Raw genomic sequence first — 55,902 nt, 5'->3', positions numbered from 1 at the left:
GTGCACGTGCACTCCACCCCGGAGACCTCCTTCTCCTACGAGGAGGGCACCACCGAGGAGACCCTCACCTTCGAGCGTCCCGGCGTGGTCGAGGTCGAGGCGCACGACCCCGACCAGCTGATCGTCCAGCTCGAAGTCTCCTGACGTGGGCCGCCGGCTGGACGACGCCGCCCGCACGATCGAGGCCCACGGCATCGGCGGGGCCAAGGACCTGCCGATCTCGCCCGAGCTGGCGATCGCCGGTGCGGTCGCGGCGCTGACGATCTCCTTCACCGTGCTGGCGCTGGCCTGGCGCACGCCTCGCTACGCCTCGTCGGCCCGCGGACCCCGCGGCGGCCACCCGCTGCCCGACGGCCTGCAGCGCGTCGTCGACTCCGCCGCCGGGCGCGGCGGGCTGCGAGTGGTCGGCCTGCTGTTCTTCGGCTGGGCCGCGCTGGCGGCCGTCGCCGGCCAGGACCTGCTGACCAACCCGTTCTTCGGGATGTTCTACGTGTGGTGGTGGGTGGGCCTGGTGCCCGCCTCGCTGCTGCTGGGCCCGGTCTGGAAGGCCGTCAGCCCGGTGCGCACCTTCCACCTGCTCCTCGCGAAGGTCTCCGGCTCCCAGCCCGGCAGCGGGGTCCTGGTCTACCCGGCGCGGCTGGGCTACTGGCCCGCGGCGCTGGGCCTGTTCGCCTTCGTCTGGCTCGAGCTCGTCTACCCCTACTCCACCGAGCTCGGCCCGGTGCGGCTGTGGGCGTCGGTGTACGTCGCGGTGATGCTGCTGGGCGGTGCGCTCTTCGGCGACACCTGGTTCGAGCGGGCCGACCCCTTCGAGGTCTACTCCTCGCTGGTGGCCAAGCTGTCGGTGTGGGGCGAGGCCGGTGGCCGGGTCGTGGTCCGCTCCCCGCTGGCCAACCTGGCCACCACCGAGGCGCGTCCCGGGCTGGTCGCGGTGGTGGCGGTCCTCTTCGGCAGCACCGGCTTCGACTCCTTCCGCGAGTCCCCCACCTGGGTGCGCTTCCTGCTCGGCACCGACGCGATCGCGAGCCGCGACTGGGCTGCCACGCTCGCCGACAACATCGCCCTGGTCGTCTTCTGCGGCGGCGTCGGGCTGCTCTTCGCCCTGGGCACGATGCTCACCGGCGTCGGGCACGGCCAGCGCCGGCTGCTCCTGCCGGGCCAGTTCGCGCACACGATGATCCCGATCATCGTGGGCTACATCGCCGCGCACTACCTGTCGTACTGGCTCGAGGTCGGCCAGGACACCCTGATCAAGGCCAGCGACCCGCTCTCCACCGGCGCCGACTACCTGGGCACCGGCGACTGGAGCGTCAACTACTGGCTCTCCTACCACCCGACGCTGCTGGCCAACCTCAAGGTGCTCGGCGTCGTGCTGGGCCACGTGGTCGCCGTGGTGGCCGCGCACGACCGGGCGATCGCGCTGCTGCCCAAGCGGCACCAGCTGACCGGTCAGCTGCCGCTGCTGCTGCTGATGGTCTTCTTCACCGCCGGCGGGCTCTTCCTGCTCTTCGCCGCCTGACGCCCGCGGCGGCCGGCGCGGCGGTCCCCACGAGGGCGTCGGCCAGCTCGGCGACCGCCCGGGTCAGCGGCGACTCGCCCGCCTCGAGCAGGGTGCGACCCGCCACCAGGGCCCGGTCGACCCCGGCGCGGTCCTCGGGCAGGAAGTGCAGCGACGCGGGGGCCACGAACCCGCCGATCATCGAGCCCACCTCCTCGCGGGTCCAGCCCAGCGTGGGACGCATCTGGTTGACCACCACCCGCACCGGGGTGCCCGGCCACCGCTCCCCCAGCTCGACCAGGCCCCGGGCCAGGCGCGAGAGCCCGACGGGGTCGGCGGTGCCGACCGCCACCACCTCGTCGGCCACGTCGAGCGCGCCGAGGGTCAGCGCGTTGCGTGCCGGCCGCCCTCCCAGGTCGGCGGACGGGTCGTCCTCGAGCGAGGCGCCGGTGTCGACGACCACGTGGCCCTGGGCGCGGGCCAGCTCGAGCAGGTGCTCCAGCGAGCCGGGCCGCACCTCGCTCCACCGGTCGGCGCGCGGGAGCCCCGTCACCACGCGCAGGTGGGGGCCCAGCGAGCGCTGCACCGACGCGAGCCGCTCCTCCAGCACCCCAGCCGTCGCCAGCCGGGCCGCGGCCAGGAGCCCCGAGACCTCGTCGAGCACCCCGAGCTGCTGGGCGATGCTCCCGGCCTGGGGATCGGCGTCGACGAGCAGGGTCGGGAGCCGGCGCCCGGCCAGCTCGGAGGCCAGGGCCACCGCGAGGGTGCTGCGCCCCGGGGCGCCGGCCGGTCCCCACACCGCCAGCACCCGGGCGGTCCCCTGCTCGGCAGCGACCTCGTCGGGCGCCGCGCCCGCCGGCACCGCGTCCGTGGGGCGCGCCGGCGGGGTGGCGGCGGCTCCGGGGGCTCCGGGGGCTCCGTCGTACGCCGGCCGGGTCGGCTCGGGGACCACCTCCGGTGCGGTGACGGCGTCGGCGACGGTGTCGACCCGCCCCTCGGGCACCAGGGTGCGGATGCCGATCCGTGACGCGCGCAGCCGGGCGGTGCCGGGATCGACCGTGGTCGGCACCACCGCCACCGGACGCACCCGGTGGCGGCGCAGCAGGTCGACCGCCGCCGAGTCGAGCCCGTGCGCGTCGAGGCCGAGCACCGCGGCGTCGGCCTGCCCGGCCGACGCGGCGGCCAGCAGGTCGTCGACGTCGACGCAGCGCTTGAGCAGCACCACACCGGGTCGTCCGGTGAGCGCCCCCACGGCCGTGGACTCCCAGGCAGCGCCGGCCGCGGCCACGATCACCACGACCGGCTCCCCCGGCCCGCGCAACGACGTGCCGGCGGGGCCGGGACCGCTCACCGGGCCCTCGAGACCAGGACGGTGGGCTCGCCCAGGCGGCCCAGCAGCGCGACGTAGGCGTCGGCGTCGTCCTCGGGCACCGCGACCACGACCCGGCGCTGGCCCGAGGAGCCGAAGCCGCCGTCGGGGGTGCCGGCGTCGACGACGGTGACGTCGGCGAGCACCGGGCCGGGGTCGAGCTCGATGCGGCGCCCGTCGGCGTCGCGACCGGTGGCCAGCAGGTAGACGTCGACGGTCATGCCGGCGCCCAGGTCGGGCAGCCGCTCGGGGTCGACCGACAACGGCAGCTCCACGCGTCCGGAGTCCTGCGCGGAGCCCAGCGCCGCCGCGGGGACCAGCTCGCCGGCCGCCACCGGGCGCACCAGGGTCGCGTCGGCGGGCAGCTCGTCGTCGGCCCCCAGGTAGCCGGCCACCGCCCGGGCGTCGTCGAAGCGCACCCGCTGGGCGACCAGGTCGTCGGGCTCCAGCCGCTGGCCGACGCCGAGGTCGCTGCCGGCCGACCAGACGGTGACCATGTCGTCGGCCGCGGCCAGCAGACGCGCCCCGAGCACCACCGAGCCCGCGACCAGCGCCACCCCCACCCACAGCCGCGGATCGCGCCAGCCCGGACGTCGGCTGCGAACGGCGCTGGGCACGGCGCTGGGCACGCCGCTCGGGGAGGGACTGGGCGCGGGGCGGGACCCGGGGCCGGGCGCGGCCTGCTGGTCGATGGTCACGGCGGGCATCATGCCCACTCCGAGCCGCTCTCTCACCTGCTTCTCCACAGGCCGGGGTGGCCTGCGCCGTCGCCGGCCGCCAGGTGCGAGCATGGCCCCATGCCCGGTACGCCCCGCTTCCTGACCCTGGCCGACGTCGCGGAGGTCCTCAACACCTCCAGCGCGCAGGTCTACGCGCTGGTGCGCCGCGGCGACCTGCCGGCGATCAAGATCGGTGGGCGCGGGCAGTGGCGGGTCGAGGCCGCGCAGCTCGAGGAGTTCATCGCGCGGATGTACGCCGAGACGCGCACCTTCGTCGACGAGCACCCCTACGTCGAGGCCGAGCGGCCCGAGTAGCCGGCCCCGCGACGGAGCCCGCCTCAGCCCACCTCGGGGCGCAGGGTGATCGCGACCGTCTCCCGCGAGCCCCGGCGCAGCACGGTGAACTCGATGGTCTCGCCGGGCTGGTGCGAGCGGATCGAGACGATGAGGGCGATGCCGTCGGTGACCCGGTCGCCCTCGACCTCCACGACCAGGTCGCCCTCCTGCAGGCCGGCCTCCTCGGCGGCGCTGCCGGTCACGACCTCCTCGATGCGGGCGCCCCGGCCGTCCTCGCGACCGGTCTGCACCTGGGCGCCGATCACCGGGTAGCGGGCCTCGCCGGTCTTGAGGATCTGGTCGGCGGTGACCTTGACCTGCTCGATCGGGATGGCGAAGCCGACCCCGATGTTGCCGGAGCTGCCGCCCCCGAAGCCGCCGCCGCCGGTGGTGGCGATGGCGGAGTTCACGCCCACGACCTGGCCGAGCAGGTTGACCAGCGGGCCGCCGGAGTTGCCGGGGTTGATCGCGGCGTCGGTCTGCACCGCGTTGATGTAGGACGACTCGTTGGCGGAGTCGCCGGTGGTCACGGGCCGCTGCAGCGCGCTGACGATGCCCGAGGTGACCGTCGAGCTCAGCCCGAGCGGCGAGCCGATCGCCACCACCGTCTCGCCGACCCGCAGGGCCGCGGAGGCGCCGAGCGAGGCCGGCTCGGTGCCCTCCAGGTCGGGCACCTCGAGGACGGCGAGGTCGTAGACGGGGCTGCGGCCCACGACGGTCGCGGCGTAGCGCCCGCCCTCCTGGTCGACGACCTGGATGCGGCCGTCGTCGGCGGCCTCGGCCACGACGTGGTTGTTGGTGATGACGTGGCCCTGGCGGTCGAGCACGAACCCCGAGCCGGTGGCGCCCTGGGCGTCGCCGCCGAACTCGGCGACGATCTGCACCGTGGCCGGCAGCAGCGTCTGGGCGACCGCGGCCACGGTGCCGTCCTCAGGGCGCAGCGGGGCCGAGGTGACGGTGTCGACGCCGGCCAGGCCGTCACGGACGGGGCCGAGCCCCTCGCGCTCGATCGCGCCGACCAGGGCGCCGCCCACGGCGCCGCCGAACAGGCCGACCACCAGTGCCACCGCGGTCACGACCGGCCACACCCAGCCGCTGACCCGGGCCCGCGGGGCGGGCCGCGGCGGCTGGCCGAAGCCGGCGTACGCCGCGCCCGCCCACGGCCCCGACGGCGGCGCGGCCGGCGGGTGCGGGGGCAGCCAGGCGCCGTGCTGCGGCTGCTCGGGCGGTGGCGGCGGGGCAGGCTGCTGCAGTGGCGCGGTCTGCTCCTCGTCGTTCACCGCCCCATCATCCCCCGCGAGCCCTGAGCAGGAGCCCACCCGGGCGGTGGATGCCCTGGATCAGGGACCGGCGACCCCGCGGGCCGGCACCACGCCGGGTCCGTAGCTGGGCACCGTCACCGACGTGACCGGCACCTGGCGGTCGGCCGTGGGGGCGTCGGCGGGCGCCGCCCCCAGGGAGAGCAGCCCGAGGACGGCGACGCCGGCGGCGCCGCCCACCGTGGCCGCGACCGTGCCCGCGCGGCGTACGGGCGAGGCGGGCTGCTCGGCGAGCAGCAGGTAGCCCTCGCCCTGGGTGAGCCCCGCCTTGAGCGCGCCCTTGAGGTGCTCGGGCGCCCCCGCCGTCGGCGCCGCACCCAGGCCCCCGAGGCGGGTCTTGACGGCCCCGAGCCGCTCGACCAGGTCACGGCACTGGTGGCAGCCGTGCACGTGCTCCCACAGGCGGTCGGCCTCGTCGGCGCCGACCCGTCCGTCGAGCAGGGCGCTGGCGCGGGTGCCGAGGTGACCGATCACCGCGCTCGCCCCAGCGTGCTGGCGTCGGGGGCCGGGCGTGGGCCGGCGAAGCGCAGCCGGCCGTCGACGGGGGCGCGGTGGGCCAGGGCGCTGCGCAGCATCGCCCGGCCCCGGTGGATGCGGCTGCGCACGGTGCCGAGCTTGGCGTCGAGGATCTGGGCGATCTCCTCGTAGCTGAGCCCCTCGACGTCGCAGAGCACCACGGCGGCGCGGAAGTCGGGGGGCAGCGTGGCGAGGGCCCGCTCGACGTCGTCGTCGAAGCGCTGGTCGGCGTAGGCCGCCTCGGGTGCCGGCGAGCTGCTGGCCAGCCGCGCGGCCCGCTCGTCGGAGAGCGCGTCGAAGCGGATCCGCTGCTTGCGGCGGGCCTGGTCGAGGAACAGGTTGGTGGTGATGCGGTGCAGCCAGCCCTCGAAGGTGCCCGGGGAGTAGGTGTGCAGCGACCGGAAGACCCGCACGAAGACCTCCTGGGTCAGGTCCTCGGCGTCGTGCCGGTCGCCGGTGAGGCGGTAGGCGAGCCGGTAGACCCGGTCGGAGTGGTCCTCGACGACCTGCTCCCACGTGGGCAGGTCGGCCGGGGCCAGCTCGGGCTGCTGGGGGTGCTCGGGACCGGTCATCACGCTCTCCTGCTGGCGCCGCCTGGTGCGCACGTCGTCGTCACCCTCCACGCTAGGGCTCCTTGCTGAGGGGAGCCTGTGAACCTCTCGCCCTCTCCAACGCTCCGCTGCCGCGACGGGTTCCCGGGTCGGGGCCCGGGTTGCCGGGCGGCGGGCCCTCGCCGCGATAGGTTGGGCGCACCGTGCGGGCGAGCGCCCGCGCGTCGTGTCTGCAGGAGGCCCGTCATCACCACGCCGATCACCCCCGCCAGCTGGTCCCACGCGGAGGCGTTCGTCCCCGAGGACGACGTCCTGGCCGCGGCCCGTGCGCGCGCCGAGGAGGTCGGCGTGACGCCGATCAGCCCCGGCGGCGGCGCCTCGCTGCGCTTCCTGGCCTCGGTGCTCGAGGCACGCGCGGTGGTCGAGATCGGCACCGGCACCGGCGTCTCGGGCCTCTGGCTGCTGCGCGGCATGCGCGGCGACGGCGTGCTGACCACCGTCGACATCGAGGCCGAGCACCAGCGCCTGGCCCGCCAGTCCTTCACCGAGGCCGGCGTGGCCTCGCAGCGCGCACGCACCATCTCGGGCTCCGCGCTCGACGTGCTGCCGCGCCTGACCGACGGCCACTACGACCTGGTCTTCTGCGACGGCGACAAGCGCGAGTACTCCGCCTACCTCGCCGAGGCGCTGCGCCTGCTGCGTCCCGGCGGCGTGGTGGCCTTCGACAACGCCCTGTGGCACGACCGGGTCGCCGACCCCGCGCAGCGCGACGAGGAGACGGTGGCGATCCGCGAGCTCGGGCGCACCGTGGCCGCCCACGACGGCCTGCTCTCGGTCCTGCTGCCCGTCGGCGACGGCCTGCTGTGCGCCAAGAAGGTGTGGAGCCCCGACGACGAGGACTGAGCCCCTCGGGGCCCGGGTCAGCCCTCGTCGCGCGCGACGGGGGTGAACCCGTCCCAGCCCTCGGCGACGGCCACGACGTCGCAGGGCTCGATCAGCACCGGCGCGCTGCCGATGATCACCGAGCCCGGCGCCTCGGCGGCGCCGGCGGCGAAGGTCTCCTGGAAGGCCGCGCGCGCCTCGTCGGTGGCGAAGACGTAGCAGCCCTCGAACCACTCCCCCGCGCGCATCCGCCAGGTCTTGAACCGCAGGTCGGACATGCCGGTGAACTTGGCGTGCGAGGTGCCCTCGACGTACGTCGCCAGCTCGGCCTCGACGCCCTGGGGCGCGTCGGCCAGCGACCAGCGCACGGTCAGGCCCTTCACGAGCCGACCCCGGCCAGCGGGTCCTCGGAGCCCAGCCAGCTCAGCAGCGCGCGGGCGCCGAAGCCGGTCGGGCCGGCGCTCCACTCGTGCACGTCGACCGGCGAGTCGCCGACCGAGGCCACGTCGAGGTGCGCCCAGGGCACGTCGCCGGTGAAGTGGCGCAGGAAGAGGGCCGCAGTGATGGCGCCCGGGCCACCACCGGCGTTGTCGGCGTCGGCGACCTCGGAGGCGATGCGCTCCTCGTAGACGTCGGCCAGCGGCATCCGCCACAGCGTCTCGCCCGACGCCTCGCCGGCGGCGGCGATGTGGCCGGCCAATGCCTCGTCGTCGGCGAAGAAGCCACCGGTGCGCAGCCCCAGCGCGACCTTCATCGCCCCGGTGAGGGTGGCGACGTCGACGATCGCGGCCGGCGCGAGCTCGGCGACGCCGTAGGCCAGCGCGTCGGCCATCACCAGCCGGCCCTCGGCGTCGGTGTTGGTGACCTCGGAGGTGCGCCCGCCGTAGTGGCGCACGACGTCGCCGGGGCGCATCGCGCTGCCGGAGACGGCGTTCTCGGCCGCGGCGACCAGGCCCACGACGCGCACCGGGCAGCCGACCTCGCGCAGGGCGGCCATGGTGGCGATGACCACCGCGCCGCCGGTCATGTCGCGCTTCATGGTGGCCATGCCCTCGGCGGGCTTGATCGACAGGCCGCCGGTGTCGAAGGTGATGCCCTTGCCGACCAGCACCACCGTCGGGGTCTTCTTGGTGGCACGCGGCGGGGTGTAGTCGAGACGGATCAGGCGCGGCGGGCTGGCCGAGGCCTGCCCGACGCCCAGGATGCCGCCACAGCCCTCGGCGGCGAGCCGCTGCTCGTCCCACACCTCGACCTCGAGGCCGGAGCGGGCGGCGACCTCGACGGCCTGCGCGGCCAGCCAGGCGGGGTTCTTCAGGTTCGAGGGCACGGTGGCCAGCAGCCGCGACTGCCAGCCGGCACCGGCCACGGCCAGCGCCCGCGCCAGGACGGCGCGGTTCTCCTCGGCGTCCTCGACGTCGCTGAGCACCACGCGGCGCACGGGACGCTGGTCGGGCTCCTGGCCCGACCAGCGGAAGCCGAAGGAGCCGAGCACCAGCCCGACGACGAAGGCCTCCAGGCCCGCGGCGAGCCCCTCGGGCCCGGCCACGGCCGGCACCGAGGTCGCCACCGCCTCGCGGTTGCGCACCGTCCGGGCCAGCGCGGCCCCGGCGCGACGCAGGTCGACCGGGCGCTGCTGGCCCACCCCGACGAGCAGCACCCAGCGCAGGTCGGCGTTGTCGGGCCCGCCCAGCGGCACCGGTACCCGGGTGACCTCGCCGGCCGCGCCGGTGGCCTCCTCGAGCTCCAGGATCGCGAGCAGGTCGAGCCCGAGCTGCTCGCACAGCTCGGCGGCCCCGGGACCGAGCACCGGTCCGGTGCCGGGCTCGGCGTCGTCGGCGGCGTCGCCGGCCGGCAGCACGGGGACGGCCACGACGTCGACGCCGAGGACGGCGTACGGGCCGAGGTCGCTGAGTGCGACCTCGGGCGGGGCGACCTGCGTCGGGAGCTGGGGCGGGAGCTGGGCGGCGGTGGTCTCAGGCATCGAGGACGAGAGCTGCCGGCTCAGCCGACGACGCCCTTGAGGGCGTCTCCGAGAGCGGTGGCCTCGTCGGCGTTGAGCTCCACGACGAGGCGGCCTCCACCTTCGAGCGGCACGCGCATCACGATGCCGCGCCCTTCCTTGGTGACCTCCAGCGGACCGTCGCCCGTCCGCGGCTTCATCGCCGCCATCCGGCACCTCTTCCCATTCGTGCGTGCAAGGGTGCGCACCCGAGGACCCGGGTCGCGCTTCGGCCCCTAGTATCCCCCATCCCCCTCGTGATCGGCACCACAGGGTTGCCGTGCGGGATCCCGCGGGCCCGGCGCGGGGTGCGCGCCGGGCGGTCGCGGCGTCGGGCAGACTCGGGCCATGACCTCCCAGAGCGCCCCCACGACCGTGCTGCTCGACGTCGCCGCCGGCGTCGCGACGATCACCCTGAACCGCCCCGAGGCCATGAACAGCCTCGACAACGCGACCAAGGTGCAGCTGCTGGGTGCGCTGCGCGAGGTGGCCGGCGACAGCGCCGTGCGCTGCGTGGTGATCACCGGGTCGGGTCGCGCCTTCTGCACAGGCCAGGACCTCAAGGAGCACGTCTCGCTGCTCGAGAGCGGCGGCAGCGACGCCCTCTTCACCACCGTCGACGAGCACTACAACCCGATCGTCACCGCCATCGCCGAGATGGACAAGCCCGTGGTCGCGGCCGTCAACGGGGTCGCCGCGGGCGCCGGGGCCAGCATCGCGATGGCCTGCGACCTGCGCGTGGTCGCCGAGGGGGCCGGTTTCAACCTGGCCTTCGCGGGCGTCGCGCTGTCGTGCGACACCGGCGCCTCGATCCACCTGCCCCAGCTGGTCGGGCGGGCCAAGGCGATGGAGCTGCTCTACTTCCCGCGCACGGTGCCGGCCCAGGAGGCCCTCGAGCTCGGCCTGGCGACCGCGGTGGTCCCGGTCGGGGACTTCGAGACCGAGATCGACGCGCTGGCGGCCCGCCTGGCCGCCGGGCCCACCGTGGCCTTCGGGGCGATGCGCCGCTCGGTGGCCTTCGCCGCCCACCACGGCTTCGCCGAGGCGCTGGCCTTCGAGAGCGAGCAGATGACCCGCACCGGCTCGACGCACGACCACCGTGCCGCCGTCGAGGCGTTCGTGGCCAAGCAGCGCCCGCAGTACGAGGGCCGCTGACCGGCCTGAACCAGCCGGGACCGGCCTAGACCACGGCCGACCAGTAGGCCCAGGTGAAGACGGCCACGCCGACGACCATGCCGCCGTGGGCGAGCACCGAGAGCCCCGGCCCGGTCGACCAGGTGTCCTCGGTGCCGGCCTGCGCGTGCTTGCCCTTCGAGGGCAGCCAGCGGGCCAGGATCAGCAGGCCGACCAGCGCCACGACCCACCACAGGCCCAGCGCGACGACGCCGAGCAGCGAGCCGCCCAGGGCGGTGTCGGCGGGCGCGACGAGGAAGACCAGCCAGAGCACCAGCGCCAGGGCGCCGGCGCCGGTGTGCACCGCGAGCCAGCGGCGACCCACGTCGATGCGCCGCGCGGCGCCGTCCGCTCGGCCGAGGCGGACACGGGTGAGCACGACCACCACCGCCGCGAGGGCGGTGAGCACGTAGACGACGACCTGGGAGGACACCCGCGTGAGTGTGCCCTACGGCTCGTGGCGTGCGCCACGCTCCCCGGCAGCCCCAGGAGCCCCGTCGTCCTCCAGCTGGGCGGCCAGCCGGTCGAGCAGCGCGTCGACCTCCGACATCCGGTAGCCGCGGAAGGCCAGCGAGAAGCGGACCCGGCGCAGGTCGTCGCCCACGAGGCGCCCGGCCGGCACGCTGACGTCGGGCCGGTCGTCGTGCTCGAGCGCCATCGGGGTGCCGCGACCGGAGGCGACCATGGCGATGGCGCCCAGCACCAGCACCAGCAGGATGGCGAGGAACCACATCATCGCGGCGGTGCCTCCTCGCTGCCGGGGCGCTGCACGGCCGCCACGTGGCGCACCGCCTCCTCGACGTCGTCGGTGAGGTGGATCAGGTCGAGGTCGGCGGCCGAGATCTTGCCGTCGGCCAGCACCGTGTCGCGCATCCAGTCCAGCAGCCCGCTCCAGTAGTCGACGCCGACCAGCACGATCGGGAAGCGGGTGACCTTCTTGGTCTGCACCAGCGTGATCGCCTCGAAGAGCTCGTCGAGGGTGCCGACGCCGCCGGGCAGCACCACGAAGCCCTGCGAGTACTTCACGAACATGGTCTTGCGCACGAAGAAGTAGCGGAAGTTGATGCCGACGTCGACCCACTCGTTGAGCCCGGCCTCGAAGGGCAGCTCGATGCCGAGCCCGACGCTGGTGCCGCCGGCGTCGCAGGCGCCCTTGTTGGCCGCCTCCATCGCCCCGGGGCCGCCGCCGGTGACGACCGCGTAGCCGGCCTCGACCAGCAGCCGGCCCAGCCGCTCGCCCTGCGCGTACGACGGGTGGTCCGACGGCGTGCGCGCGGAGCCGAAGACCGCGATCGCGGGCCCCAGCTCGGCCAGGGCGCCGAAGCCCTCGACGAACTCGGCCTGGATGCGCAGCACCCGCCACGGGTCGGTGTGCACCCACTCGGCGCCACCGGCGGAGTCGAGCAGGCGCTGGTCGGTGGTGGTGGCGTCCTCGGTGCGGGTGAAGACCGGGCCCTTGAAGCGCCCGCGCAGCCGCGACACCTCAGGCCCCCGCCTGCTCGGCGCCGCCCGAGGCACCCGTGGCGCCGGTCAGCCAGGCGTGCAGGGCCCGCTCGCAGTGCTCGATCTCGGCGACCGGCACGTGCTCGTCGGCCTTGTGCGCGAAGAGGGGGTCGCCCGGGCCGTAGTTGACCGCGGGGACGCCCAGCGCGGTGAAGCGGGCCACGTCGGTCCAGCCGAACTTGGGGGCGACCCCGCCGCCGACCGCCGCGACGAACTCCTGGGCCGCGGGCCGGTCGAGCCCGGGCATCGCGGCAGCGCCGAGGTCGGTGAGCCTGACGTCGTAGCCCTCGAAGAACTCGTGCACGAAGGCCTGCGCCTCGTCGGTGGAGCGGTCGGGGGCGAAGCGGTAGTTGACCTCGACGACGCACTCGTCGGGCACCACGTTGCCGGCGACGCCGCCGCGGATCGCGACCGCGTTGAGGCCCTCGTGGTACTCCAGCCCGTCGATGACCGGGCGCCGTGCCTCGTAGGCGTTGAGACGGGCCAGGACGTCGGCGGCGCCGTGGATGGCGTTGACGCCCTTCCAGGAGCGCGCCGAGTGGGCCCGCTCGCCGGTGGTGCGCACGTCGACGCGCAGGGTGCCCTGGCAGCCGGCCTCGACGCCGGCGTTGGAGGGCTCCATCAGGATCGCGAAGTCGGCCTCGAGCAGGTCGGGGCGCTGCTCGGCGACCATCTTGAGCCCGTTGTGCTCCTCCTCGATCTCCTCGGCCTCGTAGAGCACGAAGGTCACGTCGCGCACCGGCTCGGGCACGGTGGCCGCCAGGCGCAGGATCACCGCGTCGCCGCCCTTCATGTCGCAGGTGCCCAGCCCGTGCAGGATCCCCGTCTCCTCGTCGAGGCGGCTGGGGAAGTTGCCGTTGACCGGCACCGTGTCGAGGTGCCCCGCGAGCACCACCCGCTCGGCGCGGCCCAGGTCGGTGCGCGCCACCACGGTGTTGCCCAGGCGCGTCACGCTCAGGTGGCCCAGCGCCTCCAGCGCCGTCTGCACCGCGTCGGCGATGCGCTGCTCGTCGCGGCTGACCGACTCGATGTCGCACAGCTGGCGGGTCAGCGTCACCACGTCGGCGCCGAGGTCGAGGGCGACCGGGCCGCTCGTCGTACCGGCGGCCGGGCTGGTCTGGGGGCTGGTCATGGCGCCCATCCAACCAGCCGCTCCCCCGCCCCGGGCGGGGTGCGCGCCGCCGACCCCGACAGTTCATCCCCCTGTCCCAGAACTGGAACACGTTCTAGTATGGGCCCATGCGCAACGGCCTCGTCCTGTTCACCTCCGACCGCGGCATCACCCCGGCCGCCCTGGCGAGCGCCGCGGAGGAGCGTGGCTTCGACACCTTCTACGTGCCCGAGCACACCCACATCCCCGTACGCCGCGACGCGGCGCACCCGGGCACCGGCGACGAGACGCTGCCCGACGACCGCTACACCCGCACCCTCGACCCGTGGATCTCCCTGGCCACCGCGGCCGCGGTGACCAGCCGCATCCGGCTCTCGACCGCGGTGGCGCTGCCGGTGGAGTCCGACCCGATCACGCTGGCCAAGCAGGTCGCCACCCTCGACCACCTCTCCGGCGGCCGGGTCGAGATCGGCGCGGGCTTCGGCTGGAACACCGACGAGCTGGCCGACCACGGCGTCCCCGCCGGCCGGCGCCGCACCGTGCTCAGGGAGTACGTCGAGGCGATGCGCGCGCTGTGGACGCAGGAGGAGGCGGCCTACGACGGCGAGTTCGTCTCCTTCGGCCCCAGCTGGGCCTGGCCGAAGCCGGCGCGCCACGTGCCCCTGGTGATCGGCGCGGGAGCGGGGCCCAGGACGTTCGACTGGATCGCCCGGCACGCCGACGGCTGGATGACCACCCCGCAGCAGCGCGACATCACCGACCAGATCGGCGCGCTGCAGCGGGCCTGGGCCGCCGCCGGCCGCGAGGGCCGGCCCGACGTACGGGTCCTGGTCGCCTTCAGGCCCGACCCCGACGACCTGGCCGCCTGGGCCGAGGCCGGCGCGACCGAGCTGATCTGGGGGGTGCCCGACAAGGAGCCCGACGAGGTGCTGGCGAGCCTCGACCGGCTCGCCGCGCGCCTGGGCCTCGCGCCCGAGCCGCTGCTGGGCTGAGCGCGCGAGGCCGGCCGGGACCCCTCACGAGCGCCAGAACCCCTCATTTGAGGGAGTGCGTAGCGGCAGGCGGTGGGCCTAGCGTGGACGCACGGCGCAGGAGTCGTCCACGTCTCCCACCGTGAGCGGAGGAGCACCCGATGACCCTGCAGACCCCGATGATCCTCGGCCCCGGCGAGGGCGAGCACTGGCACTTCCTCAACACCCTGCAGACCCTGCAGGTCGACGGCAAGCGCAGCGACGGCGCGATGACCGCCCTGCTCTTCGAGGGGCCGCGGGGCTTCGGCCCGCCGCTGCACAGCCACGACGTCGAGGACGAGCTCTTCCACGTGCTGGCCGGCGAGATCCGCTTCATGACAGGCGACATCAGCGAGGTCGTCGGCGAGGGCGGCACCGTCTTCCTGCCCAAGCAGCAGGCGCACCAGTTCCAGGTGCTGTCGGCGACCGCGAAGGTCCTCCAGGTCACCACCCCGGCCCAGTTCGACGACTTCGTGCGCACCCTGGGCACGCCGGCAGAGGCCGCCGAGCTGCCCGAGCCGACCGAGGTCGACGGCGCCCGGGTCGCCGAGGTCTGCGCCCAGTTCCAGATCCAGGTGCTGGGCCCGCCCCCGCCGCCGCTCGACTGAGCGGCGGCAGCGGCGGGCGTTCAGGCCTTCGCGACCGCGACGACCGCCTTCTCGCCGTCCCCGACGGTCACCGGGGTGCCCGGGTGGTCGACGTTCGAGGTGACCTCGTAGGCCGTCGCCAGCGTCTCGCCGGTGATCAGCTCGCGGTGCGTCGACGCGGCGGACTGCACGGCCTCCGAGCCGGCGATCGTCAGCACGATCCGGTCGGAGACCTCGAAGCCGGCGTCGCGGCGGGCCTGCTGGACCGCGCGCACCAGGTCGCGGGCCAGGCCCTCGGCGGCCAGCTCGTCGGTGACCACGGTGTCGAGCACCACGAACCCGCCGCCGGGCAGCATCCCGATCGCGTCGGTCGACTCGGCCGAGCCGGCGACGGTCTCGAGGGTGTACTCGCCCTCGACGAGCGCCAGCCCGCCTGCGGTCACGGTGCCGTCCTCGGCCACCGACCAGTCCCCCGACTTCGAGCCCTTGATGGCGTGCTGGACGTCCTTGCCCAGCCGGGGTCCGGCGGCGCGCGCGTTGACCGTCAGCCGCTGCGAGACGCCGTACGACGCCGCCTCGGGCGCGTCGGCGCCCAGCAGCCGCACCGAGCGCACGTTGACCTCGTCGGCGACGATCGGCTCGAAGCCCTCGAGCGCCGCGGGGTCGGCCACGACCACGGTCAGCTGCGACAGCGGCAGCCGGTTGCGCAGCGAGCGGGCCTTGCGCAGCGCCGAGGTGGCCGAGCAGACCTCGCGCACCTGGTCCATCGCCGCGACCAGCCGGTCGTCGGCGGGCAGCTCGCCGGCGCCCGGCCAGTCGGCCAGGTGCACCGAGCGCCCGCCGGTCAGGCCGCGCCAGATCTCCTCGGTGGCCAGCGGCATCAGCGGTGCGGTGACCCGGCAGACCGTCTCGAGCACCGTGCAGAGGGTGTCGAAGGGGGCGGTGTCGTCGGCGTCCCAGAACCGCTCGCGCGAGCGGCGGATGTACCAGTTGGTCAGCACGTCGAGGAACGAGCGGGTCGCGTCGCACGCCTCGGCGACGGCGTACGAGTCGAGCGAGGTGGTCATCTGCTCGACGTACTGCCCGCACTTGGCCAGCAGGTAGCGGTCGAGCCGGTCGGTCGAGGCGGTGGAGAGCTGCGCGTCGACGGAGCCCGCGTTGGCGTAGAGCTGGAAGAAGTACCAGCTGTTCCACAGCGGCATCAGCACCTGGCGCACCGAGTCGCGGATGCCCTGCTCGGTGACCACGAGGTTGCCGCCGCGCAGGATCGGGCTCGACATCAGGAACCAGCGCATCGCGTCGGCGCCGTCGCGGTCGAAGACCTCGCGGACGTCGGGGTAGTTGCGCAGGCTCTTGCTCATCTTGTTGCCGTCGGAGCCGAGCACGATGCCGTGGCTGATGCAGTTCTCGAAGGCCGGCTTGTCGAAGAGCGCGGTCGCCAGGATGTGCAGCGTGTAGAACCAGCCGCGGGTCTGGCCGATGTACTCGACGATGAAGTCGGCCGGGAAGTGGCCGGGGTGGCCGTCGGTGCCGTTGAACCACTCGGCGTTCTCGAACGGGTAGTGCACCTGGGCGTAGGACATCGACCCGGAGTCGAACCACACGTCGAGCACGTCGGGCACCCGGCGCATCATCGACTTCCCGGTCGGGTCGTCGGGGTTCGGGCGCACGAGCTCGTCGACGAAGGGGCGGTGCAGGTCGGGCTCGCCGGCGTGGTTGCGCGGCAGGTCGCCGAAGTCGCGCTCGATGTCGGCGAAGGAGCCGTAGACGTCGAGGCGCGGGTAGGCCGGGTCGTCGCTCTTCCACACCGGCACCGGGGAGCCCCAGAAGCGGTTGCGGGTGATCGACCAGTCGCGGGCGTTCTCCAGCCAGCGGCCGAACTGGCCGTCCTGGATGTGGTCGGGCACCCAGTTGATCTGCTGGTTGAGCTCGAGCATCCGCTGCTTGATCGCGGTGACCTCGACGAACCACGACGAGACGCCCTTGTAGATCAGCGGCTCGCGGCAGCGCCAGCAGTGCGGGTAGGAGTGGTCGTAGGTCTCGCGGCGCAGCAGGATCGTGCCCGGCGTGACCGCCCCGTTGGTTGAGCTTGCCGAAACCCCGTACGCCTTCGTCACGGCCTTCAGGTCGTCGATGATCTGCAGGTTCGCGTCGAAGACCTGGAGCCCGGCGTAGTCGTCGACCGGGTGCGTGAAGCGTCCGTCCTTGCCGACCGGCATCACCGCCTCGATGCCCTCGCGGTCGGTGACCTCCTTGTCGACCTCACCGAAGGCGCCGGCGGTGTGCACCAGCCCGGTGCCGTCGGTGGTGGTGACGGCGTCGTCGGCGGCGACCACGCGGAAGGCGTTCGCGTGGCCCACGAAGTAGGAGAAGGGCGGGGTGTAGGTGCGCCCGACCAGGTCGGCGCCGCGGTAGCGGCCCAGCACCTCGATGTCGTCGGTCGAGCCCGTCGAGGTCAGCTCCTTGGCGTACGACGCCAGCCGGGCCTCGGCGAGCAGGTAGCGCGCCGTGGTGTCGGTGCCCGGCACGCCGGCCTCCACGACGACGTACTCGATCTCGGAGCCGACCATCACCGCGAGGTTGGAGGTCAGGGTCCACGGGGTGGTGGTCCAGATCAGCAGGTGGGCGCCGTCGAGGACCTCGTCGTCGCCGGTCGCGTCGAGCGCGTAGCCGACGGTGACCGCGGGGTCCTGGCGGTTCTGGTAGACGTCGTCGTCCATGCGCAGCTCGTGGTTCGACAGCGGCGTCTCGTCGTTCCAGCAGTAGGGCAGCACCCGGAAGCCCTCGTAGACCAGGCCCTTCTCGTGCAGCTGCGAGAACGCCCACATGACCGACTCCATGTAGTCGGGGTTCATGGTGCGGTAGTCGTTGTCGAAGTCGACCCAGCGCGCCTGGCGGGTCACGTAGTCGCGCCACTCGCCGGTGTAGGTCATCACCGACTCGCGACAGGCGTCGTTGAACTTGTCGATGCCCATCTCGACGATCTCGTCGGTGGTCTTGATGCCGTTGAGGCGCATCGCCTCGAGCTCGGCGGGCAGCCCGTGGGTGTCCCAGCCGAAGCGGCGCTCGACGCAGCGCCCGCGCATCGTCTGGTAGCGCGGGATCAGGTCCTTGACGTAGCCGGTGAGCAGGTGGCCGTAGTGCGGCAGCCCGTTGGCGAACGGCGGCCCGTCGTAGAAGACGAACTCGTTCTCGCCGTGCTCCCCCGCGTCGCGCTGGTCGATGCTCGCCTGGAAGGTGCCGTCGGCGGCCCAGTAGGCCAGCACCCGCTCCTCGATCTCGGGGAAGCGCGGGCTCGACGGGACGGCGGCGCCATGGGCGTCGGTGGAGACCTTCGGGTAGGTCACGGCTGCTCCTGGGGTACGTCGGTCGTCGGGGCTTGCTGCCACGAGGACGACTCCCCTGCCGGGGTCCGCGGTACCACCTCGCTTGCCTCCGCGGATGAAGCTGCGGGGGCCGCTCGTTGCGGGCTGTGACGGGCCTACCCGTCCGGTTCTACTGAGCCCCGCTTCGCCCGTTGGTCGAGCTCGTCGAGACCGTTCTTCCGGAGGCTCGCCGCTGATGACGGCTCAGACGCCTGTTGCGACGATCGTACGCCGCCGCCCCGGCCGCCCCGCAATCCGATCGCGACCCGGCCCGAACCGACCATTCAGTGCGGCTCGAGCCAGGCCAGCACCCGCTGCGCTGCCTCGTCGGGGGTGAGCGCGGCGTTGTCGAGGCGCAGGTGCTCGACGTCGGCCAGCAGCTCGTCGGCCAGGGTCGGCTCGAGCGGGTCGGTGTTCATCCGGAGCCGCTGCTCCATGTCGCGAAGGTTCGAGTCCGACCACACCAGGTCGGCCTTCGAGGGTTTCGCCGCGATCCGGTCGGCGCCGCCGTTGCGGCTCAGCCTCGTCTCGAGGTCGGCGTACAGCTCGACCCAGCGCACGGGGAGCCCAGCCTCGCGGTAGGGCGCGACCATCTGGCCCACCAGGTCGGCCTCCACGGGGTCGTCGACGCCCCACACGAGAGTGAAGACCAGCCTCAGCCCGTGCTCGACGGCCTCCTCGAGCACCCGGCGGCGGAACTCCAGCGTGAGCCGCTCGAAGGACGGTGTCCCGTGCCCGAACACCTCCAGCAGCGGCTCGACCGTGTGGTGGTTGTGGAAGAGCCGGAAGTCGCTGCGCGCGCAGATGGCGCGACCCACCGTCATCTTGCCCACCGCGGGCGGGCCGGTGATCAGCAGCAGCTCTCCGGTCATGGCCGGACCGTACGTCGCCCCGGCACCCTGCGCGAGCAGGTTTGCGCCGGGTCGCCGGGAGATCCAGGCCGGGTCAGCGCGAAGTATGGGCCGGGTCAGCGGGAGATTCGGGCCGGGTCAGCTCGGGGTGAGGACGTCGTCGGGCACCACGGTGAGGCCGTGGGCGTGGGCGGCGTCGAGCAGGCGGCGGCGTACGTCGGCGTGGACGGCCGCCGGCAGCTCCTCGAGCACGATGCGGCGCACCGCCCCGTGGCGGAAGGCGGGAGTGCCGTCGGGGGTGTGCACCAGCAGGCCCGACTCGACGGCCCGCGCGAGGGGGGCGGGGCCGACGGCGTCCTCGACCACGCCGGCGGGCACCAGCGCACCGGCGACGGCGCTGACCCCGACGGCCAGCAGGGCCAGCGGGTCGAGCGCCGCGAGGCGGCGGTGCACCGAGGCGGTCAGGGCGCGAGCCAGCCGGGGGGCGTGGTCGGTGGGGTCGGGGGCCGCGCCCGCGGCGGCGAACTCGGCACGCAGCTCGGGGTCGTCGAGGATCGCCCGCAGCACCGCGGGGTTGCCGGCGCTGGCACGGTGGTAGGCCGAGACCAGCCCCGAGGCGTTCGTGAGCTTCTCGCCCAGCGCGTCGCCGACCACGTCGGCCACACCGGCGCGCTCGAGGGAGCCCAGCTCGACGAGCGTGCACTCGTTGGCCCCGGAGACCTCGGGCACGGCGGAGTGCGCCCCGGCCAGCAGCGGCGCCCGGGAGCGGTGGCAGCGGCGCACCACCTCGGTGCGCTGCGCGGGGTCGCACAGGTCGGCGTCGTCGAGCACCACCAGGACCTTGTCGCGACCGGCGAGCATCGGCTCGAGGTCGTCGACCAGCTCGAGCGTCGAGCCGGCCCAGGGCCGCGGACGCAACCGGCCCACGCGCACTCCCTCGGTGACCGCGCGGCGCGCGACCTCGTCGAGGATCGTGCTGACGCCGGCCCCGGGGCGGCCGCGCACGACGGCGGGGCGCACCTCGCGCACCACGACCTCGAGGATCGCCAGCTCGCGGTTGCGGCCGCGCACCAGCAGCGGCGCGGGGGTGCGAGCGCGGGTGGTGGAGGACATCAAGCGATCCCTCCGGTCGACGTACGGCGCAGGGCGCCGACCCGCTCCCCCCGAGCAGGTAGACCCAGGGTAGGCGCTGTGCCGAGCGCTGCCAATGGCCTGCGACACATGAGTGCACGGTCGTCCACCGGTGGGGAGGGTGCCGCGAGGTCGCGCGGACTTTCCTAGGCTGGGCCCCGTGACCGCCAACGACGCCGCCCCCACGACCACCACCCCTGCCCGCACCACCGGTCCTGCCTGGGGCCACGGCCTGGCCACCGTCACGGCCGACGGCACCGTGCTCGACACCTGGTTCCCCGAGCCGCGGCTGGGCGCCCGCCCCGACGAGGAGGAGCACGCCCCCAAGGCGCTGCTCGACCTCGAGGGCAGCGACCACGCCCGCGGCGTGCGCCGTGAGGTGCGCCTGGTCGAGATCGCCGACCTGCAGCAGCCCCCGGCCGACACCGCCGACGTGTGGCTGCGCCTGCACCTGCTCTCCCACCGCCTGGTGCGCCCCCACGGCGTCTCGATGGACGGCGTCTTCGGCAAGCTGACCAACGTCGTGTGGACCTCCGCCGGGCCGTGCGCGGTGGAGGACTTCGAGCTGGCCCGGGCCCGGATGAAGGCCGGCGGCACCCACGTCGCGGTCTACGGCATCGACAAGTTCCCGCGGATGACCGACTACGTCGCCCCGACCGGGGTGCGCATCGCCGACGCCGACCGGGTGCGCCTGGGCGCCCACCTGGCCGAGGGCACCACCGTCATGCACGAGGGCTTCGTGAACTTCAACGCCGGCACCCTGGGCTCCTCGATGGTCGAGGGCCGGATCTCGGCCGGTGTCGTCGTCGGCGAGGGCAGCGACATCGGCGGCGGTGCCTCGATCATGGGCACCCTCTCGGGCGGCGGCACCGCGGTCATCTCGATCGGCGAGCGCTGCCTGCTGGGCGCCAACGCCGGCATCGGCATCTCGCTGGGCGACGACTGCGTCGTCGAGGCCGGTTGCTACGTCACCGCCGGCACCAAGGTCACCATGGCCGACCCCGAGGGCGGCGAGGCCCGGGTGGTCAAGGCCGCCGACCTCTCCGGCGCCGACAACGTGCTCTTCCGCCGCAACTCGGTCTCCGGCGCCGTCGAGGCCGTGGCGTGGAAGGGCGAGGGCATCGCCCTCAACGCCGACCTGCACGCCAACTGAGCCAGCCGCCGAGCCGGCAGCCCACCCAGCCGCCCACCCGGCTCAGCGTCCTCTTGGGGTCGTCGCGGACGATGTCCCCATGAGGAAGCTCGTCCCCGCCGTCGCGATCACCCTGGCCCTGGCCGGGGTGGTCGCGCTCGGCGTGTGGGTCGTGCTCGACCGGGCCGGCGTGGTCTTCACCACCCGCACCTGCACCGCCAGCGTCGACGGGCTCGACGTCGAGCTGACCGCGCAGCAGGCCGAGAACGCGGGGCTGATCGCGGCGATCGGCGTACGCCGCGGCCTGCCGGCGCGCGCGGTGTCGATCGCGCTGGCCACCGCCTACCAGGAGTCGAAGATCCTCAACCTCGACTCCGGCGACCGCGACTCGCTGGGCATCTTCCAGCAGCGCCCCTCGCAGGGCTGGGGCACCGAGCAGCAGCTGCAGGACCCCGTCTACGCCACCAACGCCTTCTACGACGCCCTGGTCGAGGTCACCGGCTACCGCGAGATGGAGGTGACCGAGGCCGCCCAGGCGGTGCAGCGCTCCGGCTTCCCCGACGCCTACGCCGACCACGAGGCCGACGCGCGGGTGCTCGCCTCGGCGCTGACCGGCAACTCACGCGCCGCCCTGAGCTGCGAGGTGCCGGGCAGCGCCGACGAGGTCAATCCCGAGCTGCGCGAGGTCGGGCTGACCTTCCGGGCCGACCAGCTGCGCAAGGACGTCACCTCGGTCTTCGGCGAGCTGTCGCTGGGCGGCTACGCCCCCGGCGGGGTCAGCTCGGGCCACCAGGAGGGCTCGGCGCACTACGAGGGCCGCGCGGTCGACATCTTCGTGCGCCCGGTCTCGGAGCCCAACAAGGTGCGCGGCTGGGCGATCGCGCACTACCTGGTCACCCAGGCCGAGCGGCTCTCGGTGGCCACCGTGATCTTCGACGGCCGGATCTGGACGGCCCGCCGCTCGGGCCAGGGCTGGCGCGACTACGACGTCGACACCTCCGAGGCCTCCGAGGCGACCGCCGCGATCCTCGAGCACCGCGACCACGTGCACGTCGACGTCTTCGCCTGACCCCTGGTCCCGCCCTCGGCACTCGGGGTCCCCATCCGGGGTATTCCCGATGCGCGGGCAGGCCCGGCGCTGCCAGACTCCGAGCATGCCCGAGACCAGCACTCCCGAGCCCCGCACCTCGCCCCGCACCGAGCCCGCCGCCAGCGCCCGCGCGCTGACCAAGGTGTACGGCGCCGACCAGGCGCAGGTGCGCGCCCTCGACGGGGTCGACGTCGACCTGCAGCGCGGTGAGTTCACCGCGATCATGGGCCCCTCGGGCTCGGGCAAGTCGACCCTGATGCACTGCCTGGCGGCGCTCGACACCCCCACCGGCGGCGAGGTGGTCGTCGACGGCACCTCGCTGGGCGGGCTCAAGGACAAGGACCTCACCACGCTGCGGCGCGAGAAGGTCGGCTTCGTCTTCCAGGCCTTCAACCTGATCCCGACCCTGACCGCCCGCGAGAACATCCTGCTGCCGCTCGACCTGGCGGGCCGCAAGCCCGACCAGGAGTGGTTCGACGAGGTCGTCGACGCGGTGGGGCTGCGCCCCCGGCTGGGCCACCGCCCGAGCGAGATGTCGGGTGGTCAGCAGCAGCGGGTGGCCTGCGCCCGCGCGCTGGTCAGCCGGCCCGCGATCGTCTTCGCCGACGAGCCGACCGGCAACCTCGACTCCACCAGCTCCGCGGAGGTGCTGGGCTTCCTGCGTCGCAGCGTCGACGAGCTCGCGCAGACGGTCGTGATGGTCACCCACGACCCGGTGGCGGCGTCGTACACCGACCGGATCCTGTTCCTGGCCGACGGCCGCATCGTCGACGAGCTGCGCGAGCCCGACCGCGAGTCGGTGCTGGAGCGGATGGGTCGCCTGCAGAGCGCGGCCGTGCCGCCGCAGGCGGGCTGAGCCGTGTTCCGACTGACCTGGCGCAGCCTGCTGGCGCGCAAGGCCCGGCTGGCGATGAGCACCCTGGCGATCGTGCTGGGCATCGGCTTCCTGGGCGGCGTGCTGACCTTCAGCAGCGGCCTGTCCACGACGTTCGACGGCATCATCGAGGGCTCGACGTCCGACGGGCTGGTGCGCCCCGCGGGCACGGCGTCGTTCGAGGCGGTGGGGGCCGGCTCGACGGCCACCGTCTCCCCCGACGAGGTCGCGGCCCTCGAGGCGCTGCCCGAGGTGGCGCGCGCCGACGGCAGCGTCGACGGCCTGGGCCTCTACGTCCTCGACGGCGACGACAAGCTCGTCGGCACCGGCGGCGCGCCGACCCTGGCCTTCAACTACGCCGCGAGCCCCAACATGGCCGGCGAGCCGATCCTGGTGCTCGACGGCGGGCGCTGGCCCGAGGCCGACGGCGAGATCGCGCTCGACACCGCGGCCGCCGAGAACGCCGGCTACGAGCTGGGCGACCTGGTCACCGTCATCCCGCCGGGAATCATCGGCTCGGGACCGATCACCCGCGAGCTCGAGCTCGTCGGCCTGGCCGGCTTCAACGGCGGCGCCGGCACCGCCGGCAGCACCCTGGTGATCTTCTCCACCGACGGCGCGCAGGAGATGTTCCTGGGCGGCGAGGACGCCTTCACCTCGGTGACGCTGACCGCCGCCGCGGGCGTCACCCAGGCCGACCTGGTGGCCGCGGCGGACGAGGTGCTGCCCGCGGGCTACGAGGCGGTCACCGGCGACGAGGTGGCGCAGGAGTCGCAGTCGTCGGTCGGGGAGTTCCTCGGCTTCATCGACATCTTCCTGGGCACCTTCGCGGTGATCGCGGTCATCGTCGGCGGCTTCATCATCGCCAACACCTTCTCCATCCTGGTCGCCCAGCGGGTGCGCGAGCTGGCGCTGCTGCGCGCCCTGGGTGCCAGCCGGGTGCAGGTACGCCGCTCGGTGCTGCTCGAGGCGGGGCTCACCGCCCTGGTCGGCTCCACGCTCGGCCTGGTGCTCGGCCTGGGCCTGGCCCGCGGCCTGGCCGCGCTCTTCGGCAGCTTCGGCCTGGAGATCAACGGCGCGGTGCTGACCCTGACGCCGGGCACGGTCGCGGCGGCGTACGCCGTCGGGCTGGGCGTGACGCTGCTGTCGGCCTACCTGCCGGCGCGGCGCGCCTCGCGGGTGGCCCCGGTCGCGGCGATGCGCGAGGAGTCCGCCACCCCCGAGCAGGGCCTGGGCCGGCGCACCGCGGTCGGGGTGGTGCTGCTGGTGGTCGGCGCCGGAGCAGCGGCCGCTGGCGTGGTCGGCGCCCCCGGCAACGACGCGCTGTGGATCGGGGCCGGCGCGGTGGTGTGGGTGCTGACCGCGGCCGCGATCAGCCCGGTGCTGGGCCGCCCGGTGCTGCTCGGCGCGCGGCGGGTCTTCAGCGGCCTCTTCGGCACCACCGGCCGCCTGGCCGGCGACAACGCGCTGCGCAACCCGCGCCGCACCGGCGCGACCGCCTCGGCGCTGATGATCGGGCTGACCCTGGTCTCGGCGGTCGGGGTGCTGGCCGCGTCGATGGCGGCCTCGACCGACAAGCTCGTCGACGACCAGTTCGAGGCCGACTTCCTGGTGCAGTCACCGGTCTTCGGCAGCTTCCCGGTCGCGATCGGCGACCAGATGGCGCAGGTCGACGGGGTGGCGGTGCTGGCGCGCCAGCAGGGCGTGCTGGCCACGCTCGGCGACGACGAGGAGCCGACGTACATCGTGGCCGCCGACGACGCCTTCGGCGACGTCTACGACCTCACGCTCACCGAGGGTGCCGCGCAGCCGGGCGCCGGCCAGGCGGTCGTCAGCGCCGACACCGCCGCCGAGCGCGACCTCGAGGTCGGCTCGACGATCGAGCTCGGCTTCCCGGGCGCCGGCCCGGTCGAGGTGGAGGTCGCGGGCATCATCGACGACACCCCCGTCGCCGGGCCGGTCAACGTCGGCTTCGACGTGCTCGAGGAGGCCGGCGTACGCCGCGTCGACACCAGCCTGAGCGTCAACACCGAGCCCGGCTCGTCGCCGGCGCAGGTGCAGGAGGTCCAGGACGAGCTCGACGCGATCGTCGCCGACCTGCCGATCGTCGCGGTGCAGGACAAGGAGGAGTTCGCCGACTCCATCACCGCGCAGATCAACCAGCTGCTCTACATCGTCTACGGGCTGCTCGCGCTGTCGGTGGTGATCGCGGTGATCGGCATCGTCAACACCCTGAGCCTCAGCGTGCTCGAGCGCACCCGTGAGATCGGGCTGCTGCGCGCCGTGGGCCTCTCCCGCCCCCGGCTGCGGCGGATGGTGACCCTGGAGTCGGTGACCATCTCGCTGATGGGCGCGGTGCTGGGCCTGGGGCTGGGCGTGGTGATCGGGGTGCTGCTGCAGCGCTCGCTGCGCGAGGACCTCTCCGAGCTGGCCCTGCCCTGGACCAGCCTGGTGGCCTTCCTGGCGGTCTCGGTGCTCTTCGGCGTCGTCGCCTCGATCCTCCCGGCGATCCGGGCCTCGCGGATGAACGTGCTGGAGGCGATCGCGACGGAGTAGGCGGGGCCGGGCGCGCGGGTCCTTCGACCCTGTGTCCCGGACCGGGCCCGCCCTAGCGTGGGCCCCCCGACCCGGAGGTGCCTCCATGACCGACCAGCCCACGTCCGCCCCCGGCCTGGCGCTCGTCCTCGACGCCGGGTGCCGGTCGATCGAGCAGAGCATCGACGACTACCTGTCCGCCCGAGGCGGTCCGGCGGCCACGGCACAGCGGTTGCAGGAGGCGGTCACGTCGTTGCGCCGGCACATCTTCGCGCAGGAGGAGCTGCTCCTCCCGCTGCTGCGCGGGACGACGCTCGACGGGCCCGCCCATGCCATGTCGGTCGACCACCTCCAGCTGTGGGACACCCTCGACCGGGTGGAGGCGGGCCTCGCCGCGCCGACCGACCCCGAGGTCCGCCGCACCGCGGCACGGATCCTGCAGGCCGAGCTCGACCGGCACACCACCAAGGAGCGCCCGATCATCTTCGACCACGTCGAGGACGTGCTCAGCCCCGAGCAGCAGCGGGAGGTCGCGGAGCGGATCGAGGCCGTCGAGATGCCGCCCGGCTGGGTCTGCCCCGACCCCTCGCGCGACTGAGGCGCGTCCGGGGGTCCTGCGGACCAGCACGGAACTCGTGGATCTCCCGGCTACGGGACCTGTGCCAGCCGCCACGTCACCGGGCTCAGCGGGTCGGGCTCGTAGCAGCAGTAGGTGCCGGTGCGCAGGCGCCGCGAGAGGTGGGCGCCGAGGTCGGGGTGCTCGGCGCCCAGGCGGGCCAGGGCGTAGCGCAGCGAGCGCGTCACGCTGGTGCGCGCCCGCTCGGCCGAGCCGCCGGTACGCCGGTCGCGCCCGCCCAGGCCGACCGCCCGGGCCAGCTCGTCGACGAGGTAGTCGCGGTCGCGTCGGGCCACCTCCTCGCGGGCCAGGTCGTGGGTCAGCACCGCCTCGTCGAGGTCCTCCTCGACCTCGGCGAGCCGGCGCCGGTAGGCCGCCTTGGCCACCTCGTCGAGCACCAGCAGGCCGCTGCTGTCGACCCGCGTGACGCCCTCCGGCGCCTGCGGCGCGGCCTCGGCCGCGACCAGGTCGAGCACGTGCACCTCCCGCCCCGGGCAGGCCAGCAGCCGCGCCAGGTAGCGCAGTCCCTTCAGGTCGGGCAGCACCCGTTCCACCTCGCCGAGCGCGACCCGCCAGCTGGTGCCCACCGGCTCGAGGACCGCCACCGCGGGCGCCACCGGCCGCGGGCCCGCCTCGGCCCCGGCCAGGCGTCGTACGTCGAGGGCGGCACCGAACGCCTCGTACGCCGCCAGCGCGGCGTCCCGCTCGAGCCCGGCCGCCTCGGGGCGACCGGCCGCGTCGAGCGCCGCGGCCAGCACCTCGCGCGCCCCGGCGGTCTCGTAGGGCGCCTCGGCGTCGGCCCAGGCGGCCACCGCGGCCGCGGCCGGGTCGACGGCGGGGCGACCGGCGGCCAGCTCGGCGCGGGCCCGGGCCAGCGCCGCGGCGGCCGCCAGGTCCGGCCCGGCCCACCGGGCGGCGATCTCCTCGAGCCGGTCGGCGGCCTCGGCCACGAGCGCCGCCCGCCCCAGCGCCGCGGCGATCTCGGCCTGCGCCTCCAGCAGCGGCGCCACGCGCAGCTCGACGAAGGGCGGCCGCTCCTTGGAGGGCATCGGCAACGGGTGCGCGACGGCCTCCTGCACCAGGACCAGGGCCTCCGCGCCGCGCCCCTGCGCGAGGCGCAGCAGGGCGAGGGCGGGCTGCGGGCACCAGGCGTGCTCGTGGGCCTGGAGCAGCGCCTCCTCGGCGCCGGCCAGGTCGCCGCGGCGCAGCCGGATGGTCCCGAGCTCGACCAGGGGCCAGCCGAACTCGCGCCGCATCCACGGCCGCAGCTCCTCGCAGGCCGCCACCGCCTCGGCCTCGGCGAGGTCGCCGGGACCCGACCGGCGCAGCATCTCGGCGCGGTGCACCCGGCAGCGGCCGTTGATGCCGCCGACGGCGCGGCCCGCGCGCCACCGGTCCATCACCTCGGTCCACTCCTGGGCCCGGTCGTGGCGACCGACCCCCTCGGCGGCGCAGACCAGCTCGCACAGCATCATCCCGGCGGTGAGCGGGTCCACCCGCTCGGAGGTGAGCTCGAGGGCGACCTCGTCGAGCAGCTCGAGCCCCTCCTCGACCGCTCCGTCGATGATGCGCAGGCGGGCCAGGGTGGTGCGGCCCACGACGACCGCCGAGGCCACATCGCGCTCCTGGCCCAGGGCGACCGCTCGCCGGGCCAGCTCCTCGGCACCGGTCATGTCGCCGCTGAAGAACCGCTCGTAGCCGGCCACCATCGCCACCACGGCCCACACCGGCGACTGCGGCGTGGGCGCCAGCAGCGCCTCGGCGCGCCGGCACCAGCAGCGCACGGTCGCCATCAGTCCCGAGTCGATGAGCAGGTGCAGCGCCGTCATCGCCGCCGCCCGGCCCGCGCGCTCGGTCTCGCCGCGCCGGTCGTGCAGCGTGTGCAGGCGCTCCCACGCGCCGATGCAACGCTCGAGGTCGCCGGCGCCGTAGTAGGCCCCGGCCGCCACCTCGAGGGCGTCGGGCTGAGTGGGGCCGTCCTCGTCGACCAGGCCCGCGACCCCGGTCAGGGCGTCGACCCAGGCGCCGGCGTCGAGGGCGGCGCGAGCCTGGTCGAGGGTCACTGTCCCACTGTGACACCGATTGTCACGCCGTAGGGGGGACAGCACTCCCCATCCAACGACAGGTGATCCCCATGCGCGTCAACCAGCACGACCTGCCCGTCAAGATCGACGCCCCCGGCGCCGTCGCCCGCCAGCTGCCCGACATCGGTCTGGCCGAGGGCCCGTTGGCCGCCGAGTGGTTCTCCCTGGCGGCCGGCACCGACATCGCCCCGCTGCTCGCGGGGCTGCCCGGTGACGCCTGCCAGGCCACCCACGTCGGCTACGTCATCTCCGGGGCGCTCGTGGTCAGCTACACCGGCGGCGACCAGGAGCGCTGCGCCGGCGGCGACCTCTTCCACTGGCCCGCCGGGCACAGCGTGCGGGTCGAGGAGGACGCCGAGGTCATCCTCTTCAGCCCCTCCCACGCCCACACCGTCGTGCTCGACCACATGCTGGGGGTGATGGGGGCGGCGGTCTGAGGCCGCCGCGTGGGAGTTTCATCGGGCGCCCGACAAAACTCTCGTCACCCCCACGAAGGTTCAGTCAGGCAGCGCGAGTTCCATCGGGTCCCCGATGAACCTTCAGCCGGCCGCCAGCCGCGCCACGGCCGCCGCGACCCGCTCGTCGGTGGCGGTGAAGGCGACCCGCACGTGGCGGGCGCCGGCGCGGCCGTAGAAGGCGCCGGGGGCGGCGAGGATGCCGCGCTCGGCGAGCCAGGCCACGGTCTCCCAGCAGTCCTGCTCGACGCCGTCGACCACGCGGGTCGACCACAGGTAGAGCGACGACTCGGAGTGGTCGACGCGGAAGCCCGCGCCCTCCAGCGCCGCCCGCAACGACGTACGCCGCGCGGCGTAGCGGGCGTGCTGCTCGTCGGCGTGGGCGTCGTCGTCGAGCGCGGCGACCATCGCGTGCTGCATCGGCCCGGGCATGATCAGCCCGAGGTTCTTGCGCACCGCGAGCAGCTCGCCCACCAGCGCCGGGTCACCGGCCACGAAGGAGCAGCGGTAGCCCGCGAGGTTGGAGCGCTTCGAGAGCGAGTGCACCGCGAGGATGCCCTCGAGCGAGCCGCCGTTGATGTCGGGGTGCAGCACCGAGACGGGCCGCTCACCCTCCCAGGAGCACTCGATGTAGCACTCGTCGGAGACCAGCACGGTGCCGCGCTCGCGGCACCAGTCGACGACCTTGCGCAGGTGCGCCGGCGGCAGCACCCGCCCGGTCGGGTTCGAGGGCGAGTTCAGCCACAGCAGCGCCGGCACCTCGGGCCCGAAGGAGGTCAGCGAGTCGGTGGCGACACCGGTCGCGCCGCACAGCGCTGCCCCGACCTCGTACGTCGGGTAGGCCAGCTCGGGGTAGGCGACCACGTCGCCGGTCCCCACGCCCAGGTGCAGGGGCAGGGTCGCGACCAGCTCCTTGGAGCCGATCGAGGGGATCACGGCGTCGAGCCCGAGCCCGGGCACGCCGCTGACCCCGTGGCGCCGCTCGAGCCAGTCGAGGCAGGCCCGGCGGGTGCGCTCGAGGCCGATGGTGACCGGGTAGCCCGGCGAGTCGGTGGCCGCGGCCAGCGCCGCCCGGGCGACGTCGGGCGTCGGGTCGACGGGGGTGCCGACGGACAGGTCGACCAGGCCGTCGGGGTGGGCGCGCGCGGTGGCGGCGTACGCCGTCAGCTTGTCCCAGGGGAAGTCGGGCAGGCGGGCCGAGACCGGCCCGCCCGCCCGGCGACGCTGGTTCAGGAGTCCTGGTTCTGCGGCGGGAGGGCGGCGACCATCGGGTGGTCCTTGTCGATCTCGCCCATCTTGGCGGCACCGCCCGGCGAGCCGAGGTCGTCGAAGAAGTGCACGTTGGCGTCGTAGTAGCCCTTCCACTCCTCCGGGGTGTCGTCCTCGTAGAAGATCGCCTCGACCGGGCAGACCGGCTCGCAGGCGCCGCAGTCGACGCACTCGTCGGGGTGGATGTAGAGCATCCGCTTGCCCTCGTAGATGCAGTCGACGGGGCACTCGTCGACGCAGGCGCGGTCCTTGAGGTCGACGCACGGCTGGGAGATGACGTAGGTCACCGGTTCCTCCTCGGAGGCGGGGTCAGCGGGTTTCAGCGATGGATCTGCATGGTGGCGGCGTCCGGAGGACACCGACCCTCAGCCTAGTATCCCGTCGTGCCTGAGTCGTCGGAAGCCCACCCTTCGGGAGCGGCGTCGCCGCCCCCCGGGGCCCCGCACCTGGGCCCGCACGTGGTGGGCACCCGGGTGGTGGTGCGCAGCGTCGTACGTCGCGACGGGGCGCCCGGGGTCGTCGAGACCGGGCCCAGCGGCGGCCCCGCGATGACCGACGTGCTCGGCACCTGCCTGGCGTGGGGCGAGGGGGTCTGCGTGGTGCAGCCCGCCGACGGCGAGCCGGTGACGATCGCGATCGGCGACATCGTGGCCGGCAAGCCCGTGCCGCCGCGGGCCTCGGTGCGCCAGCGGGTCTCGGCGCGCGAGGCCGAGGCGCACTCCTTCGTGCTCTTCCCCGACGTGGAGCGCCGCGACGTCGGCGAGTGGGTGCTGCGCAGCGACCCGGCCCCGATCGGGCGCCTCCACAAGCGCGCCAACTCAGCGCTCGCGATGGGCGACCCGGGCTGCGGCCTCGACGAGGCCGAGCGTGCGGTCCTCGACTTCTACGCCGAGCGGGGCCGCGAGCCGATGGTGGCCGTCGAGGCCGAGAGCGACGTCGAGGCGGCCTTCCGCGAGCGCGGCTGGGTGGGCCGCCCGAGCGGCGAGGTGGAGTTCCGCCTGGGCTCGCTGGTGGCCGTACGCCGCCGCCGGCGCGGCCGCGGGCGGGGCCTGGGCGTGGTGGCCCTCGAGGGCGACCGCGACGAGCGGGTGCACGTGGTGGTGCCCGGGCCGGCCGAGCCGCTGGCCGAGGGCCGGGGCGCGGTGCACGACGACTGGCTGGGCCTCAACGGCCTGCGCACCCACCTCGCGCACCGCCGCCAGGGACTGGCCGGCGAGGTCCTCGACGCGCTGCTCGAGTGGGGCGCCGAGCGCGGCGCGATGACGGTGTGGCTGCACGTCGAGACCGACAACCCCGCCGCCTGCGCCCTCTACGACGACCTGGGGCTGGCGGTGCACCACGTGGGGCGCTACCTGGTGCCGGGCGCCCCTGCATGAGTCCCCGGCCGGCCGGGGACTCCTGCGCATGTCAGGGGTTGCAACACCCCACAAGCGCAGGAGACCCCTGACAAGTCCGGACCCCAGGGCCGCCGGAAGCCCCCCTCACTCCCCGTCCCGTACGCCGACACCTTCCGACCGGCTGTGCCCCGGACCGGCCGACGCGGCGCTGCCGTCGTCGTTGCCGTAGGACAGGGCGCGGAAGACCCGTTCGGCGCCGGCCGTGACGGGGATCCACCAGGCCCGCTGGAAGGCGAGGACCAGGGTGCCGGCGACCAGCATCCCGGCGAGGTTGATGCCGAGCTGGGCCAGGGAGCCGAGGATCTCGCCGACCTCGAGGAAGGCCATGCCCAGGGCCAGGTTGCCGGCGGCGGGCACGGTGGTGACGCTGATGAAGACGCCGACCATGGTGGAGGTCTTCTGGATCGACAGCGCCAGCACGCCCACCGAGCCGGCGATCAGGGCCACCACCAGCGACCACTGGTCGGGGCGCCAGATGAAGCCGGTGTTGGGGCGCGGCCCGGTCACGTCGGCCACGTCGATCATCCCGGTGAGCCGGCCCAGCACGCACAGCAGGCCGACGACCGCGATGGCCAGCACGAAGGAGAGCACCAGCAGCTGCAGGCTGCGGCGTACGAGCCGCCAGCGGCCCAGCACGATGCCGGCGCTGGCGCTGGCGACGACCGCGAAGTCGGGGCCGACCACCATCGCGCCGACCACCAGCACCGCCGAGTCGGTGAGCACCGCGACCGCGCCGAGCGCGACGGCCAGCACCAGGAACAGGTGGTAGGAGACGGTGGGGTCGGCGCCGCTCTCGGCGTCGGCGGCGACCTGCTCCCAGATCACCGCGTCGTCGGGGTGGCCGGCGGCCACGGCCTCGAGCTCCTCGGCGCGGTCGAAGGGCGCCCCGCTGGGCTCGACGACCAGGATCGAGCCGCGCTCCTTGAGCCCGCAGCGCTCCAGCTTGTCGATCAGCGCGCCGGCCTTCTCGCGGGCCACGTCGCACTCGAGCAGGTCGCCGGGCGGGTCGAGCACCGCGTCGCGCTGCAGGGTGACGTTGGTGATCCACTCCTTCGCGCAGAGCGTCTCGCGCACGGAGTCGGTCAGGTCGGCGGGCGCGGTGAGCCGCAGGTGGACGATCACCTGCTCACGATAGGGCCAGGTCGGCCCGTCGGGCGGCGCTCAGCCCCCGGAGCCCCCGCCGCCGGCCGGCTTGCACTCCACGCCGTCGGAGGGCGTGTAGACGGTGTTGAACTTCTCGGTGCGCTCCAGCTCCGACTCCCCCGCGCGGCGGAAGTAGCGCCACACGTTGATGGAGAAGCCCGCGGAGCCCTCGTAGGCGTAGCAGTCCTCGCCCGAGAGGGTCCGGGTGGTCGGCTGGGTGTAGTCGTAGCGCTCCCCGGTCTTGGAGGAGATGTCCCAGTAGTCGGTGGAGTAGAAGGTCGCGGTGACCACGCCGGTGCCGGTGGCGTCGCCGGGGGTGACGTTGGTGTCGATGAGGATGCCGTAGGGCGTGTCGTTCTTGAAGCGCAGGTCGATCGCGCCCCACGCCACGGTCGCCTCGCGCCCGACCGGGTAGCGGTCGATGTAGAACGAGTGCGGCTTGTGCTCGACGTCCTCGAGGCCGGCGAAGAAGGCGGCGTTGAACAGGGTGGTGGCCATCTGCGAGACGCCGCCGCCGAGGTCCTCCTTGAGGATGCCGTTGGAGATGATGAAGCCCTCGGTGAAGCCGTTCTCGCGGGTCCGCTCCCCCACCGTGTCGTTCATCGAGAACGTCTCGCCGGGCGCCAGCACAGTGCCGTCGATGATCTCGGCGGCGCGCCCGATGTTGACGTTGCGGTACTCCGCGTTGGGGTAGTAGGTGGTGAAGGTCGAGACCTGCTCGCGGATCTGCAGCTCACGGGCGTCCTTGGTGGTGAAGTCGGGCTTCTCGACGCGGGCCTCGACCTCGATGCTGCGCCTGCCCTCGCGGCGTACGACGACCTGGAGCAGCGCGTCGCTGACGTCGCCGGGGTCGTAGGCCAGGCCGGGCTTGCCCGGCACCACCGTGGGCTTGCCGTCGACGAGCGCCACGGTGGCGTCGACGGGGGCGCCGTCGCCGGCGGTCGCGGAGTCGACGAGCCCGGCGAGCTTCTTGGTCTTCACGGCCGGCTCGAGGGCGCCGTCGACGGCCTTGAGCCGCACCACGGGTGCGTACTGCTGCGGGTCGAGGGTCACGCTCGCGTCGCCGAAGTCGAGCGAGACCGGCGCCGACATGGCGGGGTTGGCGAACTCCTCGACGGCCCGGTCGACGTCGGCGGCGTCGATGTCGGGCTCGACCTCGGTGACCTCGAGCTCGGTGGTCGCACCCTCCTCGCCGCCGGCCTGGTCGACGTACGCCGCCACGAGGGCAGCGCGCGAGGCCTCGAGGTCGAGCTCGCGACCGGTCTGGGGCTTGGTCGTCTTGACGCCGTTGGTCGTGAGCTTGACCTGGCCGTCGACGGCGGGCTCGGCGACGTCGTCGGCGAGCCCGCCCAGGGCGTCGTCGAGGGCCGGCTCGTCGACGTCGACGACGGGGTCGAGGTCCTGGCCGCCGGTGAAGAAGTCCCAGAGCCGGTCGGGGGCCCAGGAGCGGCGCCCGCCGGCCTCGGCGACCGAGGCGGCGGTGTCGACCGACAGCCCGGCCTCGGCCGGGTCGATCTCGCGGGTACCGGCGCCGGGCACCTTGATGCTCAGCGGCTCACCGAGGCGCTCGTCGAGCCCGGCGACCAGGGTGCGCTCGGCGCGGGCGGGGCTGCGCCCGCCGACGTCGACGCCGGCGATGGTGGTGCCGCGAGGCACCTTGTCGCCGGCCACGGCACCGGCCACGGCGTAGCCGCCGGCGGCCAGCGTCACGAGCACGCCGAGCACCAGCACCACGGCCTTGGCGCCGCTGGACTCGCGGTCGTCGGAGGGTCGCTTGGGGTCTCGGCTCACGCGAGCCACTCTAAAAGCCACCACCTACAGCGTTGAATCCTCGACCGCGCTCGTCGTCGGGTGGCGTCGCGGCACGCTCACCACCGCTCCCACCAGCACCACCAGGCCCAGGGTCAGCAGGGCGTAGCCGGCCAGGTCGGAGCCGACCAGGAAGTCGCCCTCGGGGCGCTGCTGGACCGCCTGCACCAGCAGCAGCACCAGCCCGAGCGCGAAGGCGACGCGGGTGGTGAAGCCGGGCGGGAGCGCGAGCAGCACCGCCACGACCGCGGCCGCGCCGAGGCCCAGGCCCCAACCGGTGGCGTGCACGAGCAGCACCGCCAGCCCGACCACGGCCCCCGCCAGCAGCAGGACCAGCACCCGCAGCGCGCGCCCGACGGTGGGCAGCAGGGCGGGCCGCAGGGTGGGCCGCAGCGCGCTCAGAGCCCCGCGAAGAGGTCGGTCTCGAGGCCGTCCTCCCCCACCGGCCCGAGCTCGCCCTTGACCAGGCGGTAGAACTCCACGCCCCAGGCCGTGGCGCCGACGTTGTTGGACAGGGCGAAGAACGGCCCGTCGGTGGTGATCTGGGTGGCGTGGGCGGCCAGCGCGGCCATCTTCGTGTCGACGTAGTCGGTCGCGTCGACACCGCAGGCGAGGTCCTCGTCGGCGGTGACGAAGTGCGGCAGCGGGCCGTCGGGGTCCATGCCCTCGAAGGTGGTGGTGTCGCCGGCGTCGCGCAGCGCGCGCAGCCCGGCGCGCATCCGGCTCTCCGACATGGCGCCCCAGTAGATCTTGGCGACGTCGTGGGCCGCGCCGAGCTCCTTGCGGTACGACGGCACCGCGGCGAGCTGGGCGGCGTACATCGCGACCCGGTGGGCCTGGATGTGGTCGGGGTGGCCGTAGCCGCCGAACTGGTCGTAGGTGACGAGCACCTGCGGGCGGACCTCGCGGATGACCTCGACGAGCAGGTCGGCGGCCTCGGTGAGGTCGGCGCGCCAGAAGGCGTTGTCGTGGATGTCGTCGGCGGCGACGGCGTGGCCGTCGGCGTGCCACTTCATGCCGGAGTCGCGGAAGCGCCCGAAGCCGCCGAGGAAGCGGTGGTCGGTGACGCCGAGGGCCTTCATCGCCGCGTCGAGCTCGGTGCGGCGGTGCTCGCCGAGGCGGTCCTCGCGGTCGGCGGCGAGGTGCTCGAGCTCGGGGACGAGGATCTCGCCCATCTCGCCGGCGGTGCAGGTCACCAGGGTGACGCCGCGGCCCTGGGCGACGTACTTGGCCATCGTGGCGCCCTGGCCGATCGACTCGTCGTCGGGGTGGGCGTGCACGAGGAGCAGGCGCTGGTCGCCGGAGGTCGTGGAGGTGGAGGGCATGGGCACGATCCTAGGAGTGCGCGCCAGGGCGCTTGATCCGCCGGGGGCCGCTCGGCAGCTCGAGGGGCGCGACCGGCTGGGCGGCGCTGGCGACGGTGTCGTCGTCGAGCCAGCCGTCGTGCTCGTCGACGAGCACCTCGACCAGCAGCTGCGGGGCGTCGGTGAGCACCGCCCAGGGGTGGTCCTCGTCGTCGTCCTCGCCGGCCAGGCGCTCGCGCTCGAGGCGGGCCTCGTAGCCGTCGGCGCGCAGCCGGCGCTGCACCTCGGTGGCGTCGTCCTCGTCGAAGAGCACCGCGCGCAGCACCCCGCGGTGCTGCTCGGTCTCGGCGGTGCGCAGCACGTGGCGCAACTCGGGCAGGAAGGGCCGGTCGGCGACCATCCAGTCCAGCCCGCCGGGGCCGTCGAGCCCGTCGGCGCCGACCCAGGTGAGCCGGTCGTGCTCGCGGGGCTCGGGCTCGCCGTCGACGAGGCGGGCCACCGCCACCCGCAGCTCGAGCTGGTCGTCGATGACGCTGGCGCCGCTCAACCAGGCGCTCACCTCGATGGTGCAGCCGAGCTCCTCGGCGATCTCGCGCTCGAGCGCGTCGGCGGGCTTCTCGCCGGGCTCGACCTTGCCGCCCGGCAGCTCCCAGCGGCCCGCGGCCTCGGGTGGCGTCGTACGCCGCGCGGCCAGCACCCGCGCGGCCCGCACGATCGCCGCCCCCACCACCAGTCGCCGCTCACCCACGCCCCAACCCTAAGCCGCCCGTCCCGCCACGGTGGTTGAGGAGGTTGCGCAGCAACCGTCTCGAAACCACCCCATGAGGCAGGCTGGCCCCGTGACCTCTCGGGACGCCACCACTCCTCGCTCCGCTCCCCCACCGGGCGCCGTGCCGCTGATCCCGGCGGCGGCGTTCGTGCTGGTGTGGTCGTCGGGCTACATCGCCGGCCCCGCGGGGGTGGCGGTGGTCGAGCCGTTCACGCTGCTGACGCTGCGCTTCGCTCTGGCGGCGCTGCTGCTGGCGCCGCTGGCGTGGTGGCTGCGCGGGCCGATGCGGATGACCCGCGACGAGGTGGTGCGGGTCGGGGCGGTGGGCCTGGTGCTCAACGCGGTGCAGTTCGGCCTGATGTACGTCGCCTTCGAGCTCGGCCTGGGCGCCACCCTGGCGGCGCTGCTGCACTCCCTCTCCCCCGTGCTCACGGTGGTGCTGGCGGGGCTGCTGCTGGGCGAGCGCCTGACCCGGGTGCAGGTGCTCGGCTTCGCGGCGGGCGTGGTCGGGGTGCTGGTGGTGCTGGGCCCCGACGTCGGCGGCGCGGGCGGCCCGGTCGGGCTGGTGCTGGGCATCGCGAGCCTGCTGGCGCTGAGCCTGGGCACCCTGGGCCAGCGCTGGATCCACGTCAGCGCCGACCCGATCTGGTCGGCGACGGTGCAGTGCGCGGTGGCGGCAGTGCCGCTGGGTGTGGTCGCGCTGGCCGTCGAGGGCACCGGCGGTGTCGACGACCCGGTGCTGGGCCTGGCGGCGATCGGCTACATCGCCGGCATCAACTCGGTGGTCGGGCTGCTGCTGCTGGGCGTGCTCGTACGCCGCGGCGGGGCCAGCGCGGGCGCCAGCGTGTTCTTCCTGATGCCGCCGGTGACCGCGGTGCTGGCCTGGGTCGCGTTCGGCGACACCCTGGGCCCGCGCCAGGTGGTGGGGCTGGCACTGTCGGTGGTCGGGGTCGCTGTGGCGACCCGGGCCGGGCGCGCCCGCCGCGCCGGCGCCACCCCGCGACTCGAGGAGCCGACCGCATGAGCCAGCCCGAGGTCGAGACGTCGTGGACCGACGAGGCGAGCGGGCTGCGGCTCGCGCGCAGTGCGGCGTACCCGCGGGTGCCGGGGGCGGTGGGCCTCGAGGGCGTGCCGCTGACCGGCAAGCTGCGGCGCAGCTGGGCGCTGGGCGTGCTCGGGATGCGCGCGTGGACGTGGGAGCCTGCCGACCGCCGCGACCGCGACTGGTGGCCGCAGGGGATCACGAGCGCGGGTGACGGCGACGCGGGGCTGCTGGTGTCGTGGTACTCCAAGCAGGGGCTCTCGCGCCTCTCGGTCGTCGACACGCGCACCGGCTGGTACGCCCACGTCGCCCTGGCCGTGCCGCGGCTCGCGGGCGACGGTAGCGTCGCGCTGGGTCCGTTGAAGGTGCACGCTGGCGGCCTGGCCCGCACCGGTCGATGGCTGCACGTCGCGGCGACCGCGAAGGGCTTCTGGTCCGCCCACCTCGACGACGTCGTCGAGGTCGACGGCGAGCTGGTGCTGCCGGTGCGCCACGCGCACCGCTCCTCGGCGCCCGAGGGCGTCGAGCCGCTGCGCTACTCGTTCATGTCGGCGGGCTCGTCGGGCCTGGTGGTGGGCGAGTACGCCCGCGGCAAGAAGACCCGGCGCCTGGCCCGCATCCCCGTCGACCCGACCACCGGTCTGCCCTGCGGCGCCCCGGTCGTGGCCGGCGACGGCCCCGTGGGCATGCAGGGCGCCGTCGAGCGCGACGGCCGCTGGTCTGTGACGACCTCCCATGGCCCGTGGACGCCGGGCTCGCTGTGGAGCGGCTCCCCCGACGCGCTCGTACGCCGCCGCTGGGCGACGCCGATGGGCCCTGAGGACCTGTACGCCGACGCGGGCGGTGACCTGTGGACGGTCACCGAGCACCCGCGTCGGCGGTGGATCGTGCGGCTCAGCCCTTCCCGCAGGTGAACGAGGCGACGATGTCGACCGGGCCACCCTCGGTGGGGTTGGCGGCCGCGTCGATGTCGACCGCGGTGCCGTCCTCAGCGGCCTCGACCCCGGTCGGGTCGTCGGGCGGCGTGGTGTAGGCGACGTCGTCGACGGTCACCACGGCGCTGGTGGGGATGTCCCCGGCGCCGGCGAAGACCTGGATGGAGCCCTTCTTGCCGCTGTAGAGGTAGTAGGCGGCCGGCTCGCCGTTGGCGGGCTGCACCGACTCGCCCTTGCCCTTGAACGAGGTGTCGGTGGCGCCGGTCAGGTCGACCTTGACCTTGCACTCACGCTGCTTGTCGCCGCTGCCGTCGTCGGTCACTCCGGTCTCCTCGTCGTAGCCGGCGGAGGCGGACGGGGTGGGCTCGGGCTCTGCGGAGCTGTCGTCGTCGCCGCTGCAGCCGGTGAGGACGAGGGCGGTGGTGGCCAGTGCGGCCAGGGCGGTGGCGGGATGGGTCAGACGCATGCCACGAGTCAAACATCAGTCCCCGCCACAAAGTAAAGCGGGGCCCCGCCCGGGACGGCCGCCAAATGCCCACCGGGGCCGCACACGGCGTGTGCGGCCCCGGTGATGCAGCCGGAAGACCCTGATGTCCTATGGTGACAGGGCGGTCCGGACCATTCTCAAGCAGCGGCAACAGAGAATGGCCCGGACCGCGTCTGTGTCTCCGGCTCAGTGAGCTGTGCTCATCGATCTCGCTCAGTTGACTGTGCACAGGAGTGGGGGCGCGTTCGGCTCCCCCGGGGAGAGTCGCTCCGGGGCGGCTGGGCCGCCCCGGAGCTCCTCACTTGGTGGCGCTGGATCAGCGCGGCTTCTGGGTGTTCGACTTCGCCTTCTCCGTGGCCTCCGTGGCGGAGACCTTCGCGATGAAGCGGGTCTTCTTGTTCCCGTTGCGGTCCGCGACCTTGAAGGTCAGGGTGCCGCCCTCGGGGACGATGTCCTCGCGGACCTGGACCAGACGCTTGTTGCCCTCGGACTTCTTGCCACGGATCTTGAACAGCTTGACCGTGGCACCCTCGGCGGCGTCGTCGACCTGGAAGCGGACGACGTCCTTCTTCGGACCGTTGCTGCTAGCGGAGATGATCGCCTCGACGGGGACCTGGCCGCCGCCACCAGGACCGAAGGTCACGGTGTCGGTGACCTGCGACTCGGGCACAGCCTCGCCGGAGTCCAGGTCGAAGCCGATCGCGGTCACGGTCGCCGTGCCCTTGGAGGCCCCCTGGAAGACGTAGCTGGTCTTGCCGTCCTCACCGGTGAAGTTGCCGTTGTTGGACTCACCGTCACCGAACTCGTCCGGACCAGTCCGGAAGAAGTCGACGTTGAACTCGATCGGCTCGCCGTTCTGGTCGAGCGCGGTGTAGTCCATGATCACGGTGCTGCCGACGGGACGGTTCTCGTCACCCTGCTGCGCCAGCGTGTAGGTGCTGTTGGCGTAGTCGACCTCGTAGAACTCGGTCGTCGGGCCGTCCTCGGTCACCGTCTCGGGCGCGCCGGCAACCGGGGCGCCAGCAGCGTTGAGCTCGGTCGTCGTGGCGGTCCAGGAACCGGTGGGCGTCACGTCGGCCTCGTCGTCCGAGGACAGCTCGAAGGCAGGCGGGTTGCTCACGTCCGTCACGACGGAGGTCTCAGAGACGTCTCCACCGTTGTTGGCGGACAGGTTGACCGTGGCACCGTCGATCATGTTGCCGTACTGGTCGGTCGCGGTGACCTCGTAGCGAGTGTCATCGGTGACCGGGGCCAGCGGGAGCTCAACGTTGGTGAGCTCGGGCTGGTTCTCGGTGAAGTCGATCATGAGCTCGCCCGGGTTGAGCGGGTTGGCCGAGCTGTAGTCGACGTCCTCAGTGTCGGAACCGGTGGAGACGGTCGCGGTGACGATGTCCTCGGCGAGGCCGTCGTCGTTGAAGTCCTCCGAGCCCTCGACACCGACCTGGAAGTTCGGCGTCTTGCCCGTGTTGTCGGTGGTGAGGGTGATGGTCTGGCCGAGGTCCTTGAGGTCCCCGCCCTGGTCACCCTCCTCGCCGACGTACGTGCCATCGGTGAAGAAGGAGTCACCGTCGACCGTCAGCGTGACCACGATGTTCTCGAGGTCCGCACCGGCGGTGCTGTTGGCGAGCTGGACCGAACCCGTGGTCGCAACGCCGGGCTTGGTGTTGGCCAGGCCGGTGATGTTCACGGTGGTGCCCGCGGGAGCGGTGGTCTTGGCGAACTCGACGTCCACCGAGCCGGTCGCGTTCGGGTTGTCGGCGTCGCCGCCCTCGTCGTCGACGTCGTTGGTGGTGGCGTCGATCGTGCCGTCCTCGCTGCCCTGAGCGTTGTTGCCGGTAGCGGCAACGTCGTCCAGGGTGGCCGAGAACGAACCGTCGTCGCCCGTGGTCAGCACGATGGTCGCGTTGTCCGCGCCCGTCGGCTGATCGAACTTGGCGTCGTCGCCGGTGTAGTCCAGCTGGACCTCGCGACCGGGCAGGCCGGTGCCGTCGTCGAGCACGAGCTCACCAGAGACCGCGATGTCACCGCCGGCCTCGCCCGTGAGGGGCTCGGCGCCGTCGAACTCGACCTCGGCCTCGCCCGCCTTGACGGTGAGGACCTTGGCGTTGTCGATGCCGCCCTGACCGAGGCCGTTCTCCTCGAGCTCGGCGAAGAGCTCGTAGGTGCCCTCGTCGTCGGTCGCGGTGGTCGGGAAGGCAATGGTCGCCTCGCCGTTGTTGTCGGTCAGCGCAGTGCTGGTACCGGTGGCCGGGAAGCGCTGCGTGGCAGGGGTACCGTCGAACGGGGTCAGCACCCAGTAGTAGCTGACGGTGCGCCCGAGCTCGGCGATGTCACCGTCGTTCTGGTCGGTGATCTGCACGGTGAAGTCGTCACCGTCGACCTCGTCGAGGTCGAACGCGTCGCCGTTCTCCGAGTTGGCGACCAGGGAGTCCTCGGCGGGCAGGAACTCGGTGACGGTGACGTCGCCCGAGCGCTCATCACCGAAGTTGGCCTGGTAGCCGGCGTTGTCGGTGGCGTCCGCGTAGTAGTAGGCGGTCCCGTCGCCCTGCGCGAACGTGGCCTCGCCGTTGACGTCGGTGAACTCGGCCGCGCCGCCCGCCGAGCTGAGGACGCGAGCGCCAGCAATCGGACGGTCGTTCTGGTCCGTGACGGTCACGGTCACGGTGGCGTCCTGGCCAGCCGGGACGTTGGTGCGGTCGGCGTCGGCGGTGACCTCGGAGATGGTCTGGGCGTAGAGGTCGTAACCCTCGCCGCCGTCGGTGCCCTCGGCGCCGTTGACGACGTGGACGAAGATGTCGTCCTCGCCGGGGTACTGGTAGCCGTCGAGGTCCAGGATGCCGGCGAACGACTCCGGCGCGGTGGCCGGGTTGTTGGCGGGGCTGGTGTTCTCGATGTCGATCAGGGCGCCGGGCGCGTAGTTCGGGGTGCGCTGGTCGGTGGCAGCAGCGTCGCTGGTCGTCGCCAGCCAGGACGCGGCGAAGGCCGTCGGGTCCGAGCCGGCGCTGGCGGTACCGGTGAAGATCAGCTGCTGACGAGCGGCGCCGCCGCCGTAGGGGGCCTGGAAGACACCGATGGCGTCGCCATCGGTAACCTCGACCGCCTTGGCGTTGTTGTTGACGGTGAGCGACTTGCCGTCCTGGTTGGACAGGTCGGCGATGTCGGCGGCCACAGCCGCGTTCGAGACGACGAAGACCTCAACGGTGGCACCGGCCACGCCGGTGGGGGTCCACTCGAGGGCGAAGAAGCCGTTGTCGTTGCGCGTCGCGGAGCCGATGAGCACCGGGGCGGCGTTGTTGATCGTGTAGTAGAACGACACGGAGGTGACGTCGGCGCCACCGGAGGCGCTCAGGCGCACCGTGCTGTCGCTGCCGTCGTTCTGTGCCGAGACGTTGGCGGTCGTGGGCTGGATGAGGGTGACGGCGTCGTCGCCGCCGCTCTCGAACGCCTGACCGGGCTGGGCCGAAGCCGAGGTGGCGAGGAACGGGAGACCCGTGATCGCCAGGGCGGTGATGGCCGAGCCGGCCAGCCCCCGCTTGATGCCGCTGCTGTTCATGGAGATGTGATCCTTCCGGATATGTGTTGAGGACAGACCTCGACCGAGCCCGAGGTCATGCCACAGCGATCCCGAAGGCCGCTGTGAGCCCGGCGAACGCACAGTGCGCCCAGCCAGACGATCGCGACTCTAGGAAGGTAAAGAACGGTGATGTGGGTTTCTTGCAGCGAGGAAGGTTCTTTGCAATAACCGAGACGGGCATCACTAGTTGTGGGTATATAGCGCCACGGCATCGGGGCCGTGGCCAGTGCAGTCGACCATGACCAGGAGAGCTGTTTTGCGAGGATCGGCCCGTCCGACCCGCCTCAAGGCGCCCACCGACGCGGCAACCGCCGCGCCCACCAAGCGCCGCGGCAGACCCGTCCAGATGCCCGACGACCCCAGCACGATGCGTTCCCCCTCGTTCAACGCCGACGCCCGCACCTCGTGGCTGCTGGCCACGAGCCGCTCCTGCTCGGTCGACCCGACCGTGGCCAGCCGCAGCTCGTTCGTCGAGCGACTGCGCGAGCTCGACGTCAGCGCCGACCTGAGCCGGGTGAGCCGATGGGAGTCCGGCGCGCACACCGTGCCTGCCAAGGTGGTGCTCGGCTACGAGCGCGCCATCGGCGCCCCCGAGGGCGTGCTGCTCGCGGCCCAGCGAGGCGTGGTCCGCACCTCCGACCCGCGCACCCCCGTGCCAGAGGAGGTCCACTTCTCCCGGGACGACACTCCGGCCGACGAGCTGGTCTCCGGCCTGCTGGGCCGGGCAACCGACCTCGCCTCCGCCATGAGCGGGGCCGACTGGCTGCACCTGGCCGTCGAGCTCACCCGCTTCGAGATGGTGCTGCTGCCCGCCGAGACCTGGTCCACCGTCTGCTCGCGCCTGATCAGCGAGCTGGCCCGCACCACCGGCGGTGACCGGCTGCGCCGCTACGAGGCCGCCATCACCCTGGTCTCCCACCCCGTGGCGCAGCGCCACGTCGTCCAGGCCCTCGGCGCCTGGCTCGTCGACCCGCAGGTGCAGGTCGTCAGCCCGATGCTCTCCCTGCTGCAGCACGTGCGCAACGACGGCGCCAGCAAGCTGGTGCTGCGCCTGCTCGACGCCGACAACCGCGCACTGAGCCAGGGCGCGGTGCAGGTCGCGGCCGCGAAGGCGGCGCGTGGGCACTTCCAGGGAGCGGCCCTGGCGCTGCTCGAGCAGCGGGCCATCCGCGAGCTGGTCACCCCGCAGGGCCACAGCGGCATCGACATCCTCGACCTGACCACCCACCTGCCCGGGTCGTCGTACCAGCGGGTGTTGATGACCCTGCGCGACGCCCAGCTGCGCAACCGCGTGACCCAGGCCCGCGAGACGCGCTGCCTGCTCGTGCCCGAGACCAGCCGCACACTGAGCCGCGACATCGCCACGAAGGCCCAGACCGCCAGCCCGAAGATGTACGCCGCCGAGCCCGACCTGCTGCTGCAACGACTGGTCGGCGAGGCGCTCTTCCACGTCCACGGCGCCCGACGCTCCATGGCGGTCAACCTGCTGCGGGTCAGCCCCTACGGCTCCTCGGTGGCCGACGCCTGCCTGAGCTTGGCCTCGGCCGACAGCGAGTTCGTCGGCGCGCGCGCCTGGGAGACCATCTGGCAGCTCGGCACGGGCAGCCGCCGCGACGAGGTCGTCCGCCTGGCCGGCAACGGACGCCACCCCTGGATGTAGCGACGAGCCCTGACCGCCCTCGGCCACAGCGGCGCCCCGCTCGACGACGTCGAGGCTGCGCAGGTGGTCGAGGCGACCCTCACCACCTCCCACCGGGGCGTGCGCAACGCGGGCCTGCTCGCGCTCGGACTGGGCTCCCCCAGCAGCCTCGGACTGATGGACTCGCTGCCCGCCGACCAGCGAGCGGCCGCCACCTGGTGGCTCAAGGTGGGCCCGAGCATCGTCGACGGCGACTGACGCAAGCCACTCTCCACAGCGCGCTCGAACCCCTAGCCATCGAACTTGCGTTCGAGTAAAATGTGGTCATGGCACTCGCTCCCGCACCCGGTCTCGACCTGGCCGACCTCTCCGAGGTCGAGCTGGTCGAGGCGCTGCGCGCGGCCGAGGAGGAGAAGTGCCGGCTCGACGCGCTGCAGGTCGAGGTGACGGCGCGGCTCGACGAGGTCGTACGCCGCCGCCACGCCGCAGCCGGTGTGCGCGCGGAGAAGCGGGGCGCTGGGGTGGCCTCCCAGGTCGCGCTGGCCCGGCGCGAGTCGCCCAACCGGGGCGCACGTCATCTGGGGCTGGCGAAGACCCTGGTGGCCGAGATGCCGCACACGCTGGCCGCGATGCGGGCCGGGTGGTGCACCGAGTGGCGCGCCACCCTGGTCGCCCGTGAGGCCGCCTGCCTGTCCCTGGAGGACCGTCGCCGCATCGACGCGGAGCTGATGGCCGACCCGGCCACCACCGAGGGCTGGGGCGACCAGCGGCTGGTCGCCGCGGCCCGGGCTCGGGCCTACGAGCTCGACCCGCACGCCGCCCTGAAGCGATCTCGCAGGGCCGAGGGCGAGCGGCACGTCTCGCTGCGACCCGCCCCCGACACGATGACCTACCTGACCGCGCTCCTCCCGGTCGCCCAAGGAGTCTCGGTGTACGCCGCCCTGACCCGCGCCGCCGACCAGGCCCGCGCCACCGGTGACGAGCGCAGCCGCGGCCAGGTGATGGCCGACGCCCTCGTCGCCTCCCTGACCGCCCCCGCCAGCTCAGAGCCCGCCGAGCCGGCGCCAGTTCCTGGCCCGGTGCCGGTGGCGGTCAACCTGACCGTCTCCGATGCCACCCTCCTCGGCGGCGGTCACGCCCCGGGCTGGATCGCCGGGTACGGCCCGGTGCCGGCCGGGGTGGCTCGCGACCTGGTCGCCACCGCGATGGCGGAGGCGCAGGCCACGCTGCGGCGGCTCTACACCACCCGCAGCGGTGCCCTGGTCGCGATGGACTCCCGCTCCCGCACCTTCCCCGCCGCGCTGGGACTGTTCATCGACCTGCGCGACCAGTCGTGCCGCACCCCGTGGTGCGACGCCCCGATCCGCCACCACGACCACGTCGTCCCCGACCACGCCGGCGGTCCCACCAGCGCCGGCAACGGCCAGGGGCTGTGCGAGGCCTGCAACCAGGCCAAGGAAGCCCCCGGCTTCGCCGCCACCGTCCACGACGGCCTCGTGATCACGACGACCCCCACCGGCCACCAGGTCCGCTCCAGGGCACCCGCCCTGCCACCCGGCGACCCACCGGCCCGGGAGCTCCAGGGGCTGGGTCCCGTGGTCCACCTCTACCGCCACCACCTCCAGGTCGTCCTCGCCGACGACTTCTTCCGCGTGGCCTGAGACCCAGAAACAATCGGCCTCCGAGGCAACCGACTGCCCACCAGGACCGTCTAGGAGGCATGAGGTTCTCGGGACTGCCGGCGCGGGTGCGCGTCGGAGGCAGCGTGCTGGTGGTGGTCGCCGCCGTGGTGCTGGCGCTGATCGTCGCCACCTGGCCCGCCCAGACCAACGACGGCGAACGGCCCAAGCGGCCCGCGCGCGGCGAGCGGGCGGCGTACGCACCGGAGGAGCAGGAGCCGCGCAGCGAGCCGACGCCGGCGGCCGGGCAGACCGTGGCCCCCGAGCCGCGGCAGCGCCAGCCGCGGCCCAACATCGTGCTCCTGACCACCGACGACCAGAGCGACGCCGAGCTGCGGTTCATGCCGCGCACCCGGCGGCTGATCGGCGACGCGGGCATCGACCTCACCGACGCCATCAACCCGCACCCGCTGTGCTGCCCGGCGCGCGCCGAGATCCTCACCGGCGAGTACGCGCACAACAACGGGGTGCGCCACAACGACGGGCCCTACGGCGGCTGGCCGGCCTTCGTGGCCAGCAACGCTGAGGAGAACCTCGGGCCCTGGCTGCAGCGCGCCGGCTTCCGCACCGGGTTCGTGGGCAAGAACCTCAACGAGTACACCTTCGACGACCCGCGCCCGCCCGGCTGGGACTTCTTCTCCCCCACCGGCGCGCGCACCTACTCCTACTACGGCACCACCTTCTACAACGACGGCGAGCCCCGCGGGTACGGCGAGAAGTACGTCGCCGACATCGTGCGCGACGAGACGACGCGGCTCATCAAGCGCTGGGCCGCCGAGCCCGAGCCGTTCTTCCTGTGGGCCTCCCACGTCGGCCCGCACGCGGCGTACGTCGACGGGTGGCGCTCGCCGGTGCCCGCCCGGCGCCACGCCGACCTGTTCGGCGACCTGCGGGTCGCCACCCGCGACAAGGCCTCCTTCAACGAGGCCGACGTCTCCGACAAGCCGGCCGCGCTGCGCGAGCGGGCCCCGGTCTCGCTGCGCAAGCTGACCCGCCAGGTGCGCGACCGCGCCCGCTCGCTGCAGGCCATCGACCAGGCCAACGCCGCCACCATCCGCGCGCTGCGCCGCAGCGGCGAGCTCGACGACACCCTGGTGGTCTTCGTCAGCGACAACGGCTTCCTGCTCGGTGAGCACCGCTTCTTCGGCAAGGACGTGCCCTACGACGAGGCGCTGCAGGTGCCGATGCTGGCCCGCGGCCCCGGGATCACCCCCGGCACCACCAGCCGCGCCACCGCCACCCTCGTCGACCTCGCCCCCACCTTCCTCGACCACGCGGGCGTGCTCGAGCAGGTGCGCGCCGCCGGCCACACCGACGGCATCAGCCTGCGCCCCGTGTGGGGCAGGGGCGCGCCGGTCAACGACACCTCGCTGATCCAGGCCGGCACCAGCGACCCCGAGGCGCTGGCCGCCTACGGCTGGGCGTGGCGCGGGGTGCGCACCGGCCGCTACACCTACACCCGCTGGTGGGACGGCTTCGAGGAGGTCTACGACCGCCGCCGCGACCCCGGAGAGCTGCGCAACGTCGCCGCGCGGACGTCGTACGCCGGGGTGCGGCGCGAGCTGCGCCGTCGCCTCCGGCGGCTGGGTGACTGCGCCGGGGTCGCGGAGTGCGAGCGACAGGACTTCGGGCCCGCTCCCCGACCGGCACGCTGACCCCCAGCCGCTGGCGCGTCCCCAGACGACGGACGGGCAAAGGGCCCCCCGGCAGATGACGTCCGGCCCTGGGACGCGTGCGCCCCGCGCAGGAGGGTGGTCCTGCAGGACCCGCTCGGGCCCCGCGCGTCCAGAGGGGAGCAGTCATGATGGACGACGGGTACTACGGCATGGACGCCGGCGGCTGGATCGCCATGACGATCTTCTGGGTCGGGCTGGTCACCCTGGTGGTGTGGGCCCTGTGGCGGACCTTCGCCGGCTCGCTCGCGCCGACCAGCCCGCCCTCGGGCGCCGGCGAGAGCCCCGAGGACGTCGTGGACCGACGCTTCGCCGCCGGTGAGGTCGACGAGGAGACCTACCGGTCCATGCGCGCCGCCCTGCACTCGACCCGCACCCCGCACGCGGATCCCCGATGACCCGCCGGGCCGGCCACCTCTGGGTGCCGCTGGTCGCCCTGCTCGCGGTGCTCGCCTCCGGCGCCTACCTGGTCCTCGCCGACCACGACCCCGGTGACCGGTTCGGAGGCTGGGGCCGCAGCGGGATGCCGATGACGGGCGGGTACGCCGGGCCGACCTGGGGGGACGGGGAGCGCGTCGACAGCCTGAGCGAGGCCCGGGCGCGGGCCCAGGCGTTCGCGCAGCAGCTGGACCCCGACCTGCAGACGGGCGAGGTGATGCGCTTCAGCGAGAACTTCTACATCGAGCTCGAGGAGCCCGACAGCACCCTGGCCACCGAGGTCCTGGTCGACCCGGCCTCCGGCGCGACCCGGCTGGAGCTCGGTCCCGCCACGATGTGGAACACCCGCTACGGGATGATGGCCCGGCGCGGTGCACCCGCGTCGATCAGCGCCGAACGGGCCGGCGACATCGCCGCTCGGTGGGCCGAGGACCACGGCGGACTGGCTGTCGGCGAGGCGGAGGCATTCCCCGGCTACTACACGCTGCACACCCTGCGCGCCGGGCAGGTCGACGGGATGCTCTCGGTCAACGCCACCACCGGCGACGTCTGGTACCACGACTGGCACGGCGACTTCATCGAGATGTCCGACGAGGAGTAGCCCGCGACTACCCCTGCCTGGGTGCCAGCGCCAGCTGGCGCGACTGGGCCACCAGGCGCCCGGTGGAGTCCCAGACCTCGCAGTCCTCCTCGAACATCCCGCCGGCCAGGTTGCGGGTGTGGTGCTGCACCTTGAGCCAGCCCGGCGCCGGCTTGGCGCGCACGTGGGCGGAGAGCTCGATGGTCGGCGCCCAGCCCATCAGGCCCAGGTCGAAGGTGACCGGCGGCAGCGCGTCGAGCACCAGCAGCAGCGACAGCGGGTCGGGCTCGCGCTCCCCCTCGAGGCGGAACCACGCCTGGAAGCGCCCCTCGCCGCTCGGCTCCCCCGTCGTCCAGCCGGCCTGCTCGCGCGGGAAGCGCATGTCGAAGCGCGACATCAGCGGCGCCATCTCCAGCACGTACGACGGCACGTCGGCGCGCCCCACGCACTCCTCGAGCGGCGGCAGGTCGGGCTCGGTCGCGGTGGTGCGCACGTCGCCGTCGAAGCGGTCGAGGTCGGAGTAGGTGGCCAGCACGCTGAGCCGGGTCGCGTCGTCCTGCTTCAGCTCGGCCGCGACGGTCGACATCCGGCCCCCGGCCCGCTTGACCTCGACGTCGATGGTGGCCGGGCCGGCCTCGGCGGCGGAGAGGAAGTAGGCGCTGACCGCCACCGGGTCGGGCTTGTCGCCCAGGTGGGTGCTGATCGCGGTGCCGAGCACGGCCAGCTGGTAGCCGCCGTTGAGGCCGCCCCCGACCTTCCAGCCCGGCGCGAGCTGGGCGGCGTACCGGCCCTCGCCGGCGGGGGTCACGGTGGTGTCGACGTCGAACTCGGCCTGCATGGTCATGGGCAGAAAGTACCGACACCGCCTCCCCGCGGGTGAAGCCGGTCGGCCCGCGGGCGGGCAGGGTGACGGGCATCCCCAGCCACCCGACCCACGGAGGACCACATGGGCACCCTGCACGGCCGCGACGACCAGCCGCTCCACACCGAGGGTGTGCCCGCCGAGGAGGGCATCTCGCAGGCCGACGCCGCCGAGCGGCTCGACCAGGACCCCGACGAGCAGCTCAACGCCACCGACCCCGACTCCGACGTCGACCTGCACGCGCCCCAGGAGCGGGTCTCGGGCACCGACCACGACCACGACGCCGGGCACGACGGGGACGGCGAGGACTGAGCCGCGTCAGCCCGCCCGCGGGGAGTACATGATCACCGCGACGCCGACCAGGCAGACCAGCGCGCCGGTGACGTCGTACCGGTCGGGGCGGAAGCCGTCGACGACCATCCCCCAGGCCAGCGAGCCGGCGACGAACACCCCGCCGTACGCCGCCAGGATGCGCCCGAAGTTGGCGTCGGGCTGCAGCGTGGCCACGAAGCCGTACAGGCCCAGCGCGATCACGCCGGCGCCGATCCACAGCCAGCCGCGGTCCTCGCGCACCCCCTGCCAGACCAGCCAGGCGCCCCCGATCTCGGCGAGGGCGGCCAGCACGAACAACAGCAGCGAGGCGACGACGGGCACGCCTGCAGTCTCGCAGCCCGGCGGGCAGGGCAGACTCGGTGCCGTGGAGCAGCAGCGATGACAGCATCTTCCGGCCCCGCCCTGCCCGTGCCCGACGGGCTGGTGGAGGCCTTCCGCGACTACGAGCGCGCGGTCGCCGAGCGCGACACCGCCGCGCTGGCGCGCTTCGTCGCGCCCGGCGCCAGCACCCTGGCCGGCGACCCGCGGGGGCTGCTGGTCGGCAGCGACGCGATCACGGCGTACGCCGCCGCCCCGGGCCCGCGGCGCCTGGTGCAGACCCACGTACAGGTCACCGACCCCGACCACGCGCTGGTGGTGGCGCTGACCGAGCACGAGTCGGGCGGGCGCGGGCAGCAGACCCAGCTGTGGGCGCGCACCGACGCCGGCTGGGTCGTCACCGCCGCGCACACCTCCGAGCCGGCACCCGCGCTCGACACCCGCGTGTGGCGCGTGGTGGGCGACCCGCTGGTGCCCGGCACCCCCGGCGGCCCGTTGTCGGGCGAGAGCGTCGCGGTCAAGGACGTCTACGCCGTGGCCGGGCACCCCGTCGGCGGCGGCAACCCCGCCTGGGAGGCCGCCGCACCGATCGAGCGCGGCGACGCCAAGGCCGTGCTCGGGCTCGTCGAGGCCGGCGCCGACCTGCGCGGCATCGCGCGCACCGACGAGCTGGCGTGGTCGCTCTTCGGCACCAACCCGCACTACGGCGCCCCGCCCAACCCGCGGGCGCCGTACCGGGTGCCCGGCGGTTCGTCGTCGGGCCCGGCCAGCGCGGTCTCGCTCGGCCACGCCACCATCGGGCTCGGCACCGACACCGGCGGGTCGGTGCGGGTGCCGGCGGCCTACCAGGGTCTCTACGGCGTGCGCACCACGCACGGCGCGATCGGCACCCACGGGGTGCTGGCGCTGGCGCCCAGCTTCGACACCGTCGGCTGGCTGACCCGCGACGCCGACCTGCTCGCCCTGGTCGGCGACGTGCTGCTGCCCGACAGTGCTGCACGCGGCAGCTCCGAGCTGGTGCTGGTGCCCGAGCTGCTCGACCTCGCCGAGCCCGACGTGCGCGAGGCGGTCGAGGGCTGGGTGGCCACCCAGGGTCTGGTGGTGCGCGAGAGCTGGTCGCTCGGCGAGCTCGCCGAGTGGCGCCGCGCCTTCATCACCTGGCAGTCGTGGGAGGCCTGGACCGTGCGCGGCGCCTGGCTGCGCGAGCGCCTCGACGTGCTCGGCCACGAGGGCCGCGCCCGCTTCGAGCACGCCTCGAGCATCGACGAGCGCACCGCCGAGCGGGCCCAGGGCGTGGTGCAGGCCGCCCGCGCCCGCCTGCGCGAGCTCGTCGGCGACCGGGTGCTGGTGGCCCCGACCACCCCGTCGGTGGCGCCGCTGCTCGGCAGCGACCTGGCCTCCCTGCGCGAGCCGACGCTGGCGCTGACCTGCCTGGCCCCGCTCGCCGGCCTGCCCGCCGTCAGCCTCCCGCTGCGCACCGCCGCCGGGCTGCCCTGCGGCGTCAGCCTCACCGCCGCCCCCGGCCGCGACCGCGACTTGCTTGCCCTCGCCGCCTCCCTCGCCTGACGCTCGGCCGGCCGGGGACTCCTGCGCATGTCAGGGGTTGCAACACCCATCAAGCGCAGGAGAAGGCCGACGAGTCCACGCCGGCCACGCCGAGCTCCGCGCCACTTCTCGTCCACAGCAGGCGCCTCCAGCGCCACCGTCCACCGCCCTCGAGCGAGCTCCCCGGACGGGCCGCTGGGCGGGCAACTCTGCGGCATGGACGACATCACGCCACTGGACCCCCTGCTCACCCCCATCCACCTGCGCAAGCAGCTGATCGACGCCGGCTGGAGCGACCGCGGCATCGCCCGCGCCCTGGCTCGCGGCGACCTCGCCAAGGTCCGGTGGGGCGCCTACGCCACCAAGGCGGCGTACGACGCGCTCGACGACGGCGGCCGCAACGGTTTGCGCGCCCGGGCGGTGGTGGCCCAGGCCGGCACCGATCTGGTCGTCTCGCACGTCTCGGCGCTGCCGTTCTGGGGCGCCCCGACCTGGGGCTTCGCGCTCGATACCGTGCACGTGACCCGACGCGACCGCAAGGCCGGGCGCCGCGAGGCCGGTGTCCAGCAGCACCGCGGCCGGTTGCTGCCGGGAGACACTGTCAGCCGTGGCGGGGTGGTCGTCTCCTCGCCGACCCGGCTCGCGATCGAGGTCACCACGACCGGGCGCACCGAGGCCGCCCTGTGCGTCGTCAACGACCTCCTGCACCGCAAGCTGACCACCCGAAAGGAGCTCGAGGCCCGCTACCTCGCGCTCGACGACGAGGTCGACGCGCCGATGGACCACTGGCCCGGCACCCTCACTGCCAACATCGTGCTGCGGTTGTGCGACGCGCGCCTGGAGTCGGTCGGCGAGAGCCGCCTGTTCCACCTCTGCTGGGTGCACGGGCTGCCGCTGCCGATCCCGCAGTACGAGGTGCGCGACCGGCACGGCCGGCTGATCGCCCGCGTCGACTTCGCCTGGCCCGAGCTCGGCGTCTTCATGGAGTTCGACGGCAAGATCAAGTACACCAAGCTCCTGAAGCCCGGCGAGAGCATCACCGAGGTCGTGCTGCGGGAGAAGAGGCGCGAGCAGGAGGTCTGCGAGGCCACCGGTTGGCGCGGCATCCGCGTGGACTGGCCCGACCTCGAGCGCGCCCAGGCCACCGCGCAGCGCATCGCCCAGGTCCTCACGCCGCCCTCGCTCAGCGCCTGAGCGGCGTACGCCGCCGCACTTGTCAGCCGTCTCCGTCGCTTGTGGGGCGATGCAACCCCTGACCAGTGCAGGAGTCCCCGGCCACGGTGCTCAACGGAAGACGTCGGGGTCGGTGTCGCGCAGGTGCTGCAGCAGGTACGCCGCCTGGGCGCGGGCGCCCGCGGCGTTCGGGTGCGCGGGCACCCCGACGGCGGGGTCGTTGGCGGAGGGGCCGTAGGTCTCGGCCCAGCGCACCTGCGGCGCCTGGCACAGGTCGTGGCCGGCGCTCTGGCGGTAGGTGTTGACCACCTCGGCCCCACCGCGGCGGGCGGCGCGGTGCACCATCTTGTTGAGCTGGCGGAACTTCGCGGAGATGTAGGCCATGTCCTCGTCGGTGGCCGGCAGGGTCGGGTAGCACCCGTGGTCGGGTACCACGTCGAGGTAGTCCATCACCAGGATCCGCGCCAGCGGCGCCCGGCGGCGGATCTGGCGCAGCGCCTTGACCAGCTTGATCTCCGAGGCACGGATGCGCTGCGCCAGCTGGTCCTTGCCGCCGGCGGTGTACTTGGCCTTGCAGCCGCCGAGCGGCAGGCCGGGGCCGCTGTCGGAGACCGGGTTGGCGACGGGGACCAGGTTGAGGCAGTCGAGCCCGGCGCCGGCGATGCCGGCGTCGTTGCCGCCGATGCCGACGCTGACCAGGTCGGTGGTGGGGCTGAGCCGGTCGAACTGCGGCGGGTTGGTGCCGCCCAGCGGGAGCCCCTCCTGCGGGCGCCGGAAGTGCTTGGTGGTGGCCGAGCCGCACGACGCGTCACGGAAGACCGGCACCGCGAGCGCCTGGGCCACGATCTTGGGGTAGTTGGTCTTCGACTGCGCGCAGTCGATCGGCGCGTGGGTGGTGTCGGGCAGGCCGTAGCGGTCGACCAGCACGACGTCGGCGGTCCAGGAGTCGCCCAGGGCGACGTACTCGGTGAAGGCGGGCAGGCGGCGCTCCTGCGGGGCCGCAGCCACGGTGGAGCCGGCGCCCGGCGCGACCAGCAGCGCGCCGACCAGGGGGGCGAGGAGACCGAGGAGGGGCAGGCGACGCGTCGTCATGCCCTCCTCAACGGGCGGCGGTGACGCAGGTCACGCGGCGCTGCCGCGGTGGGTGGCCACGCCGCGGCGTAGTACGCCTGAAACAACCCGTGCCTACCCTCCGGCCATGGACGTCCTCGAGACCGGCACCGGAGCGCTGCGCGGCGCCTACCTGCCGGCGACCCCGGACCTGGTGCTGTGGGGGCGGCTGCCCTGCGGGGCGGACGAGCCGGTGCTGGTCGTCGACCCTGGCGACGAGGTCACCTTCGACGCCCTCAGCCACGAGGGCATCCTCGAGGACCAGGGTCGCGACCCGGACCGCTTCTTCGCGCCGTACGACGTGCCGGTGCTCGCGGAGGCGCGGTCCCTGGCCGCCTCCGACCACGCGCGCACCTTCGGGGTCGACGGACCCCACGTGGTGAGCCGGCCGGTGGCGGTGCGCGGCGCCCGGCCCGGCGACCTCCTGGCGATGACGGTGGTCGAGACCCGACCACGGGTGCCCTACGGCATCATCTCGGCGCGCCACGGTCGCGGCGCACTGCCCGGGGAGCACCCGCTCGACGGCGCCCCCTTCTTCAGCGCGTTCGCGCTCGTCGACGCCGCCGAGACGCACGGCGAGCTGCCGCTGGTGCCGGGCGGCGAGCCGGTGGTGCGCTTCCCGCTCGCCCCGTTCCTCGGCGTGATGGGGGTGGCCGTGGCAGGCGACCGGCGCCCGCACTCCGTGCCGCCCGGGCGGCACGGCGGCAACATCGACATCGCGCTGCTCACCGCTGGCACGACCCTCCACCTCCCCGTCCAGGTCGACGGCGCGCTGGCCTACGTCGGCGACCCGCACTTCGCCCAGGGCAACGGCGAGGTCGCACTGACCGCGATGGAGGCGTCGCTGCGGGTCACGCTCCGCCTCGACGTCGTCGCCCGCGAGGAGGCGGTGCGCCGCTTCGGCGAGGTCGTCACCCCGCTGGCCGAGACGACCGACCACCTGGTCCCCACCGGCCTCGACGAGGACCTCGACCTGGCCGTCGCCCAGTGCGTGCGGCACGCGGTCGCGCTGCTCGGGGCGCGCTACGGGATGGACCCGCAGCTGGCCTACGCCTACCTGTCGGCTGCCACGGACTTCGAGATCTCCCAGGTCGTCGACGTGGTCAAGGGCGTGCACGCCTGCATCCGCAAGGCGGACTTCGCCCTCGTGGAGCCCCGCTCGTGACCAGCACGCCCCCCGAACCCGCCGTCGGGTCGACGCCACAGGTCCCCGACGGGCTCGTCGCTGCCTTCTGGGAGTACGAGAGCGCCCTGATGGCAGACGACCTCGCGGCGCTGGACCGGCTCTTCGCGCCCGGTCCGACCACGCTGCGCGGCGACGCCGCCGGACTGCTGGTCGGCCACGACGCGATCAGCGCCTTCCGCGGTCGGCGCGGTGGCGCTCCCGCTCGCCGGATCGTGCAGACCCACGTGCAGGTCACCGACCCCGACCACGCGCTGGTCGTGGCGGTCACCGAGCTCGAGAGCGGCGGACGCGGCCAGCAGACCCAGCTGTGGGCGCGCACCGACGCCGGCTGGAGGGTCACCGCCGCGCACGTCGCCACCCCGGCGGCGGCGCTCGACACCCGGGTGTGGCGCGTGGTGGGCGACCCGCTGGTGCCCGGCACCCCCGGCGGTCCGCTGTCGGGCGAGAGCGTCGCGGTCAAGGACCTCTACGCCGTGGCCGGCCACAGGATCGGCGCCGGCAACCCCGCGTGGGAGGAGGCCGCTCGGGTGGAGCGTGGCGACGCCACGGTGGTGCGCTCGCTCGTCGAGGCCGGCGCCGACCTGCGCGGCATCGCCCGCACCGACGAGCTCGCCTACTCCCTGGCCGGCACCAACGCCCACACCGGCGCCCCGCCCAACCCGCGGGCGCCGTACCGGGTGCCCGGCGGCTCGTCGTCGGGCTCGGCCAGCGCCGTCTCGCTCGGCCACGCCACCATCGGGCTCGGCACCGACACCGGCGGATCGATCCGCGTACCCGCGGCCTACCAGGGCCTCTACGGCATGCGCACCACGCACGGCGCCATCAGCACCCACGGGGTGCTGGCGCTGGCACCCAGCTTCGACACCGTCGGCTGGCTGACCCGCGACGCCGACCTGCTCGCCCTGGTCGGCGACGTGCTGCTGCCCGACAG

General features: G+C 74.0%; 55 protein-coding genes (1 of these 55 only partly in view). 27 read left to right on the top strand and 28 right to left on the bottom strand.

What is annotated here, in order from left to right:
• Positions 1-144, top strand: the end of a protein-coding gene (locus ABKW28_RS01480) for a hypothetical protein (protein ID WP_348605877.1). 243 nt of this gene lie to the left of the window's left edge; only the last 144 of its 387 coding nucleotides appear in the window; its start codon lies beyond the left edge, outside the window; its stop codon occupies positions 142-144.
• 1 nt (position 145) lies between these two features.
• Positions 146-1,519, top strand: a complete 1,374-nt coding sequence (locus ABKW28_RS01475; RefSeq protein ID WP_348605875.1) for a hypothetical protein — start codon at positions 146-148, stop codon at positions 1,517-1,519.
• On the opposite strand, the gene ABKW28_RS01470 is transcribed toward ABKW28_RS01475, so the two are convergent.
• Together ABKW28_RS01470 and ABKW28_RS01465 are read right to left on the bottom strand one after the other, a co-directional pair.
• Positions 1,482-2,849 (bottom strand): hypothetical protein, encoded by a 1,368-nt coding sequence (locus ABKW28_RS01470; RefSeq protein WP_348605873.1) that lies wholly within the window; start codon positions 2,847-2,849, stop codon positions 1,482-1,484. The two genes, ABKW28_RS01475 and ABKW28_RS01470, sit on opposite strands and share 38 nt — an antisense overlap.
• Positions 2,846-3,565: a hypothetical protein gene (locus ABKW28_RS01465; RefSeq protein WP_348605871.1), complete on the bottom strand. Its 720-nt coding sequence runs from the start codon at positions 3,563-3,565 to the stop codon at positions 2,846-2,848. The genes ABKW28_RS01470 and ABKW28_RS01465 overlap by 4 nt, the downstream gene beginning before the upstream one ends.
• Before the next feature lie 99 nt (positions 3,566-3,664).
• On the opposite strand from ABKW28_RS01465, the gene ABKW28_RS01460 reads away from it, so the two are divergent.
• Positions 3,665-3,901, top strand: coding sequence for a helix-turn-helix domain-containing protein (locus ABKW28_RS01460; protein ID WP_193669083.1), 237 nt, complete (start codon positions 3,665-3,667; stop codon positions 3,899-3,901).
• A gap of 23 nt (positions 3,902-3,924) precedes the next feature.
• Here the strand turns inward: ABKW28_RS01460 and ABKW28_RS01455 are convergent, their stop codons facing one another.
• From ABKW28_RS01455 to sigE, 3 genes are read right to left on the bottom strand one after another with little or no spacing between them, the layout of a single operon-like run.
• Entirely contained in the window at positions 3,925-5,202 is a 1,278-nt protein-coding gene (locus tag ABKW28_RS01455) for a trypsin-like peptidase domain-containing protein (RefSeq protein WP_348605869.1), read from the bottom strand.
• Positions 5,203-5,262: 60 nt separating this feature from the next.
• Entirely contained in the window at positions 5,263-5,715 is a 453-nt protein-coding gene (locus ABKW28_RS01450; RefSeq protein WP_348605867.1) for a hypothetical protein, read from the bottom strand.
• Complete coding sequence (gene sigE, locus ABKW28_RS01445; protein ID WP_193669172.1) at positions 5,712-6,329, bottom strand: RNA polymerase sigma factor SigE; 618 nt, start codon at positions 6,327-6,329, stop codon at positions 5,712-5,714. Before sigE ends, ABKW28_RS01450 begins: the two co-directional genes overlap by 4 nt.
• Before the next feature lie 225 nt (positions 6,330-6,554).
• Here sigE and ABKW28_RS01440 point away from each other — a divergent pair, with 225 nt between their 5' ends.
• A complete protein-coding gene (locus tag ABKW28_RS01440; RefSeq protein WP_193669171.1) occupies positions 6,555-7,211 on the top strand; it encodes an O-methyltransferase in 657 nt (218 codons plus the stop codon).
• Positions 7,212-7,228: 17 nt separating this feature from the next.
• On the opposite strand, the gene ABKW28_RS01435 is transcribed toward ABKW28_RS01440, so the two are convergent.
• Genes ABKW28_RS01435 through ABKW28_RS01425 form a run of 3 tightly spaced genes read right to left on the bottom strand, consistent with a single transcriptional unit; the run spans position 7,229 to position 9,359 of the window.
• Positions 7,229-7,573 carry a hypothetical protein gene (locus tag ABKW28_RS01435; RefSeq protein WP_193669080.1) on the bottom strand — a complete coding sequence of 115 codons (345 nt, stop codon included), beginning with the start codon at positions 7,571-7,573 and terminating at the stop codon, positions 7,229-7,231.
• On the bottom strand, positions 7,570-9,171 hold the full coding sequence (locus ABKW28_RS01430) for a leucyl aminopeptidase family protein (RefSeq protein ID WP_348605863.1): 1,602 nt from the start codon (positions 9,169-9,171) through the stop codon (positions 7,570-7,572). Before ABKW28_RS01430 ends, ABKW28_RS01435 begins: the two co-directional genes overlap by 4 nt.
• Before the next feature lie 20 nt (positions 9,172-9,191).
• Positions 9,192-9,359: a DUF3117 domain-containing protein gene (locus ABKW28_RS01425; RefSeq protein WP_082602897.1), complete on the bottom strand. Its 168-nt coding sequence runs from the start codon at positions 9,357-9,359 to the stop codon at positions 9,192-9,194.
• A gap of 178 nt (positions 9,360-9,537) precedes the next feature.
• On the opposite strand from ABKW28_RS01425, the gene ABKW28_RS01420 reads away from it, so the two are divergent.
• Positions 9,538-10,344, top strand: coding sequence for an enoyl-CoA hydratase-related protein (locus tag ABKW28_RS01420; RefSeq protein WP_348605861.1), 807 nt, complete (start codon positions 9,538-9,540; stop codon positions 10,342-10,344).
• 25 nt (positions 10,345-10,369) lie between these two features.
• Here the strand turns inward: ABKW28_RS01420 and ABKW28_RS01415 are convergent, their stop codons facing one another.
• From ABKW28_RS01415 to dapE, 4 genes are read right to left on the bottom strand one after another with little or no spacing between them, the layout of a single operon-like run.
• A complete protein-coding gene (locus ABKW28_RS01415) occupies positions 10,370-10,795 on the bottom strand; it encodes a hypothetical protein (protein ID WP_348605859.1) in 426 nt (141 codons plus the stop codon).
• Positions 10,796-10,810: 15 nt separating this feature from the next.
• Positions 10,811-11,098, bottom strand: a complete 288-nt coding sequence (locus tag ABKW28_RS01410) for a DivIVA domain-containing protein (RefSeq protein ID WP_348605857.1) — start codon at positions 11,096-11,098, stop codon at positions 10,811-10,813.
• Positions 11,095-11,844 carry a TIGR00730 family Rossman fold protein gene (locus ABKW28_RS01405; protein WP_193669076.1) on the bottom strand — a complete coding sequence of 250 codons (750 nt, stop codon included), beginning with the start codon at positions 11,842-11,844 and terminating at the stop codon, positions 11,095-11,097. The genes ABKW28_RS01410 and ABKW28_RS01405 overlap by 4 nt, the downstream gene beginning before the upstream one ends.
• A 1-nt stretch (position 11,845) precedes the next feature.
• Positions 11,846-12,997, bottom strand: a complete 1,152-nt coding sequence (gene dapE, locus ABKW28_RS01400; protein ID WP_348605855.1) for a succinyl-diaminopimelate desuccinylase — start codon at positions 12,995-12,997, stop codon at positions 11,846-11,848.
• A gap of 107 nt (positions 12,998-13,104) precedes the next feature.
• On the opposite strand from dapE, the gene ABKW28_RS01395 reads away from it, so the two are divergent.
• Together ABKW28_RS01395 and ABKW28_RS01390 are read left to right on the top strand one after the other, a co-directional pair.
• Positions 13,105-13,968, top strand: coding sequence for an LLM class F420-dependent oxidoreductase (locus ABKW28_RS01395; protein WP_193669074.1), 864 nt, complete (start codon positions 13,105-13,107; stop codon positions 13,966-13,968).
• 140 nt (positions 13,969-14,108) lie between these two features.
• On the top strand, positions 14,109-14,594 hold the full coding sequence (locus ABKW28_RS01390) for a cupin domain-containing protein (RefSeq protein WP_193669073.1): 486 nt from the start codon (positions 14,109-14,111) through the stop codon (positions 14,592-14,594).
• A gap of 20 nt (positions 14,595-14,614) precedes the next feature.
• Here ABKW28_RS01390 and ileS read toward each other — a convergent pair whose 3' ends face one another.
• The 3 genes from ileS to ABKW28_RS01375 all read right to left on the bottom strand — a co-directional run bounded on the left by ileS (position 14,615) and on the right by ABKW28_RS01375 (position 19,902).
• Positions 14,615-17,920 (bottom strand): isoleucine--tRNA ligase, encoded by a 3,306-nt coding sequence (ileS, locus tag ABKW28_RS01385; RefSeq protein ID WP_348605853.1) that lies wholly within the window; start codon positions 17,918-17,920, stop codon positions 14,615-14,617.
• A 302-nt stretch (positions 17,921-18,222) separates the two neighbouring features.
• On the bottom strand, positions 18,223-18,810 hold the full coding sequence (locus tag ABKW28_RS01380) for an AAA family ATPase (RefSeq protein ID WP_348605851.1): 588 nt from the start codon (positions 18,808-18,810) through the stop codon (positions 18,223-18,225).
• A 117-nt stretch (positions 18,811-18,927) separates the two neighbouring features.
• Positions 18,928-19,902: a hypothetical protein gene (locus tag ABKW28_RS01375; RefSeq protein ID WP_348605849.1), complete on the bottom strand. Its 975-nt coding sequence runs from the start codon at positions 19,900-19,902 to the stop codon at positions 18,928-18,930.
• 178 nt (positions 19,903-20,080) lie between these two features.
• Between ABKW28_RS01375 and dapD the strand changes: the two genes are divergently transcribed.
• The 5 genes from dapD (at position 20,081) to ABKW28_RS01350 (ending at position 26,149) form a co-directional block, all read left to right on the top strand.
• Positions 20,081-21,073 (top strand): 2,3,4,5-tetrahydropyridine-2,6-dicarboxylate N-succinyltransferase, encoded by a 993-nt coding sequence (dapD, locus tag ABKW28_RS01370; RefSeq protein WP_193669069.1) that lies wholly within the window; start codon positions 20,081-20,083, stop codon positions 21,071-21,073.
• 79 nt (positions 21,074-21,152) lie between these two features.
• A complete protein-coding gene (locus tag ABKW28_RS01365) occupies positions 21,153-22,121 on the top strand; it encodes a hypothetical protein (RefSeq protein ID WP_348605847.1) in 969 nt (322 codons plus the stop codon).
• Between the two features lie 85 nt (positions 22,122-22,206).
• Positions 22,207-22,998: an ABC transporter ATP-binding protein gene (locus tag ABKW28_RS01360; RefSeq protein ID WP_348605845.1), complete on the top strand. Its 792-nt coding sequence runs from the start codon at positions 22,207-22,209 to the stop codon at positions 22,996-22,998.
• Between the two features lie 3 nt (positions 22,999-23,001).
• Positions 23,002-25,572, top strand: coding sequence for an FtsX-like permease family protein (locus tag ABKW28_RS01355; protein WP_348605843.1), 2,571 nt, complete (start codon positions 23,002-23,004; stop codon positions 25,570-25,572).
• Between the two features lie 85 nt (positions 25,573-25,657).
• Positions 25,658-26,149 (top strand): hemerythrin domain-containing protein, encoded by a 492-nt coding sequence (locus tag ABKW28_RS01350; protein ID WP_348605841.1) that lies wholly within the window; start codon positions 25,658-25,660, stop codon positions 26,147-26,149.
• Positions 26,150-26,199: 50 nt separating this feature from the next.
• Here the strand turns inward: ABKW28_RS01350 and ABKW28_RS01345 are convergent, their stop codons facing one another.
• Entirely contained in the window at positions 26,200-28,230 is a 2,031-nt protein-coding gene (locus ABKW28_RS01345; RefSeq protein WP_348605839.1) for a hypothetical protein, read from the bottom strand.
• Between the two features lie 71 nt (positions 28,231-28,301).
• Between ABKW28_RS01345 and ABKW28_RS01340 the strand changes: the two genes are divergently transcribed.
• Entirely contained in the window at positions 28,302-28,688 is a 387-nt protein-coding gene (locus tag ABKW28_RS01340) for a hypothetical protein (RefSeq protein WP_348605836.1), read from the top strand.
• Between the two features lie 102 nt (positions 28,689-28,790).
• On the opposite strand, the gene dapC is transcribed toward ABKW28_RS01340, so the two are convergent.
• Both dapC and fdxA read right to left on the bottom strand, forming a co-directional pair.
• On the bottom strand, positions 28,791-29,939 hold the full coding sequence (gene dapC, locus ABKW28_RS01335; protein WP_348605945.1) for a succinyldiaminopimelate transaminase: 1,149 nt from the start codon (positions 29,937-29,939) through the stop codon (positions 28,791-28,793).
• On the bottom strand, positions 29,936-30,262 hold the full coding sequence (fdxA, locus tag ABKW28_RS01330) for a ferredoxin (protein ID WP_179615637.1): 327 nt from the start codon (positions 30,260-30,262) through the stop codon (positions 29,936-29,938). The genes dapC and fdxA overlap by 4 nt, the downstream gene beginning before the upstream one ends.
• A 96-nt stretch (positions 30,263-30,358) precedes the next feature.
• On the opposite strand from fdxA, the gene ABKW28_RS01325 reads away from it, so the two are divergent.
• On the top strand, positions 30,359-31,351 hold the full coding sequence (locus tag ABKW28_RS01325) for a GNAT family N-acetyltransferase (RefSeq protein WP_348605834.1): 993 nt from the start codon (positions 30,359-30,361) through the stop codon (positions 31,349-31,351).
• 105 nt (positions 31,352-31,456) lie between these two features.
• On the opposite strand, the gene ABKW28_RS01320 is transcribed toward ABKW28_RS01325, so the two are convergent.
• Genes ABKW28_RS01320 through ABKW28_RS01300 form a run of 5 tightly spaced genes read right to left on the bottom strand, consistent with a single transcriptional unit; the run spans position 31,457 to position 36,376 of the window.
• Positions 31,457-32,494 (bottom strand): DUF389 domain-containing protein, encoded by a 1,038-nt coding sequence (locus tag ABKW28_RS01320; RefSeq protein ID WP_348605832.1) that lies wholly within the window; start codon positions 32,492-32,494, stop codon positions 31,457-31,459.
• A 39-nt stretch (positions 32,495-32,533) separates the two neighbouring features.
• Complete coding sequence (locus tag ABKW28_RS01315) at positions 32,534-34,306, bottom strand: VanW family protein (RefSeq protein WP_348605830.1); 1,773 nt, start codon at positions 34,304-34,306, stop codon at positions 32,534-32,536.
• 24 nt (positions 34,307-34,330) lie between these two features.
• A complete protein-coding gene (locus tag ABKW28_RS01310; protein ID WP_348605828.1) occupies positions 34,331-34,663 on the bottom strand; it encodes a hypothetical protein in 333 nt (110 codons plus the stop codon).
• 59 nt (positions 34,664-34,722) lie between these two features.
• Positions 34,723-35,649, bottom strand: a complete 927-nt coding sequence (gene mshB / locus ABKW28_RS01305; RefSeq protein WP_348605826.1) for an N-acetyl-1-D-myo-inositol-2-amino-2-deoxy-alpha-D-glucopyranoside deacetylase — start codon at positions 35,647-35,649, stop codon at positions 34,723-34,725.
• 10 nt (positions 35,650-35,659) lie between these two features.
• Positions 35,660-36,376 (bottom strand): NUDIX domain-containing protein, encoded by a 717-nt coding sequence (locus ABKW28_RS01300; protein WP_348605824.1) that lies wholly within the window; start codon positions 36,374-36,376, stop codon positions 35,660-35,662.
• A gap of 91 nt (positions 36,377-36,467) precedes the next feature.
• On the opposite strand from ABKW28_RS01300, the gene ABKW28_RS01295 reads away from it, so the two are divergent.
• Entirely contained in the window at positions 36,468-37,421 is a 954-nt protein-coding gene (locus ABKW28_RS01295) for a DMT family transporter (RefSeq protein WP_348605823.1), read from the top strand.
• On the top strand, positions 37,418-38,353 hold the full coding sequence (locus ABKW28_RS01290) for a hypothetical protein (protein ID WP_348605821.1): 936 nt from the start codon (positions 37,418-37,420) through the stop codon (positions 38,351-38,353). The genes ABKW28_RS01295 and ABKW28_RS01290 overlap by 4 nt, the downstream gene beginning before the upstream one ends.
• Here ABKW28_RS01290 and ABKW28_RS01285 read toward each other — a convergent pair.
• Together ABKW28_RS01285 and ABKW28_RS01280 are read right to left on the bottom strand one after the other, a co-directional pair.
• A complete protein-coding gene (locus tag ABKW28_RS01285; RefSeq protein WP_348605819.1) occupies positions 38,334-38,840 on the bottom strand; it encodes a hypothetical protein in 507 nt (168 codons plus the stop codon). The genes ABKW28_RS01290 and ABKW28_RS01285 overlap by 20 nt on opposite strands.
• A gap of 337 nt (positions 38,841-39,177) precedes the next feature.
• Positions 39,178-42,414, bottom strand: a complete 3,237-nt coding sequence (locus ABKW28_RS01280; RefSeq protein ID WP_348605817.1) for a hypothetical protein — start codon at positions 42,412-42,414, stop codon at positions 39,178-39,180.
• A 367-nt stretch (positions 42,415-42,781) separates the two neighbouring features.
• Between ABKW28_RS01280 and ABKW28_RS01275 the strand changes: the two genes are divergently transcribed.
• From ABKW28_RS01275 to ABKW28_RS01250, 6 genes are all read left to right on the top strand, one after another.
• Positions 42,782-44,095, top strand: coding sequence for a hypothetical protein (locus ABKW28_RS01275; protein WP_348605815.1), 1,314 nt, complete (start codon positions 42,782-42,784; stop codon positions 44,093-44,095).
• Positions 44,096-44,158: 63 nt separating this feature from the next.
• The gene (locus ABKW28_RS01270) at positions 44,159-44,332 is read left to right on the top strand and encodes a hypothetical protein (RefSeq protein WP_348605813.1); all 174 of its coding nucleotides are present in this window, start codon (positions 44,159-44,161) and stop codon (positions 44,330-44,332) included.
• Positions 44,333-44,400: 68 nt separating this feature from the next.
• Entirely contained in the window at positions 44,401-45,735 is a 1,335-nt protein-coding gene (locus ABKW28_RS01265) for a DUF222 domain-containing protein (RefSeq protein ID WP_348605811.1), read from the top strand.
• Positions 45,736-45,794: 59 nt separating this feature from the next.
• Complete coding sequence (locus ABKW28_RS01260) at positions 45,795-47,408, top strand: sulfatase (RefSeq protein ID WP_348605809.1); 1,614 nt, start codon at positions 45,795-45,797, stop codon at positions 47,406-47,408.
• 146 nt (positions 47,409-47,554) lie between these two features.
• Positions 47,555-47,824, top strand: a complete 270-nt coding sequence (locus ABKW28_RS01255) for a hypothetical protein (protein WP_348605807.1) — start codon at positions 47,555-47,557, stop codon at positions 47,822-47,824.
• Positions 47,821-48,465, top strand: a complete 645-nt coding sequence (locus tag ABKW28_RS01250) for a hypothetical protein (RefSeq protein ID WP_348605805.1) — start codon at positions 47,821-47,823, stop codon at positions 48,463-48,465. Before ABKW28_RS01255 ends, ABKW28_RS01250 begins: the two co-directional genes overlap by 4 nt.
• Positions 48,466-48,472: 7 nt before the next feature.
• Here the strand turns inward: ABKW28_RS01250 and ABKW28_RS01245 are convergent, their stop codons facing one another.
• Positions 48,473-49,288, bottom strand: a complete 816-nt coding sequence (locus tag ABKW28_RS01245) for a thioesterase family protein (RefSeq protein ID WP_348605804.1) — start codon at positions 49,286-49,288, stop codon at positions 48,473-48,475.
• A 102-nt stretch (positions 49,289-49,390) separates the two neighbouring features.
• On the opposite strand from ABKW28_RS01245, the gene ABKW28_RS01240 reads away from it, so the two are divergent.
• Positions 49,391-49,618 carry a hypothetical protein gene (locus ABKW28_RS01240; protein WP_348605802.1) on the top strand — a complete coding sequence of 76 codons (228 nt, stop codon included), beginning with the start codon at positions 49,391-49,393 and terminating at the stop codon, positions 49,616-49,618.
• 6 nt (positions 49,619-49,624) lie between these two features.
• Here ABKW28_RS01240 and ABKW28_RS01235 read toward each other — a convergent pair whose 3' ends face one another.
• Positions 49,625-49,960, bottom strand: coding sequence for a YnfA family protein (locus ABKW28_RS01235; RefSeq protein ID WP_341242486.1), 336 nt, complete (start codon positions 49,958-49,960; stop codon positions 49,625-49,627).
• 57 nt (positions 49,961-50,017) lie between these two features.
• On the opposite strand from ABKW28_RS01235, the gene ABKW28_RS01230 reads away from it, so the two are divergent.
• On the top strand, positions 50,018-51,523 hold the full coding sequence (locus ABKW28_RS01230) for an AtzH-like domain-containing protein (protein WP_348605800.1): 1,506 nt from the start codon (positions 50,018-50,020) through the stop codon (positions 51,521-51,523).
• A 195-nt stretch (positions 51,524-51,718) separates the two neighbouring features.
• A complete protein-coding gene (locus ABKW28_RS01225) occupies positions 51,719-52,696 on the top strand; it encodes a hypothetical protein (RefSeq protein WP_348605798.1) in 978 nt (325 codons plus the stop codon).
• A gap of 90 nt (positions 52,697-52,786) precedes the next feature.
• On the opposite strand, the gene ABKW28_RS01220 is transcribed toward ABKW28_RS01225, so the two are convergent.
• A complete protein-coding gene (locus ABKW28_RS01220; protein WP_348605796.1) occupies positions 52,787-53,767 on the bottom strand; it encodes an SGNH/GDSL hydrolase family protein in 981 nt (326 codons plus the stop codon).
• A 106-nt stretch (positions 53,768-53,873) separates the two neighbouring features.
• Here ABKW28_RS01220 and ABKW28_RS01215 point away from each other — a divergent pair, with 106 nt between their 5' ends.
• Positions 53,874-54,950, top strand: a complete 1,077-nt coding sequence (locus ABKW28_RS01215) for an acetamidase/formamidase family protein (protein ID WP_348605794.1) — start codon at positions 53,874-53,876, stop codon at positions 54,948-54,950.
• Positions 54,947-55,902: AtzH-like domain-containing protein (locus ABKW28_RS01210; RefSeq protein WP_348605792.1), on the top strand; the 956-nt coding region annotated here is incomplete at its 3' end. The genes ABKW28_RS01215 and ABKW28_RS01210, both read left to right, overlap by 4 nt.

The organism is Nocardioides sp. 31GB23 (assembly GCF_040012395.1).
Classification (GTDB): Bacteria; Actinomycetota; Actinomycetes; order Propionibacteriales; family Nocardioidaceae; genus Nocardioides; species Nocardioides salarius.
Note: the sequence above shows the minus strand (reverse complement) of the source record. Positions and strands in the feature narration are given on the sequence as shown.

Coding starts and splice junctions, on each gene's coding strand:
- ABKW28_RS01460 (WP_193669083.1), top strand. CDS start 3,665: ATGCCCGGTACGCCCCGCTTCCTGACCCTGGCCGACGTCGCGGAGGTC.
- sigE (WP_193669172.1), bottom strand. CDS start 6,329: ATGACCGGTCCCGAGCACCCCCAGCAGCCCGAGCTGGCCCCGGCCGAC.
- ABKW28_RS01430 (WP_348605863.1), bottom strand. CDS start 9,171: ATGCCTGAGACCACCGCCGCCCAGCTCCCGCCCCAGCTCCCGACGCAG.
- ABKW28_RS01425 (WP_082602897.1), bottom strand. CDS start 9,359: ATGGCGGCGATGAAGCCGCGGACGGGCGACGGTCCGCTGGAGGTCACC.
- ABKW28_RS01420 (WP_348605861.1), top strand. CDS start 9,538: ATGACCTCCCAGAGCGCCCCCACGACCGTGCTGCTCGACGTCGCCGCC.
- ABKW28_RS01410 (WP_348605857.1), bottom strand. CDS start 11,098: ATGATGTGGTTCCTCGCCATCCTGCTGGTGCTGGTGCTGGGCGCCATC.
- dapE (WP_348605855.1), bottom strand. CDS start 12,997: ATGACCAGCCCCCAGACCAGCCCGGCCGCCGGTACGACGAGCGGCCCG.
- ABKW28_RS01395 (WP_193669074.1), top strand. CDS start 13,105: ATGCGCAACGGCCTCGTCCTGTTCACCTCCGACCGCGGCATCACCCCG.
- ABKW28_RS01390 (WP_193669073.1), top strand. CDS start 14,109: ATGACCCTGCAGACCCCGATGATCCTCGGCCCCGGCGAGGGCGAGCAC.
- ABKW28_RS01380 (WP_348605851.1), bottom strand. CDS start 18,810: ATGACCGGAGAGCTGCTGCTGATCACCGGCCCGCCCGCGGTGGGCAAG.
- ABKW28_RS01375 (WP_348605849.1), bottom strand. CDS start 19,902: ATGTCCTCCACCACCCGCGCTCGCACCCCCGCGCCGCTGCTGGTGCGC.
- ABKW28_RS01365 (WP_348605847.1), top strand. CDS start 21,153: ATGAGGAAGCTCGTCCCCGCCGTCGCGATCACCCTGGCCCTGGCCGGG.
- ABKW28_RS01360 (WP_348605845.1), top strand. CDS start 22,207: ATGCCCGAGACCAGCACTCCCGAGCCCCGCACCTCGCCCCGCACCGAG.
- ABKW28_RS01350 (WP_348605841.1), top strand. CDS start 25,658: ATGACCGACCAGCCCACGTCCGCCCCCGGCCTGGCGCTCGTCCTCGAC.
- ABKW28_RS01340 (WP_348605836.1), top strand. CDS start 28,302: ATGCGCGTCAACCAGCACGACCTGCCCGTCAAGATCGACGCCCCCGGC.
- mshB (WP_348605826.1), bottom strand. CDS start 35,649: ATGCCCTCCACCTCCACGACCTCCGGCGACCAGCGCCTGCTCCTCGTG.
- ABKW28_RS01290 (WP_348605821.1), top strand. CDS start 37,418: ATGAGCCAGCCCGAGGTCGAGACGTCGTGGACCGACGAGGCGAGCGGG.
- ABKW28_RS01285 (WP_348605819.1), bottom strand. CDS start 38,840: ATGCGTCTGACCCATCCCGCCACCGCCCTGGCCGCACTGGCCACCACC.
- ABKW28_RS01280 (WP_348605817.1), bottom strand. CDS start 42,414: ATGAACAGCAGCGGCATCAAGCGGGGGCTGGCCGGCTCGGCCATCACC.
- ABKW28_RS01275 (WP_348605815.1), top strand. CDS start 42,782: ATGCCCGACGACCCCAGCACGATGCGTTCCCCCTCGTTCAACGCCGAC.
- ABKW28_RS01265 (WP_348605811.1), top strand. CDS start 44,401: ATGGCACTCGCTCCCGCACCCGGTCTCGACCTGGCCGACCTCTCCGAG.
- ABKW28_RS01260 (WP_348605809.1), top strand. CDS start 45,795: ATGAGGTTCTCGGGACTGCCGGCGCGGGTGCGCGTCGGAGGCAGCGTG.
- ABKW28_RS01255 (WP_348605807.1), top strand. CDS start 47,555: ATGATGGACGACGGGTACTACGGCATGGACGCCGGCGGCTGGATCGCC.
- ABKW28_RS01250 (WP_348605805.1), top strand. CDS start 47,821: ATGACCCGCCGGGCCGGCCACCTCTGGGTGCCGCTGGTCGCCCTGCTC.
- ABKW28_RS01245 (WP_348605804.1), bottom strand. CDS start 49,288: ATGACCATGCAGGCCGAGTTCGACGTCGACACCACCGTGACCCCCGCC.
- ABKW28_RS01240 (WP_348605802.1), top strand. CDS start 49,391: ATGGGCACCCTGCACGGCCGCGACGACCAGCCGCTCCACACCGAGGGT.
- ABKW28_RS01230 (WP_348605800.1), top strand. CDS start 50,018: ATGACAGCATCTTCCGGCCCCGCCCTGCCCGTGCCCGACGGGCTGGTG.
- ABKW28_RS01225 (WP_348605798.1), top strand. CDS start 51,719: ATGGACGACATCACGCCACTGGACCCCCTGCTCACCCCCATCCACCTG.
- ABKW28_RS01220 (WP_348605796.1), bottom strand. CDS start 53,767: ATGACGACGCGTCGCCTGCCCCTCCTCGGTCTCCTCGCCCCCCTGGTC.
- ABKW28_RS01215 (WP_348605794.1), top strand. CDS start 53,874: ATGGACGTCCTCGAGACCGGCACCGGAGCGCTGCGCGGCGCCTACCTG.